Source organism: Rhizobium sp. P1_E1 (assembly GCF_056406015.1).
Window position 1 is genome coordinate 56311 of sequence record NZ_JBFUAY010000004.1, and the last position, 56242, is coordinate 112552.

At 61.5% G+C, this 56242-nt stretch carries 54 protein-coding genes (2 of these 54 running past the window's edge); 27 read left to right on the top strand and 27 right to left on the bottom strand.

Annotation, left to right across the window (positions count from 1 at the left end; all coding sequences use genetic code 11):
• The 4 genes from AC1D1Z_RS03345 to AC1D1Z_RS03360 all read left to right on the top strand — a co-directional run.
• Window positions 1-2208, top strand: the 3' portion of a protein-coding gene (locus tag AC1D1Z_RS03345) for a putative bifunctional diguanylate cyclase/phosphodiesterase (RefSeq protein ID WP_047618560.1). 144 nt of this gene lie to the left of the window's left edge; only the last 2208 of its 2352 coding nucleotides appear in the window; the start codon falls outside the window, past its left edge; its stop codon occupies window positions 2206-2208.
• 25 nt (window positions 2209-2233) lie between these two features.
• A complete protein-coding gene (locus AC1D1Z_RS03350; protein WP_477849500.1) occupies window positions 2234-2947 on the top strand; it encodes a substrate-binding periplasmic protein in 714 nt (237 codons plus the stop codon).
• A 92-nt stretch (window positions 2948-3039) separates the two neighbouring features.
• Window positions 3040-3771, top strand: coding sequence for an aminoacyl-tRNA hydrolase (gene pth, locus AC1D1Z_RS03355; RefSeq protein ID WP_047618563.1), 732 nt, complete (start codon window positions 3040-3042; stop codon window positions 3769-3771).
• A gap of 4 nt (window positions 3772-3775) precedes the next feature.
• The gene (locus tag AC1D1Z_RS03360; protein WP_047618566.1) at window positions 3776-4228 is read left to right on the top strand and encodes a GNAT family N-acetyltransferase; all 453 of its coding nucleotides are present in this window, start codon (window positions 3776-3778) and stop codon (window positions 4226-4228) included.
• A 31-nt stretch (window positions 4229-4259) separates the two neighbouring features.
• On the opposite strand, the gene clpS is transcribed toward AC1D1Z_RS03360, so the two are convergent.
• Window positions 4260-4571, bottom strand: coding sequence for an ATP-dependent Clp protease adapter ClpS (gene clpS, locus AC1D1Z_RS03365; protein WP_026188480.1), 312 nt, complete (start codon window positions 4569-4571; stop codon window positions 4260-4262).
• Between the two features lie 264 nt (window positions 4572-4835).
• Here clpS and ychF point away from each other — a divergent pair, with 264 nt between their 5' ends.
• A complete protein-coding gene (gene ychF / locus AC1D1Z_RS03370) occupies window positions 4836-5939 on the top strand; it encodes a redox-regulated ATPase YchF (protein WP_026188481.1) in 1104 nt (367 codons plus the stop codon).
• A 192-nt stretch (window positions 5940-6131) separates the two neighbouring features.
• Here the strand turns inward: ychF and AC1D1Z_RS03375 are convergent, their stop codons facing one another.
• Window positions 6132-7229, bottom strand: coding sequence for a hypothetical protein (locus tag AC1D1Z_RS03375; RefSeq protein ID WP_130652835.1), 1098 nt, complete (start codon window positions 7227-7229; stop codon window positions 6132-6134).
• Between the two features lie 81 nt (window positions 7230-7310).
• On the opposite strand from AC1D1Z_RS03375, the gene AC1D1Z_RS03380 reads away from it, so the two are divergent.
• Both AC1D1Z_RS03380 and AC1D1Z_RS03385 read left to right on the top strand, forming a co-directional pair.
• Complete coding sequence (locus AC1D1Z_RS03380) at window positions 7311-7802, top strand: MaoC family dehydratase (protein WP_130652836.1); 492 nt, start codon at window positions 7311-7313, stop codon at window positions 7800-7802.
• On the top strand, window positions 7799-8266 hold the full coding sequence (locus AC1D1Z_RS03385; RefSeq protein ID WP_130652837.1) for a MaoC family dehydratase: 468 nt from the start codon (window positions 7799-7801) through the stop codon (window positions 8264-8266). Before AC1D1Z_RS03380 ends, AC1D1Z_RS03385 begins: the two co-directional genes overlap by 4 nt.
• Before the next feature lie 24 nt (window positions 8267-8290).
• On the opposite strand, the gene AC1D1Z_RS03390 is transcribed toward AC1D1Z_RS03385, so the two are convergent.
• From AC1D1Z_RS03390 to petA, 4 genes are all read right to left on the bottom strand, one after another.
• On the bottom strand, window positions 8291-8833 hold the full coding sequence (locus tag AC1D1Z_RS03390) for an adenine phosphoribosyltransferase (RefSeq protein WP_018243044.1): 543 nt from the start codon (window positions 8831-8833) through the stop codon (window positions 8291-8293).
• A 115-nt stretch (window positions 8834-8948) separates the two neighbouring features.
• On the bottom strand, window positions 8949-9833 hold the full coding sequence (locus tag AC1D1Z_RS03395) for a cytochrome c1 (protein ID WP_477849505.1): 885 nt from the start codon (window positions 9831-9833) through the stop codon (window positions 8949-8951).
• 25 nt (window positions 9834-9858) lie between these two features.
• A complete protein-coding gene (locus AC1D1Z_RS03400) occupies window positions 9859-11127 on the bottom strand; it encodes a cytochrome b (RefSeq protein ID WP_018243046.1) in 1269 nt (422 codons plus the stop codon).
• 14 nt (window positions 11128-11141) lie between these two features.
• Window positions 11142-11720: a ubiquinol-cytochrome c reductase iron-sulfur subunit gene (gene petA / locus AC1D1Z_RS03405; protein ID WP_026188482.1), complete on the bottom strand. Its 579-nt coding sequence runs from the start codon at window positions 11718-11720 to the stop codon at window positions 11142-11144.
• A gap of 284 nt (window positions 11721-12004) precedes the next feature.
• Here petA and AC1D1Z_RS03410 point away from each other — a divergent pair, with 284 nt between their 5' ends.
• Entirely contained in the window at window positions 12005-12937 is a 933-nt protein-coding gene (locus tag AC1D1Z_RS03410; protein ID WP_130652838.1) for an endonuclease/exonuclease/phosphatase family protein, read from the top strand.
• Here the strand turns inward: AC1D1Z_RS03410 and AC1D1Z_RS03415 are convergent.
• Window positions 12893-14806, bottom strand: a complete 1914-nt coding sequence (locus AC1D1Z_RS03415) for an ABC transporter ATP-binding protein (protein ID WP_130652839.1) — start codon at window positions 14804-14806, stop codon at window positions 12893-12895. The genes AC1D1Z_RS03410 and AC1D1Z_RS03415 overlap by 45 nt on opposite strands.
• Window positions 14807-14968: 162 nt before the next feature.
• Between AC1D1Z_RS03415 and AC1D1Z_RS03420 the strand changes: the two genes are divergently transcribed.
• The gene (locus AC1D1Z_RS03420) at window positions 14969-15199 is read left to right on the top strand and encodes a CopG family ribbon-helix-helix protein (protein ID WP_018446685.1); all 231 of its coding nucleotides are present in this window, start codon (window positions 14969-14971) and stop codon (window positions 15197-15199) included.
• A gap of 112 nt (window positions 15200-15311) precedes the next feature.
• Here AC1D1Z_RS03420 and AC1D1Z_RS03425 read toward each other — a convergent pair whose 3' ends face one another.
• Window positions 15312-17168 carry an ABC transporter ATP-binding protein gene (locus AC1D1Z_RS03425; protein WP_130652840.1) on the bottom strand — a complete coding sequence of 619 codons (1857 nt, stop codon included), beginning with the start codon at window positions 17166-17168 and terminating at the stop codon, window positions 15312-15314.
• A 386-nt stretch (window positions 17169-17554) separates the two neighbouring features.
• On the opposite strand from AC1D1Z_RS03425, the gene AC1D1Z_RS03430 reads away from it, so the two are divergent.
• Entirely contained in the window at window positions 17555-18016 is a 462-nt protein-coding gene (locus tag AC1D1Z_RS03430) for a tRNA (cytidine(34)-2'-O)-methyltransferase (RefSeq protein ID WP_018446686.1), read from the top strand.
• A 216-nt stretch (window positions 18017-18232) separates the two neighbouring features.
• Window positions 18233-19879, top strand: coding sequence for a Na/Pi cotransporter family protein (locus AC1D1Z_RS03435; RefSeq protein ID WP_113542353.1), 1647 nt, complete (start codon window positions 18233-18235; stop codon window positions 19877-19879).
• A 3-nt stretch (window positions 19880-19882) separates the two neighbouring features.
• Here AC1D1Z_RS03435 and AC1D1Z_RS03440 read toward each other — a convergent pair whose 3' ends face one another.
• On the bottom strand, window positions 19883-20143 hold the full coding sequence (locus AC1D1Z_RS03440) for a hypothetical protein (RefSeq protein ID WP_018243054.1): 261 nt from the start codon (window positions 20141-20143) through the stop codon (window positions 19883-19885).
• 178 nt (window positions 20144-20321) lie between these two features.
• Between AC1D1Z_RS03440 and hemF the strand changes: the two genes are divergently transcribed.
• The 3 genes from hemF to AC1D1Z_RS03455 all read left to right on the top strand — a co-directional run bounded on the left by hemF (window position 20322) and on the right by AC1D1Z_RS03455 (window position 21906).
• Window positions 20322-21233 (top strand): oxygen-dependent coproporphyrinogen oxidase, encoded by a 912-nt coding sequence (gene hemF / locus AC1D1Z_RS03445; RefSeq protein ID WP_018446689.1) that lies wholly within the window; start codon window positions 20322-20324, stop codon window positions 21231-21233.
• Window positions 21234-21336: 103 nt separating this feature from the next.
• On the top strand, window positions 21337-21606 hold the full coding sequence (locus AC1D1Z_RS03450) for a hypothetical protein (protein WP_477849510.1): 270 nt from the start codon (window positions 21337-21339) through the stop codon (window positions 21604-21606).
• 114 nt (window positions 21607-21720) lie between these two features.
• Window positions 21721-21906 carry a DUF1059 domain-containing protein gene (locus AC1D1Z_RS03455; RefSeq protein ID WP_003561358.1) on the top strand — a complete coding sequence of 62 codons (186 nt, stop codon included), beginning with the start codon at window positions 21721-21723 and terminating at the stop codon, window positions 21904-21906.
• Here AC1D1Z_RS03455 and AC1D1Z_RS03460 read toward each other — a convergent pair whose 3' ends face one another.
• The 3 genes from AC1D1Z_RS03460 to AC1D1Z_RS03470 are packed head-to-tail and all read right to left on the bottom strand — an operon-like array spanning window position 21907 to window position 24427.
• A complete protein-coding gene (locus AC1D1Z_RS03460; RefSeq protein WP_018446690.1) occupies window positions 21907-23160 on the bottom strand; it encodes a CCA tRNA nucleotidyltransferase in 1254 nt (417 codons plus the stop codon).
• Entirely contained in the window at window positions 23157-23807 is a 651-nt protein-coding gene (locus AC1D1Z_RS03465; RefSeq protein ID WP_018243058.1) for a CoA pyrophosphatase, read from the bottom strand. Before AC1D1Z_RS03465 ends, AC1D1Z_RS03460 begins: the two co-directional genes overlap by 4 nt.
• Window positions 23804-24427 (bottom strand): DUF1285 domain-containing protein, encoded by a 624-nt coding sequence (locus tag AC1D1Z_RS03470; RefSeq protein WP_018243059.1) that lies wholly within the window; start codon window positions 24425-24427, stop codon window positions 23804-23806. Before AC1D1Z_RS03470 ends, AC1D1Z_RS03465 begins: the two co-directional genes overlap by 4 nt.
• Window positions 24428-24585: 158 nt before the next feature.
• On the opposite strand from AC1D1Z_RS03470, the gene AC1D1Z_RS03475 reads away from it, so the two are divergent.
• The 5 genes from AC1D1Z_RS03475 to AC1D1Z_RS03495 are packed head-to-tail and all read left to right on the top strand — an operon-like array spanning window position 24586 to window position 31832.
• A complete protein-coding gene (locus AC1D1Z_RS03475; protein ID WP_003541786.1) occupies window positions 24586-25596 on the top strand; it encodes an AAA family ATPase in 1011 nt (336 codons plus the stop codon).
• A 13-nt stretch (window positions 25597-25609) separates the two neighbouring features.
• Window positions 25610-26530 (top strand): DUF58 domain-containing protein, encoded by a 921-nt coding sequence (locus tag AC1D1Z_RS03480; protein WP_018243060.1) that lies wholly within the window; start codon window positions 25610-25612, stop codon window positions 26528-26530.
• Window positions 26527-29340 (top strand): DUF4159 domain-containing protein, encoded by a 2814-nt coding sequence (locus tag AC1D1Z_RS03485; RefSeq protein ID WP_130652841.1) that lies wholly within the window; start codon window positions 26527-26529, stop codon window positions 29338-29340. The genes AC1D1Z_RS03480 and AC1D1Z_RS03485 overlap by 4 nt, the downstream gene beginning before the upstream one ends.
• 1 nt (window position 29341) lies before the next feature.
• Window positions 29342-31411 (top strand): hypothetical protein, encoded by a 2070-nt coding sequence (locus AC1D1Z_RS03490; protein ID WP_113542360.1) that lies wholly within the window; start codon window positions 29342-29344, stop codon window positions 31409-31411.
• A gap of 4 nt (window positions 31412-31415) precedes the next feature.
• Complete coding sequence (locus AC1D1Z_RS03495) at window positions 31416-31832, top strand: GNAT family N-acetyltransferase (RefSeq protein ID WP_047618602.1); 417 nt, start codon at window positions 31416-31418, stop codon at window positions 31830-31832.
• Window positions 31833-31899: 67 nt separating this feature from the next.
• Here AC1D1Z_RS03495 and AC1D1Z_RS03500 read toward each other — a convergent pair whose 3' ends face one another.
• Window positions 31900-32463 carry a GNAT family N-acetyltransferase gene (locus AC1D1Z_RS03500; protein ID WP_080763986.1) on the bottom strand — a complete coding sequence of 188 codons (564 nt, stop codon included), beginning with the start codon at window positions 32461-32463 and terminating at the stop codon, window positions 31900-31902.
• Window positions 32464-32657: 194 nt separating this feature from the next.
• On the opposite strand from AC1D1Z_RS03500, the gene AC1D1Z_RS03505 reads away from it, so the two are divergent.
• The gene (locus tag AC1D1Z_RS03505; RefSeq protein WP_047618605.1) at window positions 32658-33644 is read left to right on the top strand and encodes a glutathione S-transferase family protein; all 987 of its coding nucleotides are present in this window, start codon (window positions 32658-32660) and stop codon (window positions 33642-33644) included.
• Window positions 33645-33650: 6 nt separating this feature from the next.
• On the opposite strand, the gene AC1D1Z_RS03510 is transcribed toward AC1D1Z_RS03505, so the two are convergent.
• Window positions 33651-34127 carry an NUDIX domain-containing protein gene (locus AC1D1Z_RS03510; RefSeq protein ID WP_018446696.1) on the bottom strand — a complete coding sequence of 159 codons (477 nt, stop codon included), beginning with the start codon at window positions 34125-34127 and terminating at the stop codon, window positions 33651-33653.
• A 73-nt stretch (window positions 34128-34200) separates the two neighbouring features.
• On the opposite strand from AC1D1Z_RS03510, the gene AC1D1Z_RS03515 reads away from it, so the two are divergent.
• The 4 genes from AC1D1Z_RS03515 to AC1D1Z_RS03530 all read left to right on the top strand — a co-directional run bounded on the left by AC1D1Z_RS03515 (window position 34201) and on the right by AC1D1Z_RS03530 (window position 37372).
• Window positions 34201-35109, top strand: coding sequence for a metallophosphoesterase family protein (locus AC1D1Z_RS03515; protein WP_018446697.1), 909 nt, complete (start codon window positions 34201-34203; stop codon window positions 35107-35109).
• Window positions 35110-35267: 158 nt separating this feature from the next.
• Window positions 35268-35828 carry a tetratricopeptide repeat protein gene (locus AC1D1Z_RS03520; RefSeq protein ID WP_477849516.1) on the top strand — a complete coding sequence of 187 codons (561 nt, stop codon included), beginning with the start codon at window positions 35268-35270 and terminating at the stop codon, window positions 35826-35828.
• 186 nt (window positions 35829-36014) lie between these two features.
• Window positions 36015-36524, top strand: a complete 510-nt coding sequence (locus tag AC1D1Z_RS03525) for an RNA polymerase sigma factor (RefSeq protein WP_018243069.1) — start codon at window positions 36015-36017, stop codon at window positions 36522-36524.
• A gap of 2 nt (window positions 36525-36526) precedes the next feature.
• Window positions 36527-37372: an anti-sigma factor family protein gene (locus tag AC1D1Z_RS03530; protein ID WP_018243070.1), complete on the top strand. Its 846-nt coding sequence runs from the start codon at window positions 36527-36529 to the stop codon at window positions 37370-37372.
• Window positions 37373-37428: 56 nt separating this feature from the next.
• Here AC1D1Z_RS03530 and AC1D1Z_RS03535 read toward each other — a convergent pair whose 3' ends face one another.
• On the bottom strand, window positions 37429-38409 hold the full coding sequence (locus AC1D1Z_RS03535; protein WP_130652843.1) for a quinone oxidoreductase family protein: 981 nt from the start codon (window positions 38407-38409) through the stop codon (window positions 37429-37431).
• 101 nt (window positions 38410-38510) lie between these two features.
• Between AC1D1Z_RS03535 and AC1D1Z_RS03540 the strand changes: the two genes are divergently transcribed.
• Complete coding sequence (locus AC1D1Z_RS03540) at window positions 38511-38924, top strand: winged helix-turn-helix transcriptional regulator (RefSeq protein WP_477849519.1); 414 nt, start codon at window positions 38511-38513, stop codon at window positions 38922-38924.
• 91 nt (window positions 38925-39015) lie between these two features.
• Here the strand turns inward: AC1D1Z_RS03540 and leuA are convergent, their stop codons facing one another.
• From leuA to AC1D1Z_RS03555, 3 genes are all read right to left on the bottom strand, one after another.
• Window positions 39016-40767, bottom strand: a complete 1752-nt coding sequence (gene leuA, locus AC1D1Z_RS03545; RefSeq protein WP_018446700.1) for a 2-isopropylmalate synthase — start codon at window positions 40765-40767, stop codon at window positions 39016-39018.
• A gap of 427 nt (window positions 40768-41194) precedes the next feature.
• Window positions 41195-42424 carry a benzoate/H(+) symporter BenE family transporter gene (locus AC1D1Z_RS03550; RefSeq protein WP_477849522.1) on the bottom strand — a complete coding sequence of 410 codons (1230 nt, stop codon included), beginning with the start codon at window positions 42422-42424 and terminating at the stop codon, window positions 41195-41197.
• 142 nt (window positions 42425-42566) lie between these two features.
• On the bottom strand, window positions 42567-43151 hold the full coding sequence (locus AC1D1Z_RS03555) for an ATP-dependent Clp protease proteolytic subunit (protein ID WP_003561390.1): 585 nt from the start codon (window positions 43149-43151) through the stop codon (window positions 42567-42569).
• 231 nt (window positions 43152-43382) lie between these two features.
• On the opposite strand from AC1D1Z_RS03555, the gene AC1D1Z_RS03560 reads away from it, so the two are divergent.
• Entirely contained in the window at window positions 43383-44150 is a 768-nt protein-coding gene (locus tag AC1D1Z_RS03560; RefSeq protein ID WP_018243075.1) for a DUF2076 domain-containing protein, read from the top strand.
• 136 nt (window positions 44151-44286) lie between these two features.
• Here the strand turns inward: AC1D1Z_RS03560 and queF are convergent, their stop codons facing one another.
• The 6 genes from queF to AC1D1Z_RS03590 all read right to left on the bottom strand — a co-directional run bounded on the left by queF (window position 44287) and on the right by AC1D1Z_RS03590 (window position 51617).
• On the bottom strand, window positions 44287-44751 hold the full coding sequence (gene queF / locus AC1D1Z_RS03565; RefSeq protein ID WP_018446703.1) for a preQ(1) synthase: 465 nt from the start codon (window positions 44749-44751) through the stop codon (window positions 44287-44289).
• Window positions 44751-45665, bottom strand: a complete 915-nt coding sequence (gene emfA / locus AC1D1Z_RS03570; protein ID WP_018243077.1) for a CDF family cation efflux transporter EmfA — start codon at window positions 45663-45665, stop codon at window positions 44751-44753. Before emfA ends, queF begins: the two co-directional genes overlap by 1 nt.
• 213 nt (window positions 45666-45878) lie before the next feature.
• Entirely contained in the window at window positions 45879-46550 is a 672-nt protein-coding gene (locus AC1D1Z_RS03575; protein ID WP_018243078.1) for a DUF2161 domain-containing phosphodiesterase, read from the bottom strand.
• Window positions 46551-46565: 15 nt separating this feature from the next.
• Window positions 46566-46805 carry a hypothetical protein gene (locus AC1D1Z_RS03580; RefSeq protein ID WP_003561395.1) on the bottom strand — a complete coding sequence of 80 codons (240 nt, stop codon included), beginning with the start codon at window positions 46803-46805 and terminating at the stop codon, window positions 46566-46568.
• Window positions 46806-46926: 121 nt separating this feature from the next.
• Entirely contained in the window at window positions 46927-49116 is a 2190-nt protein-coding gene (locus tag AC1D1Z_RS03585; protein ID WP_018243080.1) for an anthranilate synthase, read from the bottom strand.
• A gap of 266 nt (window positions 49117-49382) precedes the next feature.
• Complete coding sequence (locus AC1D1Z_RS03590) at window positions 49383-51617, bottom strand: TonB-dependent hemoglobin/transferrin/lactoferrin family receptor (RefSeq protein WP_130652846.1); 2235 nt, start codon at window positions 51615-51617, stop codon at window positions 49383-49385.
• Between the two features lie 270 nt (window positions 51618-51887).
• Here AC1D1Z_RS03590 and AC1D1Z_RS03595 point away from each other — a divergent pair, with 270 nt between their 5' ends.
• A complete protein-coding gene (locus tag AC1D1Z_RS03595) occupies window positions 51888-52841 on the top strand; it encodes an extensin-like domain-containing protein (RefSeq protein WP_130652847.1) in 954 nt (317 codons plus the stop codon).
• Window positions 52842-53014: 173 nt separating this feature from the next.
• Here the strand turns inward: AC1D1Z_RS03595 and AC1D1Z_RS03600 are convergent, their stop codons facing one another.
• The 3 genes in view from AC1D1Z_RS03600 to AC1D1Z_RS03610 are tightly spaced (at most 34 nt apart) and all read right to left on the bottom strand, a layout consistent with a single transcriptional unit that may run on beyond the window.
• Window positions 53015-54010, bottom strand: coding sequence for a HupE/UreJ family protein (locus tag AC1D1Z_RS03600; RefSeq protein ID WP_130652848.1), 996 nt, complete (start codon window positions 54008-54010; stop codon window positions 53015-53017).
• Entirely contained in the window at window positions 54007-54915 is a 909-nt protein-coding gene (locus AC1D1Z_RS03605; RefSeq protein WP_245484561.1) for a peptidyl-prolyl cis-trans isomerase, read from the bottom strand. Before AC1D1Z_RS03605 ends, AC1D1Z_RS03600 begins: the two co-directional genes overlap by 4 nt.
• A 34-nt stretch (window positions 54916-54949) precedes the next feature.
• On the bottom strand, window positions 54950-56242 hold the 3' portion of the coding sequence (locus AC1D1Z_RS03610) for a DUF3604 domain-containing protein (protein ID WP_477849527.1). The gene runs 648 nt beyond the window's last position; only the last 1293 of its 1941 coding nucleotides appear in the window; its start codon lies beyond the right edge, outside the window; the stop codon is at window positions 54950-54952.

Below are 56242 nucleotides of genomic sequence, written 5' to 3' on the forward strand. Positions count from 1 at the left end.
GTCGCCAATGCCCAGGCGCTGGCCAAACCCCTGTGGGACCTCGATGAAGACAGCGTTACCCAGATCAGCGCGACGGTCGTTTCCCAAGGCGCCATCGTCAAGGTCGAAGTGCGTGACCAGTCAGGCCAGCTCGACGTCAGCCAGTCCACCATTCCGCGCTCATTCGACGGCAAGCTGGTGCAGGTGTCGCGCGCCATCATCTACAACACCGTCGACGGTCCGAGGAACCTCGGCAGCATCAGCGTCTATTATCCCGCGCTCGGCCTGTTTTCCGGCCTGAAGCAGGAAGAGGTCGTCTTCATCTCGATCTTCATCTTTGCGGTATTGACCGTTTTCGGCACGGCACTGATCGGCAACCGCTTCTTCGTCATCCAGCCGCTGATGCGGCTGACGGCAGCGATCGAAGCCACCCGCCAATTGGGCTCCCGCCATCATGTCGACTGGCAGTCGAACGACGAGATGGGGCGACTTGCCCATAGCTTCAACGAGATGCAGACCAAGCTCGAAAGCGAGGAAAAGGAGCTGAAGTTCGCTCACCGCCGCGCCACCGACATCTACAATCTGACTCCCGCCATGCTCTTCTCGCTCGACGAGGAGGATCGCATCACCGCCGTCAGCGATTATTGGCTGCTTGCCACAGGTTACAACCGCGCTGCCGTCATCGGCCGCAACTTCGCCGATCTCGTCACCCCCACCACCCGCGACAAATTCGTTAAGCGCCGCCGGGCCGAAAGCGGCTTGACCGTCACCGTCAAGTTTGTCTGCCTGGACGGCCGCACGATGGACGTCCTCATCATGGAATCGGAGGCGGGAGCCGGCGCTCACGACCGCCTCTCGCTATCGGTCATGACCGATGTCACCGAACTCAAGGCCTCCGAAGACCGCAACCACCGCCAGGCAATCACCGATCACTTGACTGGGCTTCTTAATCGCCAGGGCTTCGAAGCCGTCCTCGACAACAAGATCGCCGCCGCCGACGCCGCCGGCCAGGAACTCGCCTGTCTCTTCGTCGATCTCGACCGCTTCAAGTGGATCAACGACAATATGGGCCATGCCGCCGGCGACATGGCGCTGGTCGAGCTCGTCGAGCGCCTGAAGGCCCATCTTGCCCCTTCCGACGAGGCAGCCCGTCTCGGCGGCGACGAATTTGCCATCCTGTTGCCGGCGAAGGATGCAGAAAAACGCGCCAGGGTGATGTGCGAGCAGATTGCCTCGATCTTCGAAACGCCATTCGCCCCCGACATGCATCTGAGCGCTTCCGTCGGCATCGCCATCTATCCGCATCATGCTGCAACCGCGGCCGAACTGCTGCAGAAATCCGACATGGCGATGTATGCAAAGAAACGCGACGGCAAGAACGGCGCGCAGCTCTTCGACAATGCCATGCTCGACCGTGCCCGCAGCCGCGCCGAAATCGAAGCCAACATCGAAGCCGGCCTCGTCGACGACTGGTTCGAGGCCTTCCTGCAGCCGATCGTCAACCTGAACGGCCGCGGGATTGCCGGTTTCGAGGCGCTGATGCGCCTCAACCATCCGCAGAAGGGCTTGATGCCGCCGGCCGAGATCATCAGCGTCGCCGAGGAGACGGCAAAGATCGTCCGGGTGGGCAACGTCATCATGGAAAAGGCGATCGCCAACCTCGCAAAAATTTCCCGCATATCAGGCATGCAGGATACCTATCTCGCCATCAACTTCTCGCCACTGCAGTTCGAGCCGGCGCTGCCGGCCCGTCTTGCCGCCTTCGTCGGTCGCCACGGCATCCGCCCCGAGCGCATCGTCGTCGAGATCACCGAAGCCGTGCTGATGCACGACAATCCTGAGATTCGCATGATCGTCACGGAGCTTCGTCGCTTTGGCTGCCGTATCGCGCTCGACGATTTCGGCACCGGCTATTCGTCGCTGAGCTACCTCAACCGCTTCCCCGTCGACATCATCAAGATCGACCAGTCCTTCACCCGCGCCATCAACGACGGCGACGACGACGTGCGCCAGAAAAGCCGTATGTTAATCGAAGGCATCACCACGCTCTCCCACAAGATGAATTGCACCGTCATTGCCGAGGGTATCGAGACCGAAGAGGAATGCCGCACGCTCCACCAGATGGGGCTTGACTATGGTCAGGGCTACCTCTTCCACCGTCCGCAGCATGCAGCCTCACTGATCGAGAACCTGATGGCCTCGCAATCGGCCGTCGCACGCGCCTCGTAAACGAAGAACGAAGGAGATGATGCCGATGAAAAAGYTCCTGCTTCTCGCATGCCTGGCGCTGCCCTGCACCGCCCATGCGCAAAGTGTGACCTTCACGACCGAGGATTATGCCCCCTTCAACTACCGCGAAGGCAAGGAGATCAAGGGCGCGACCGTCGAGCAGGTCGAAAAGGTAATGGCCGCAATCGGCGTCGACTACACGATCGAGATCATGCCCTGGGCGCGCGCTTTTAGCCTTGCCCGCACGGCGCCGATGACCTGTGTCTTCGCGACCGCCCACAACGGCGCGCGCGACCCGTTGTTCAAATGGGTCGAGCCGCTGCTCATCGACCGCAACATCCTGATCACTCGCAAGGGTTCGGGCGTCACCGCCGGCAATCTGGACGAGGCAAAGAAATATACGGTTGGTACTCAGCGCGAGGATTACACCGAGACGATCCTGAAGGAGAAGGGCTTCACCAAGCTCGATGTCGCCAGCGACTTCAACGCGACGCTGCGCAAACTGCTTGGCGGGCGCATCGACATGATGCCGATCTCCGAACTCTATTTCGAAAAGCTGAAGGTCGACCAGCCGGTGGAAATGGTGACCGTGCTCTCCGCCCAGCCGATGGGCATCGCCTGCGAGAAGAACTTTCCGGACGATCTGCTCACCAGGATGCAGGCTGCCCTCGACAAGCTGATCGCCGATGGCGACCAGAAGCAGATCTTCCTGAAATACGGTATGAACCTCTCGGAATGACCCTGCTCGGCGGGCTGCTGCCCTTTCCGCTTGACTTTGCTTTCGTTTCGCGGTGGTGAACGGCGGGAAGTTTTAGCGAGGGAAGACAGGCCATGCTGATCATCGCGGGTCTCGGCAATCCCGGCGGCAAATACGCCGGCAACCGCCACAATGTCGGTTTCATGGCCGTCGACGCCATCCATCGGCGCCACAGCTTCTCGCCCTGGTCGAAGAAGTTCAGGGCCGAGATCGCCGAGGGCGAGATCGCCGGCGAAAAGGTGCTGCTGATCAAGCCGCAGACCTTCATGAACCTCTCCGGTGAGTCCGTCGGTGAGGCGATGCGCTTTTACAAGCTCCAGCCCGCCGACCTTGTCGCGATCTACGACGAACTCGACCTCCCCCCGGGCAAGGCGCGGCTCAAGACCGGCGGCGGCCATGGCGGCCACAACGGCATCAAGTCGCTGGACGCCCATTGCGGCAGGGAGTACCGGCGGCTACGCCTCGGTATCGGCCATCCCGGCGTCAAGGAAATGGTGCAGAACCATGTGCTCAGCGATTTCGCCAAAGCCGACAAGGCCTGGCTGGAACCGCTTCTCGACACGCTCGCCGACAATGCCGACATGCTGGTACGAAACGAGGATTCGCAGCTGATGAACAAGATCGCGCTGGCGCTCGGCGACAAGGCCGAGGAGGAGAAACCGCGAAAGGAAAACAAGAGTACCGAAAAGAAGCCGGCCGGCCAGTCGCATATCCATCAGGCCCGCAACCACAATCAGCCGAAGCTGCTGACATCAGGGCCGATGGCCGACATGTTGAAGAAGATGTTCGGCAACAAGGGCGACTGAAGCCATGACGGACCGGGACTTCGTCATCCGCCCTGCTGCCCGCAGCGATCTCCCCAGTCTCATGACGCTTTACCGTCACCTGAACCCGACCGATCCGGTTCTCGACGAGGCACTTGCCGAGGAACGCTTCTCCGCCATCCTCTTGCAGCCGGGCATGACCGTGTTCATCGGCTATGCCGGTGATGTCGCCGCCGCAACCGTCACAACCGTCGTCGTGCCGAACCTGACGCGGAGCGGCGCTCCTTATGGGCTCATCGAAAACGTCGTTACCCACGCCGATCATCGCAAGCGCGGTTACGCCGGCGCCGTTATCCGCCACGCGATCGCAGACGCCTGGAACGCAGGCTGCTACAAGGTGATGCTGCTCACAGGCTCCAAGAATCCGGCCACGCTGCGCTTCTACGAGAATTGTGGCTTCGCTCAGGACAAGACCGGCTACCAGATCCGCCGACGCTGAGCCCCTCTCGGGACTGCCCCCGGCAAAGCGCCTATTCTTCCGGCTCTGTGGTGAACATCAGCGGAAAGCCCATGCCCTTGGCGAGGTCGATGCCTTCCTTGGCCTTGGTCTCGGCGATGTCCCTTACGCAGACCACGACCACACAGGAACCGAGCTTGTGCGCCGTCATCATCACCCGGTAGCCGGTCTCCTCGCTCATGCGGAAGACGGACTTCAGGATCATGATCACCAGTTCGCGCGGCGTATAATCGTCATTGACCAGAATGACCTTGTAGAGCTTCGGCTTATCCAGCTTCGGCTTCACCTTGGTCTTCGGTTTCAGGGCAACGTCATTGTCACTCATCGGAAAAATCCACCCGTTGATGACATGGAAAAGGCGGAGAAAACGTCCGCCGACAATATATTGCACCGTAAGCACGGCAGTTCAATGACGTAAATATCACTCAGCGGAAAGCGGAGGCAATCCCGGCCACGTTTTTCGAGAATCGCCGCAGCCTTCCTGTCATCCGGAGAGCCGTTGAACTTCAATTCCTGTTGCGAACCCTTGACCCAGGGCGGCCATTCCCGCATAGGCAGGGCAAAGTTGCAAACAGATATGGATCAAGCCATGGGCTTCAAATGCGGTATCGTCGGGCTGCCGAATGTCGGCAAATCGACCCTCTTCAACGCGCTCACCAAGACGGCCGCCGCACAGGCGGCGAACTATCCCTTCTGCACCATCGAGCCGAACACCGGTGAAGTCGCCGTTCCCGATCCGCGCATGCGCAAGCTTGCCGACATCGCCAAGTCCAAGGAACTGATCCCGACCCGCATCTCCTTCGTCGATATCGCCGGCCTCGTGCGCGGCGCCTCGAAGGGTGAAGGCCTCGGCAACCAGTTCCTCGCCAATATCCGCGAGGTCGATGCCATCGTCCATGTGCTGCGCTGCTTCGAAGACAGCGACATCACTCATGTCGAGGGCCGCATCAATCCTGTCGCCGACGCCGAGACGATCGAGACCGAGCTGATGCTCGCCGACCTCGAAAGCCTGGAGCGCCGCACCGAGCAGACGCGCAAGCGTGCCACCGGCAAGGACAAGGATTCGGTGGCGATGCTGCCAATCATGGAAGCCTCGCTGAAGCTGCTCAACGAAGGCAAGCCGGTGCGCACGCTGCTCTCGACGCTCGATGCGGAAGAGATCGTCATCCTCAAGAGCCTCAATCTTTTGACCTCGCATCCGGTGCTCTACGTCTGCAACGTCGCCGAAGGCGATGCCTCGACCGGCAATGAGTTCACCGAAGCCGTCGCCGTGATGGCTAGGGAACAGGGTGCCGAAACCGTCGTCATCTCGGCGGCGATCGAAGCGGAAGTTGCCCAGCTTCCTGAAGAGGAAGCCAAGGAATTCCTCTCCGCCCTCGACCTTGACGAGGCAGGTCTCGACCGGCTGATCCGCGCCGGCTACAAGCTGCTCCACCTCATCACCTATTTCACTGTCGGCCCTAAGGAAACGCGCGCCTGGACGATCGAGCGCGGCACCAAGGCGCCGCAGGCCGCCGGCGTCATCCATTCGGATTTTGAGCGCGGCTTCATCCGCGCCAACACCATCGCCTATGACGACTACATCAAATACAACGGCGAAGTCGGCGCCAAGGATGCTGGCAAGGCGCGCGACGAAGGCAAGGAATACGTCGTCCAGGACGGCGACGTCATCCATTTCCGCTTCAACACCTAAAGCAATTCCAGGAAAAGTGCGAAGTGATTTTCCCAGGCAAAGCGCAAAGCGATTTTGCCGGAATTGCGTGAAAACAAAAGGTTAGAACGGTTCTGTGCTTCCATGAAAAGCTGAACCGCTCTAACCGGAAATCGCTGCTATCTCGACCAATGCTTGTCGCCCAACTGCTGAGCAGATTGGGCGACATTTGTTTTACGACGTCGCCGCTAAGACAGCAGGCGGCAGTTTTTGCGAAATAGCGGCTGGCAGCGCCCGCAGCACGATGCGGCGCAGCGGCATCCAGCCTGTTCCGATGATGAGTACGATCGCTCCGACGACAATTAGCGTCGTGTAGATATAGGTGTCAACAGTCGCACTCCCCTGCCGGAAAATGCCATAGATCGCAAAACCGAGCGACAGCAGGCCTGACGTGACGAAGGCACGGCGGTCGATGACAAGGCCGATCAGCATCAACACCGCCACGCTGATAACAACGACGGGCGTCTTGATCGACACCGACTGGGCAACATCCAGCCAACTGCCGTCGAACGAAATCAGCAGCCTTACGCTGAAGAGCAGCGCCGGCGCAGCACCCAGATGAAGCCAGAAGGCGATATCGGAGCGTGTCGTCCGGCGCAGCCGATCGCCAAGGTCGAAATAGAGCGCCGTCGCGAACAAGCCCAGCGCGCAAGCGAGGAAGGCCACCGCCAGCACCATGGGATGGTTGCCGAAAAACGCAGGATCCCCGCTCGCCCATTGCACGAGCCGCAAAAGCAGGGCGAGGACGAGGGCAAGGGCCGACATGATGCAGAGCGCCAGCGACAGCGGCACGCGATAACGGGCATAATAGAGGCCGAGTATGATCGGGAAGCCGGCGACGAACTGCGTCATGTCCGCCCCGATGTCGTTAAAGAAGGCTGTTCCCGGCTTGAAGAAGAAGGACATCAGCAGGACTGTCCAACAGAACAGCGCGATTGTCAGGCTGACGGCCGGCAGCGCAAGCCGCTGGCGGCGTACCAGGATTTCCGAGAGCACGATGATTGCAGGCAGCACGGCATAGAGCGCGGCAAGCCCCCAGAGACCGCCGAGCGCCACGGCGACGCCGATGGTGATCAGCACATCGTGGAAGCCGCGCACGAAGCGCGGCGTCTCGGTATCCGACCAGACCTGTCCCTCCGCCGCCATTGCCGGCTGCGCCTCAGCGACGCCGACACCGCGCTCCGTCAGGAACGGCAAAAGCCGCCCGCCGGCCTCCGGCGAGATCAGCTCTTGGCGCACGGCCTCATCGAGTATCGACCTTAGTTCAGTCATGCCGGTTTATCTCCCCGGAATCATTGAGCCCGCGCGGATGCTATTGTAAGCATTGTGCGCTGCATATGGCGGGAGGAGCGAATGTCGGCAGAAAAGCTTTCCTTCGAGGATTTCCAGCCCGGCCGCCGCTTCACGCTCGGCCCGAAGCTGGTGACCACCGAGGAGATCATTGAGTTCGCAAGCGAATTCGACCCGCAGCCGATGCATCTCGATGAGGCTGCCGGTCGCGCCAGCATTCTCGGCGGGCTTGCCGCTTCCGGCTGGCATACCTCTTCGATGTTCATGCGAATGATGGCCGAGAGCTATGTGCTGCATTCGCTCTGCGAGGGTGCGCCGGGCGTCGATCTGATGGAATGGCGAAAGCCGGTGCTTGCCGGCGACACGCTGTCGGGCCGCTCGACCGTGCTCGAAGCCCGGCCGATGCGCTCGCGCCCCGGCATGGGCATCGTCAAGTTTCGCCACGAGGTGGAAAACCAGCGCGGCGAACTCGTCTGCGTCTCCGAGAACTCGGTCATGTTCGGCATGCGCGTCCGGCCCGCAGATATCGGCATAAGCCCGGAGACATCCGCATGAGGATGTCCGAGCTTTACACCGTCGGCGAAAAGGCCGAGATCGGCAGCTACACCTTTACCGAGGAAAACATCATCCGCTTCGCGACGCGCTACGATCCGCAGCGTTTTCACGTCGACAAAGAAGCCGCCAAAGACACCCTCTTCGGTGGCCTCTGCGCCTCGGGCTGGCACACCACCGCCGCCTGGATGCGGACCTTCCTCGCCTTTTGGGAAAGGCAGAGCGCCGCCCTCGCGCAAAAGGGTCTGACATCGCCGAACCTCGGCCCTTCACCCGGCTTCCAGAAACTGCAATGGCTGCGGCCGGTTTTCGTCGGCGACGTCGTCACCTATTCCGTCGCCTTCCTCTCCAGCCGGCCGCTCGCATCGCGACCAGGCTGGCACCTCAACACCATCCTCTGCGAGGGTGTCAATCAAAACAGCGATCCCGTTATCCGCTTCGAAAGCGGCGTGCTCGAATTCGACTGACACTGCAGGCGGTCGGACGAGGGTTCAGTGCCCGGAGAATTCGACCAGAGTGTGCACGACAACGCCGAGCTCTTCCAGTTTCTTGCGGCCGCCAAGGTCCGGCAGATCGATAACAAAGCAGGCGCCGACCACTTCAGCGCCGATCTGGCGCAACAGTTTCGTGGCACCCACAGCCGTACCGCCGGTGGCGATCAGGTCGTCGACCAGGATCACCTTCTCTCCAGGCTGCACCGCATCGCGATGCATCTCCATTTCGTCAACGCCATATTCCAGGCTGTAGGCGATACGCACGGTCTCGTGAGGCAGCTTGCCCTTCTTGCGGATCGGCACGAAGCCGGAAGAAAGCTGATGCGCCACCGCGCCCCCAAGGATGAAGCCCCGCGCCTCCATGCCGGCGATCTTGTCGATCTTCATGCCCGCATAGGGCTGCACGAGTTCGTCGACCGCCCGGCGGAACGCACGGGGGTTGCCGAGCAGCGTGGTGATGTCACGGAAAATGATGCCGGGCTTGGGATAGTCGGGAATGGAGCGGATGCTGGCTGCGAGCTCCGAAGTCGTATTGTCCATGGAAAGTCCATATTCTGCGAGGGCATGAAACTGGCCGCACCCTATCAATTGCCAGGGGTGGAACCAACAAAAAAGGCGGCCCGAGGCCGCCTTTTGAATGTCGATCGGAAACCGCTCAGTGTTCCTTGTTGGCGTAGATCGAGCGCTTCGTCAGGTAGATCAGCACCGTGAAGATCGCCAGGAAGATCATGACCATGAAGCCGGTGCGCTTGCGCTCCTCGAGATGCGGCTCTGCGGCCCACATCAGGAAGGCGGAGACGTCTCTCGAATACTGGTCGACCGTCGCCGGCGCGCCATCGTCATAGGTCACCTGCCCGTCGGAGAGCGGCTTCGGCATGGCAAGGACGGCTGCAGCGTGGAAATATGGATTGTAATGTGAGCCCTGCGCCACCTGAAAGCCGGCTGGCGGCTCTTCATAGCCGGTCAGCAGCGCGTGGATGTAATCCGGGCCACCCTCCTGATACTGCGTGAAGATGTCGAAGACGAATTGCGGGAAGCCGCGTTCGACCTCGCGGGCCTTGGCGATCAGTGAAAAGTCGGGCGGAGCCGCACCGTTGTTGGAAGCAGCAGCGGCCTCTGCATTGGGGAAAGGCGCCGGGAAGTGATCGGAAGGGACGGCCTTGCGGCTAAACATCTCGCCGGCCGCGTTCGGGCCGTCCTGAACCTCGTAGTTCGCAGCGAAAGCCTTTACCTGCGCCTCGGAATAACCGAGCTCATCGAGCATGCGGAAGGGCACGAGGTTCATCGAGTGGCAGGCGGAACAGACTTCGGTGTAGACCTTGAGGCCACGCTRAAGCTGACCCTTATCGTAATGACCGAACGGACCGGCGAAAGTCCATTCCTCCTCCTTCGGCTCCTTCAGCGGATAGTGCGGCGTCTCACTTTCCGCGTGATGGGCAGGAGCCGCGCCGTTGGCGGGCGTCGCCTCCTGGGCCAGCACGGCACTGCCAAGACTGGCAGCGAATGCGAACGAGAGAATGCTTGTAACAAGCGTTTTCATATTTCTATTCCCTTCCGTCGCTCGCTTATGCCTTGACCGCTAGGGTCTTGTTGCGCTTTTCGAGCACCGCTTCGGTGATCGAGTTCGGGATGCGGCGCGGTGTTTCCACCAAGCCGAGAACCGGCATCGCGACCAGGAAGAAAGCGAAGTAGAGGAGCGTGCAGATCTGCGAGATCGTGGTGAACAAGCCTTCCGCCGGCTGCGAGCCGAGCCAGCCGAGGATGATCGCGTTGATCACGAACAGCCAGTAGAACAGCTTGTACCAGGGGCGGTAGACGGCGGAACGGACCTTTGAGGTATCGAGCCACGGCAGGAAGAACAGCACGATGATCGCGCCGAACATCACGAGCACGCCGCCGAGCTTGGAGTCGATCGGGCCGACGTTGAAGGTGATCGAACGCAGCATCGCGTAGAACGGCAGGAAGTACCATTCCGGAACGATATGGGCCGGCGTCTTCAACGGGTCGGCCGGGATGTAGTTGTCGGCATGGCCAAGGAAGTTCGGCAGGTAGAAGACGAAATAGGCATAGACCAGCAGGAAGATCGAGACGCCGAGAGCATCCTTCATCGTCGCATAAGGCGTGAAGCGCACCGTGTCCGTCTTCGTCTTGACCTCGACGCCCGTCGGGTTCGTCTGGCCGACGACGTGCAGCGCCCAGATGTGCAGGATGACGACGCCGGCGATCATGAAGGGCAGCAGGTAGTGCAGCGAGAAGAAGCGGTTCAGCGTCGGGTTTTCAACCGCGAAGCCGCCGAGCAGGAACTGCTGCACCCATTCGCCAACCAGCGGAAAGGCAGAGAAGAAGCCGGTGATGACGGTGGCGCCCCAGAAGGACATCTGGCCCCAGGGCAGAACGTAGCCCATGAAGCCGGTCGCCATCATCAGGAGGTAGATGACCACGCCGAGTATCCAGAGGATCTCGCGCGGCGCCTTGTAGGAGCCGTAATAGAGGCCGCGGGCGATGTGCAGGTACACCGCGACGAAGAAGAAGGATGCGCCGTTGGCATGCATATAGCGCAGCAGCCAGCCGTGGTTGACGTCGCGCATGATCTTTTCGACGGAGTTGAAGGCGACCGACGATTCGGCGGCGTAATGCATGGCGAGCGTGACGCCCGTCAGGATCTGCACCACCAGCATGACGGCGAGCATGGCGCCGAACGTATAGGCATAGTTCAGGTTACGCGGAACCGGATAGGCGATGAAGCTGTCATAGACCATGCGCGGCAGCGGAAGGCGCGCATCGACCCATTTCTCGAGGCCGGTTGATGGCTCGTAGCTGGAATGGCCACTCATTAATCAGTCTCCCCTCAACCGATCTTGATCTTGGTATCGGACAAAAATGAAAAGGTCGGAATCGCCAGGTTCTGCGGCGCCGGGCCTTTGCGGATGCGGCCGGCCGTGTCGTAGACCGAGCCATGGCAGGGACAGAACCAACCATTGTATTCGCCGGCCTGGCCGAGCGGCACGCAGCCGAGATGCGTGCAGGTGCCGATCATGACGATCCAGTTTTCCTTGCCCTTGCCGCCCGAACGGTCAACAGCCGTTGCCTGAGCGTCGACAGGAAGGTTTGCATTGCGCGCGATCGGGTCCTTTAGATCAGCAAGCTGGACGGCGTTTGCCGCTTCCACTTCCTCAGGCGTGCGATTGCGGATGAAGATCGGCTTGCCGCGCCATTTGACCGTCAGCGACATGCCGGGCTCAAGGCTGGCAACGTCGACTTCGATGGAGGCGAGAGCGAGCGTCGAAGCATCAGGACGCATCTGATCGATGAACGGCCAAGCGACCGCAACGGCGCCGACGGCGCCTGCCATACCAGTGGTGAGATAAAGGAAATCACGGCGAGTGGGTTCGCCCATGCCCTCGCTTGTCGTTTCGTGTTCGCTCACGGCTAACATCCTCTGCGCAATTTTCGCGGAATTCCGCCCTGCCCCCTCTACCGGCGAATCTCTCTGGACACAATTCGGCCATAGATTCCCCGGCAATCCGGCGCGTTCTATGCTTGATCGCAAATTATGTCCAGCCTTGGCAAGGGGATGAGGGCACAATGTCGCGGGAAATTTCGGATGAATTTTTTAAGGCAAACACGCGCTTGCCATTATGTTGCATTGCAACAAAAATGCCCCCGTGATAGGCGCAGTCGCAGCCATGCCAGCGAGCCGGACCGGAGCGGATGAGAGACACGATTTTTTGCGTATTCAGCGTTCTCACGACGCTCGTTCTCGCCATTGTCTCCCTCCGATACTTCACCGATTTCTATCTGCTGTCCTTCTTTTACAGCTTCCAGGTCCATCTGGCGGTGGCCGGCGCCGTGGCCTCGGTCGCTGCCCTTCTCGTCAAGCGGCACTGGTATGCGCTGCTGACCCTCGCGGTATCGGTGGTCCTTGCCGTCCATGGTGTCGTGATGATGCGCGAATTCGTCGAGCCGGCTGTCGAGGAGAGCCGCCCCGCCCTCTTCAGGCTGATGTCCTTCAATATCGAGAATGATAATTTCGCAAACGGCCCTGACATCGCCGATATGGTCATTGCCTCAGGCGCCGACGTCGTCAGCATCCTGGAGGCCGAACCGCTGCTGTCGGAACTGCCGCGGTTGTTGAAGATCTATCCCTATTACATCGGCTGCGGTGTCGGCATGGAGCAATGCGATACGCTGGTGCTGTCGAAGCGTCCGTTAATCGAACCCCGTATCCGCAATCTCGGCCTGCTCTGGCGCAACCGGCTGACGATCTCGACGATCGATTTCGATGGCCAGAAGATCAATTTCCTCGCCGCGCATCTGACCAAACCTTATTACGACGAATTCCACGGCCTGGAAATCGAGGATCTTGCGGAGATCATTCCCTCCCTTTCGGGACCGCTCGTTCTTGCCGGCGATTTCAATACGTCGATTCTGGCGCCCGACGTGCAGTATCTCATGCGTAGCCAGGGCTTGGGCACGGTATCGCTGGAGCCCGCGACATGGCCGATCCGCGCCGGTGCTTTCGGCATTCCGATCGATCATATCTTTACCCGCGCGCCCCTGCGGCTGAAATCGGTTCGCCGCATCGAGAACGGCTTCGGATCAAATCATTTTGGCCTGATGGCGGAATTCGTCGTCAACCCCTAGGCCCGCATCCTCATCCATAGCGAGGAAGCCGCCAGACTGGCGCGCCCAAAGTTCCGCATAGAGTCCACCGCGGCGAAGCAGTTCGTCATGGCTGCCCTCCTCGATGATCCGGCCGAGATCGACGACGATCAGCCGGTCGAGCGCTGCGATCGTCGACAGCCGATGGGCGATCGCAAGCACCGTCTTGCCTTCCATGATCCGATGGAGATTGGACTGGATTGCTTCTTCTACTTCCGAATCGAGCGCCGACGTCGCTTCGTCGAGAACGAGGATCGGCGCGTCCTTCAGCATGACGCGGGCAATCGCGATGCGCTGCCGCTGCCCGCCTGACAGTTTGACGCCGCGTTCGCCGACATGCGCATCGAAACCTCTGCGGCCCTGCTGATCTTGCAGGCGTTCGATGAACTCGATGGCTTCGGCGCGCCCGGCCGCCTCGACCAGCCCCTCCTCGCCGGCATCGGGCCGTCCGAATAGGATATTGTCGCGCACTGAACGATGCAGCAACGAGGTATCCTGGCTGACGACGCCGATCTGCATCCTGAGAGATTCCTGCGTCACGGCTGCAATATCTTGGCCGTCGATTAGAATGCGCCCGTCCTGAATATCGTAGAGGCGCAGCAGCAGGTTCATCAGCGTCGATTTCCCCGCGCCCGAACGGCCGACGATCCCGACTTTTTCGCCCGGCCGAATGGTCAGGGAGAAATTCTCGACGACCGGCTGATGACCCTTGCCGTAGCGGAAGGAAACATTGTCGAAGCGGATGCCGGGCTGCCGGATCACCAGGCCTCTGGCATCCGACCGATCGACGAGCCCCAGAGGCTGGGAGATCAGCTCGGCGGCGTTCTGGATGGTGCCGAGATTGCGCATGATGCCGTTGAACTGCGTCATCAGCCGTCCGAGCAGGAAATTCAACCTGAGCACCAGTGCCAACGAGAATGCCACGGCACCGGAGCTGACCAGGCCGCGCAACCAGAGATCGACGCTCAACCCCGCCATCGTCACGATCATCAGGCCGGAGAGCAGCGCCATCGAGGCCCTGACGCCCGTGATGAACCGCGTGAAGCGCAGCACCGTATCCTGATAGATATCGAAACCCTGCCGCATATAGCGGTCGCTCTCCTCGTCGCGGGCAAACAGCTTCAGCGTCTGCATGTTGCTGTAGGAGTCGACCATCCGGCCATTCAGCATCGATCCGGCCTCCGCCGTTTCGCGAGAATGATGACGAATCCGCGGAACGAAGTGGCGGGCAAGCAGGCTGAAGGCGCAAAGCCAGAACAGCACGACGGCAGCCAGGGAAAAGTCCAGCCGGGCAACGAGCACAAGCGTCGTTGCGGCATAGATGCCGACGAACCAGACGCTTTCCATCAGCGAGGTGACAAGATCGCCGGTTGCCTGCCCGGCCGACCAGACTTTGGTGACGATGCGCCCGGAGAAATCACTCTGGAAGAACGACAACGACTGCCTGGAGACGTGGAGATAAGATTGCCAGCGTGCGAGATTATAGAAGCCCGGCGTGATCACCTGCTGGTCGACGAGGGCAATCAGGAAGGCGACGACGAAACGCACGAGCCCGATGAGGGCGAGCATGCCGAACAATTCGCCGCCATGGGCGGCGAGAAGACCGTTCCAGCCGGCCCCAGGCGTGATGCTGCCGAGGATATCGACCAGGCGTCCGACGAACCAGAACAGTGCGGCCTCGATCGCCGCCGACGTGCCGCCCAGAACGAGCATGGCGACGAACGGCATCCTCGCCTGGCCGATATAGAACCAGATGAATCCGAGCGTCGAGCGCGGCGGCTGGAGATTGGCGCGTGGGCGGAACGGATCGATCCAGGTTTCGAACCGGCGGAGGATGGGGTTCAGCAACATAGAAGCGATATAGGCGGATTAGCCGAGCCGGCAAAGGGAATGAAAAGCGGACAGAATGTTATATTTTGGTAATTATCGGTAACATCGGCGGCATACCCATTGAATGCCCCCGAACTGGTCACAATCTCACGTTACGATCGCGGTTTACCGGAGACCACTTCCATGGAAACGAAAATGCTCGATGTGCATGTTCCGCTTCCGCTTGCAGAAAGGCTGGATGCCCTGGCATTCGCCCTGGGGTTGCCGCGCGACGAGATCATCGCCGAGGCCATCACCACCTGGATCGATCAGGAGGAGCACCGCCGCCTTGTCGCCCTGCGCACGATCGCGGCTGTCAACACCATGGTCGTCGTCGAGCATCACCGCGTGATCGATTGGGCCGACAGCCTTTGAACGGATAAGAGGCAAACGGAGTCAGTTCTTCAGCAACCGTCCGGCAAGCTTATAGCCATCCTAAGAATTCAAGAGGCCCTCCCCGCTTTCGCAGGGAGGGCCCCATTGCATCTTATTGCGCCGCCACCTCCGCTTCCTCGGCGTGATCGGAGAGGAAGCCGCCGGACTGGCGGTTCCAGAGGTCGGCATATATGCCGCCTCCTTCGACCAGCTCGATATGCGAGCCGGCCTCGATGATCCGGCCTTTGTCGAGCACGATCAGCCGGTCCATCTCCGTCAGCGTCGAAAGCCGGTGGGCGATCGCGATCACCGTCTTGCCCTCCATCAGGGCGAAGAGGTTTTCCTGGATCGCCGCCTCGACTTCCGAATCGAGCGCCGAGGTCGCCTCGTCGAGTACCAGGACCGGCGCGTCCTTCAGGAAGACGCGGGCGATCGCGACACGCTGCCGCTGGCCGCCGGACAACTTGACGCCGCGTTCGCCGACCTGTGCGTCGAGCCCCGCGCGGCCCTGCATGTCGACGAGGCCTTCAATGAACTCCCAGGCATTGGCGCGTTTGGCGGCCTCGATCACCTCGTCGTCCGTTGCTTCGGGACGACCATAGGCGATGTTGTCGCGGATCGAGCGATGCAGCAGCGAGGTGTCCTGCGTCACCACGCCGATCAGCGAGCGCAGGCTTTCCTGCGAGACGCCGGCGATGTCCTGCCCGTCGATGGTGATGCGACCGGCCTCCAGATCGTAGAAGCGCAGCAGCAGGTTCATCAGCGTCGTCTTGCCGGCGCCGGAACGGCCGACCAGGCCGACCTTCTCCCCCGCCTTGATGTCGAGCGACAGGTTGTCGATGACGCCCTTGCTCTTGCCGTAGTGGAAGCGGATGCGGTCGTAATGGATCGCGCCCTTCTTCGCCGTCAAGGTGGGTGCACCCGGCTTGTCGACGATATCGTGCTGTTTGCTCATCATCTCCATGCCGTCATAGACCGTGCCGATATTCTCGAACAGCGCCGAGACTTCCCACATGATCCATTGCGACATGCCGTTGACGCGCATGGCAAGACCGATGGCGATGGCGATAGCGCCAACCGAGATCGCGCCGTTCAGCCAGAACCAGATCGACAGGCCCGAGATGACGAAGAGCGCAACACAGTTGTTCACGTAGACGCAAATATGGAAGAGCGTCACCTTGCGCATCTGCTTGTGCACAGTCTGCAGGAACTCGTCCATGCCCTCCTTGGCATAGACCTCCTCGCGGCCCGCATGCGAAAACAGCTTGACGGTCGCGATATTCGTATAGCTGTCGACCACGCGCCCCGTCATCATCGAGCGCGCATCCGCCTGCGCCGCCGCGATCTTGCGAAGCCGCGGCACGAAATAGGCGACGATGCTGATATAGACCGCGAGCCAGACGAGGATCGGGATCATCAACCGCCAGTCGGCCGCTGCGATAACTATGATCATCGTCAGGAAGTAGGTGACGACATAGACGAAGACGTCGAGGATCTTCATTACCGTCTCGCGCACGGCAAGCGACGTCTGCATCACTTTGGTCGCGACACGCCCGGCAAACTCATTGGCGAAGAACGACATGCTGTGGCGCAGCAGGAAGCGGTGCATCTGCCAGCGTGCGATCATCGGATAATTGCCGAGCATCATCTGATGCATGATGAGCGAATCGAGCCCGGCCGTCAGCGGCAGGCCGACCAGCACCAGCGCCGCCATCCAGAAAAGCTTGTGGCCTTCTCTCTCCAGGAATGTGGCGCGGTCGGCATTGGTCAGCCAGTCGACGATGTCGCCGAGGAACTGGAAGAGCGCCACTTCGCCGATCGCGATCAGCGCGGTCAGCACGGCCATCAGGCCGAGCCAGGGCGCAGCCGGTTTGCTGTAGTGCCAGCAAAAGGCAAAAAGACCTTTCGGCGGGGCGACAGGGTCCTCGCTTGGAAAGGGATTGAGTCGCTGCTCGAACCAGCCAAACATGAAATTGCTCCGAAACGTCACCGTTCCGGCTCCCGGCTTCGCGCCATCCCAGCGCACTGCAAGCACATATGGGAACCGAACGTTCAAGGGGCGAGGCTGAGACAGCCGCACAATGGATCAAAAAAGGAAATTCAGGGAAGAAACCCGCACTATCGGCGGAAAATCGCACCGCTTGGCATCACGGCCGGGAGGCGCACATACAGCAAAATATTCATTCTGGCGCTCCTTGCTGGCGATTAAAGATATGCACCGATAACGCGAAAACGAGGAATTTTCCAGCCCTGTTCTGCCGAAAAATTCATCTTTTCGGGTCCAAACGCGCCCTGTTGCGTCGAAATCACAGTTGCATTAGGCCTTTTGTGGTGAAAGCGGGAAGACGGCGCATCATGACTTCACTCAGACTGGCACTCTATCAGCCCGATATTCCCGGCAATACCGGCACGATCCTGCGTCTTGCCGCCTGCCTTGGTTTCGCGGTCGATCTGATCGAGCCCGCCGGCTTCGACATCTCCGACCGCAACCTGAAACGGGCGGGTATGGATTATATTGCCGCCGCCGCCCTCACCCGCCATGTCAGCTGGGACCGCTTCGAGGCATGGCGTCTGACCACCGGCCGCCGCCTGATCCTCGCCTCGACCAAGGCTGCAGAGCGCTACACCGATCTTGCCTTTCGCCCGGACGATATCCTGCTCTTCGGTCGCGAAAGCGCCGGCGTGCCGGATCAGGTGCATGAGAGGGCCGACGCCCGAATTCTGATCCCGATGCTCGAAGGCCAGCGCTCGATCAACGTCGCCGTCTCGGCCGCCATGATCGTCGGCGAGGCAATGCGCCAAACCGTTTGGTCTTGACGGACGCCGGCGCTGACGGAGCAAAGCCCGCGGAATTGCCGATCCGCTCCAGAATATGTCGCAAAATAGCGTTGTCTATCTGTCAAACCGGCGTATATTTATTAGCCGGGCAATCAAAAATTCAGTATTGGCCTCCATGATTCCAACACGTTGGAATGACCATGTGAGGAAAACCGCATTTCTCCAGATCTGTGAAAGAAGAATAAAAACAACAAAATGGACTCTACAATCATCATGATCAACCTGTTCGGCGCCGTGGCTCTGTTGCTGTTCGGCCTCGCGCAGGTGAAGGATGGCGTATCGAGAGCCTTCGGCGCCCGCTTGAGAACGGGGCTGGCGACCGGCACGCGCGGCAGTCTTCGTTCCTTCCTGTCAGGCCTCGTTGCAACCGTCGCTCTGCAGAGCTCGACGGCAACGGCGCTGATGACTGCCTCCTTCGTCGAGCGTGACCTGATCAAGCCGCGCATGGCGCAGATTGTTCTGCTCGGCGCCAATGTCGGCACCGCGATCACCGCCTGGATCGTGGCAACGGGCATAGAATGGCTCTCTCCTCTTCTCATTCTTGTTGGCATTGTGCTTTACCGCGGTCGTTCAAGCACCAGCCAGGGCGGCGGCACAGCGCTGATCGGTATCGGGCTGATGCTGCTGTCGCTGCACCTCCTCGGTCTTGCGACGGAGCCGATGCGCGCCTCCCCTGCTCTCGCCGCCTTCATCGGCCTGCTGGATGGCGCCCTGCCCGTGGCAATGATCGTCTCGGCAGCACTTGCCTTCGCATCCTCGTCGAGCCTTGCGGTGGTGGTGCTCATCCTGTCGCTCGCCTCGGCCGGCGTCGTCTCCGCCGAACTCGTCATCGTGCTCGTGCTCGGCGCCAATCTCGGCGGCGCAATACCGCCTGTCGTCGCGACATTGTCCGGTCCGGTTTCGGCGCGGCGCGTCACCCTCGGCAATCTCGCCGTCCGCACGCTCGGCTGCCTTATTGCCTTGCCGCTGGCGGGTTATGGGGCGGAACTCATTCAGATGCTGCCCTTCGGTCCTGCCAAGCTGCCGGTCGATGCGCATCTTGCCTTCAACCTTCTGCTGGCGGCGCTGGCCTGGCCATTCTCCCGGCCGCTCGCCACCTTGATGGCCCGGCTGGTGCCGGATCAGGCCGAGCCTGACAGCGCCCCGAAATATCTGGATGCGCAGGAACTTTCGACGCCGGTCGTGGCCCTGGCCAGCGCTACCCGCGAAGTACTCGGCGTCGGCGACTTGATCGAGCGCATGCTGATCCGGGTCTCCGAAGCCTTCGAGCGTAACGACGCATCGAAGCTTGCCGAGATATCCGCCCTCGAAGAGCGCGTCGACCGACTGCAGCAGGCGGTGAAGGTCTATCTCTCGAAGCTCGGTCGCGAGGGTCTCAGCGACGAGAACGCACGCCGCTCGATCGTCGTCATCGATTATGCGATCAACCTCGAACATATGGGCGACATCATCGAGAAGGGCTTGCTGGAGCAGGTGGCGAAGAAGATCTCCCTCGGCCTGAAATTTTCCGAGGACGGTCATCAGGAACTGCGGAAGCTGTTCGATCTGACGATCGACAATCTGCGCGTCGCTCAGACGATCTTCGTCACCCGTGACTTCAATCTCGCGCGCCAGATGATGGAGGTAAAGGTCGAGGTGCGCCGGATGGAAAAACAGTCTGCCGAGCGCCACCTTGAACGTCTGCGTGACGGCCGCGCCGACAGCCTGCAGACGAGTTCTCTGCATCTCGACATGCTGCGCGACCTGAAGCGCCTCAACGCCCACATTGTCTCGGTGGCGCATCCGATCATGGACGAAAACGGCCTGCTGATCGAAAGCCGTGTGCGGGCGACTACGAAGTGACCGTCAGTCGGCCGAAGGCAGGCGGCGCATGGTGAATTCGATCTGGTCGCCGTCGAGCTGACGCCAGCTCTCCACCTCGGTCCAGTAGGCGGCTTTCGGATATTCGTCGAACCATTCGCGCGCCTTGGCGCGTGCGTCCATGAGGCCGAGGCAATATGTCTCACGCACGAAATGGTCTTTCCTGCTCGGGGGATTTTCCGCCCGATGTCTCGCTATCCTGCGCTTCAGGCCGTCGAAGGACGGAGGCCCTGGAACTTTTTTCATCAAACCTACCTCCTCGGAAAAGGTAGTATCGAAATTCTTGATTTGCGAGTCGAATCTTGGAAGCGCTCGGCGGTGCTTGGCCACGCTTGGCGAGATGCAGCACCAACTGCTAGTCATGGCGCGCAATCAAGAATGAGCGAGTCGCCTCCGAAGGAGATGTCGACCGTCGGAGGCGTAAATGGAAAGACCGGAACTGCCGATCGGCTTGCCTGACGATATCGAAGAGAAGAAGGCTGCCGCCCGCAGTTGGTTCGAGGGATTGCGCGATACGATCTGCGCCTCCTTCGAGGCCCTCGAGGATGAGTTGGAAGGGCCACTCTCCGACCAGGAGCCTGGCCGCTTCGTCGCCAAGGACTGGTCACGCGAAAACGGCGCCGGCGGCGGTGGCCGGATGTCGATGATGGAAGGCCGCGTCTTCGAAAAGGTCGGCGTCCATACCTCCACCGTCTACGGCGAATTTGCCCCGGATTTCCGCGCCCAGATACCCGGCGCCAAGGACGATCCGCGTTTCTGGGCCTCGGGCATCTCGCTGATCGCCCATCCAGTGAACCCAAACGTTCCGGCCGTGCACATGAACACACGCATGGTCGTCACCACCAGCCGCTGGTTCGGTGGCGGGGCCGACCTGACGCCGGTGCTGTCGCGCCGCCGCACGCAGGAGGACGAAGACAGCCAGCTCTTCCACAAGGCCATGGAGATCGCCTGCCGCAATCATGCAGTCGCCGATTACGATGCGTACAAAGCCTGGTGCGACGAATATTTCTTCCTGAAACACCGCAACGAGGCCCGCGGCATCGGCGGCATCTTCTACGACTGGCTGCATTCAAGCGAGGAAGCCGGCGGCTGGGACGCCGATTTCGCCTTCACGCGTGATGTCGGCCGGGCCTTCGCCATGGTCTATCCAAAAATCGTCCGCTCCAACTTCAATAAATTGTGGACAGAGGCCGATCGCGACGAACAATTGATCCGCAGGGGCCGCTACGTCGAATTCAATCTGCTGTATGATCGCGGCACGATCTTCGGCCTGAAGACCGGCGGCAACGTTGAATCCATTCTCTCTTCGTTGCCCCCCGTCGTCCGCTGGCCATGAAACTGTGATATCTCGTCGATAAATTCGAGGTGATAGACCTTCACGAAAATTCAGTGCGTCCTAACTTTATATGTATGTGCGTAACAATCGGAGGAGGATTGTCATGACGATACAAAGTGGCTCGCCAGCGTCTACGGATGTCCAGGAAACATCCCGCACGATCGACACATCCGAGTTTCTGACGCGCATCGCCGAGAAACTGCGGACCAAGAGCGGCTCGGATCTGCCGCTGTCCTGCTTCATCGAGCAGGTCAAGCTGCAACTGGCCGGCGGGAAGTCGCCGGAACAGCTGCAGAACGAAGCAGCGGCCGCCAACAGCAACATACCCGGTCAGCTTTCGGATACCTACAAAGCCTGGGCGATGCCCGACTGATACGGCCTTTACTGGCCGGCATGTCGATGCCGGCCGGAACCTTCCCTCCCCCCGCACATTCATAAATCGCGTAAGATCGCGCTCGTCGTTGTGTTTTGAACAGAGGAGAAGACCATGCGACTTTTCGAATGCGGCACTCTCGTTCCGGGCTGCGCCTGGCATACACGGGCGGATAGCGACGCCGAGGTGGTTCGCCGTGCCGTCGAGCACCTGAAAGATGCTCACGGCGAAACCACGATCCGCGAGAACATGGTGGATAATATCAAGGCTCGCATCCGTGACGAAGCGACCGCCGCCTGATTATTGCACGCGTTCCTGCAGCCGGGCGAGCAGCGCCGCCCGGTCGGAAACGAAGTTTTCCTCCACCCACTGGTTTTCCAGGCCGGCAAGCAGCTCGCCGACGCGCGGACCGGACGCGATTCCTGCCGAAATCACGTCGCCGCCGTTCAGCGGAAACTGCGGTTTCTTCCAGTGCATTGCCTTGTCCAGCAACTTGATAAGCCGCGCCGACCGCGCCATTTCGTCGAAATCGCTTTCAGCCTTGCCGCGCGCAACCGCAAGCGCCAGCTTCAGCCGTGTCGTGATGCCATCGGCACCGTTGCGGTAAAGCAGCCGTTCAAAGGCCGCCGACGACATGTCGTCATTAACAGGCGCTGCCATTGCCCAGGCCTTGAGATAGGCCGCTTCCGCATTCGAGAGCTTGAGCCGGGCTGCGAGCGCCTCCATGCGCGCCGCATCGGGCGGCACGATCGCCGCAAGGCGCAGCAACGGATCGGGCGTCCAGCCGAGCGCCTTTTCGGTGGTGATCAGCGAAGGGATCGCATCGATCCCCCATCGTTCCGATTCCGGGAGGATTTCCGTCAGCACCGCCACCTGCCGCATCCAGAGCAGCGCCCGGCCGGGATCGCCGGCGCCAAGCAGCTTTCGCAGTTCCGACCAGACGCGTTCTGCTGAAAGCGTCGTCAGTTTCGAACGCGCCGCGGAACACGCCTTCAGCCCCTCGGCATCCGGCCGTCCGGAACCGTAATAGGCAAAGAAGCGGAAGAAGCGCAGGATGCGCAAATGATCCTCGGCAATACGCCTTGCGGCATCGCCGATGAAGCGGATGTTGCGCGTCTCGATGTCGGCAAGTCCGCCAACGAGATCCACCACCTCGCCCTCGGCATCGGCATAAAGCGCGTTGATCGTCAGATCCCGCCGTTCGGCATCCGCCCTCCAGTCTGTGCTGAAGGCAACCTTGGCGTGGCGTCCGTCGGTCTCGACGTCGGTGCGAAGGGTCGTCACCTCGAAGGGCTTGCCGTCGATCACGAGCGTCACCGTGCCGTGCTCCAGGCCGGTTGGGACTGCCTTGATGCCGGCGCCCGCCGCCCGCTCCATCACCGCCTCCGGTCTGAGTGTCGTGGCTATGTCGACATCATTGACCGGCAGGCCCATCAGGCTGTTGCGCACCGCCCCGCCAACCACACGCCCTTCCCCGCCATCGGCGCTGAGAAGTGCTAAGATCCGGCCGAGCGCCGGGTCGCGGAACCATGCTTGGTCGGCAAGGCCGGTCATGCATAAAGCCTTTCGTAAAGCGTGCGGACGATGCCGGCGGTGATGCCCCAGATCATTCTGGTTTCATAGGGCACGCGGTAGAAATGCCGGTCGATGCCGTCGATGACACGCCTGTCGCGGGTGTGATTGGCAGGATCCATCAGGAAGGAAAGCGGCACCTCGAACACGTCGTCCACCTCGGTCGGGTTCAGCGTCAGCGCAAAGCCCGGCGTGACGACGCCGAGCACCGGCGTGATGCGAAAGCCCGTCGAGGCAAGGTAATTCGGCAGCCGCCCGACGGTTTCGACGAAGGAACCGGCCAGTCCGATCTCCTCCTCCGTCTCGCGGATCGCCGCCATTTCAGGGGAGATATCGGTGGGATCGATCGAGCCGCCGGGAAAGGCGATCTGCCCGGAATGTTTGCGCAGCGTCGCCGTGCGCTTGGTGAAGATCACATGCGCCTCTTCGCCGTCGTCGACGACGGGCACGAGCACGGCGGCGTCGCGCAGTTTGAAGGTCTCGACYTCGGCGACGATGTCGGGGTTGAGGATATGGTCCCCGTGATCGCGCCAGGCATGGTCGACCGGCCCGCCATTCTGATTGAGCGCGCGGCGGCGGAATTCGGTTGCGGAAAACAGCGGGTAGCGGTGGGTGATCGCATCATTCATCGGCAAAGCGCATCCAGTTCGTCGGCCGGCATGACCGGGAAGACCTCGCCGGCGGAGCAGATCGCAAACATCGCCCGCCCCTCCACGTCGAAAGTCTCGCCGAGCGCGACCAGTTCATACATCACTGCACGCGACACCAGCGCCTCCAGCCGCCCGCGCACATGCAGATAGGGTTTCAATTCGGCGTTGCCGTCAGCAATGGCAAAGCGCAGCCGATGCTCCCCTCCCGCCTCCACGACATCGCCGACATTGGTGCGGAAGGTCAACACCTGTTGGCCTTCGCTCTCCGTCACGCTCATCTCCACGGCGATGAAAGGCGCGTCGACGACCCTTATCCCAACCTTTTCCACAGGAGTTACGAGATAGGTCTTCTGGTCGTCGTCTTTCCTCAAAACCGTCGAAAACAACCGCACCAGCGCCGGCCGGCCGATCGGCGTGCCCATGTAGAACCAGGTGCCGTCAGCCCGGATTTCCATGTCGATATCGCCGCAGAAAGGCGGATTCCACCGTTCGACCGGCGGCAACCCTCGTTTTTTCTCGCCACTTTCCTCAGACGCACGCGAAATCAGTGCGGCAAGTCCCGCCGCATCCGCCTGTCCGCTGATTTCCTCGGCTGCCATTCTTCCGTCCCGGTTTGTCCCTAACGAAGTAAAGTCACGAGATAGTCATTCGCAACGAACTTGTCAGCCCGTCACATCTCCATAACTCTATCGGGTATGAGGCACATGTATAAGTCCGCCGATTCGCTGCCGAATGATTTCAGCCGTTGGAGATACGCATGGGTATGATGAAGACCGAAGCCAGCCTCGATGAAAAGGCGATCGTCGCCGCCGCCGAAAAGGCGCTCTCCGATATTGCCGCCATCCGCGGGGAAGTCTCGAAAGTGATCTTCGGTCAGGAAAGCGTCGTCGAGAACACCATTCTCGCTGTGCTGTCAGGCGGTCATGCCCTGCTCGTTGGCGTTCCCGGTCTTGCCAAGACCAGACTGGTGACCACGCTCGGCGAGGTGCTCGGCCTTGCCGCCAACCGCATCCAGTTCACGCCGGATCTGATGCCCTCGGATATTCTCGGCTCCGAGGTAATGGACCAGGACGACAGTGGACGCCGCTCCTTCCGTTTCGTCAAGGGCCCGGTCTTCGCCCAGCTTCTGATGGCCGACGAGATCAACCGCGCCTCGCCGCGTACCCAGTCCGCCCTTCTGCAATCCATGCAGGAATATCACATCACAATCGCCGGCCAGCGCTATGACCTGCCGGCGCCCTTCCATGTGCTCGCCACCCAGAACCCGCTCGAGCAGGAAGGTACCTATCCTCTGCCCGAAGCCCAGCTCGACCGCTTCCTGCTGCAGGTCGACGTCAACTACCCCGAACTCGCCGCCGAGCGCCAGATCCTGCTCGAGACGACGGGCTTGGGCGAAACCCGGCCGGAAGCCGTCATCGATGCGCAGCGGCTGATCGAGATCCAGACCCTGGTGCGCCAGATGCCGGTGAGCGACACGGTCGTCGATGCCATCCTGGCGCTGGTGCGTTCCGCCCGCCCCGGACAGGGCAATGCCTCGACCGACAAGAACGTCGCCTGGGGTCCAGGCCCGCGCGCCGGCCAGGCAATGATGCTCTGCGCACGCGCCCGCGCGCTCTACGAAGGCCGTCTCGCACCGTCTCTGGACGATATCTTCGCGCTCGCCGAACCCATTCTCCAGCACCGCATGGCGCTGACCTTCGCCGCCCGCGCCGAAGGCATGTCGGTGCGTGACGTCATCGCCGGACTGGTCAAGCAGGCAAAGGGATAAGGAAGCCGGACGCGTGGCATCTATCGGACAGATCGTCAATCCGACACCCGGCAGCGATGCCCTTTCTCGCGCCAGGCAGCGGGCCGCCCTGGTGCCGGACTGCCTGGTGGAAGCCAAGCGCATCGCCAACACAGTGATCGCCGGCTGGCATGGTCGCCGCAAGCGCGGCATCGGCGAGAATTTCTGGCAGTTCCGTCCCTATGCCGAGGGCGAGAGCCTGTCGCGCATCGATTGGCGCCGCTCCGCCCGGGACGACCACACCTATGTGCGCGAGCGCGAATGGGAGGCGGCGCACACGATCTGGCTCTGGTGCGACATGTCGCCCTCGATGATGTACAAGTCGAGCTATGGCAACGTGTCCAAGGAAAGCCGCGCGCTGGTCATCATGCTGGCGCTTGCCGAAATCCTCGCCCGCTCCGGCGAGCGCATCGGCTGCCCCGGCATCATGGAACCCGCCTCCGCCCGCAACGCCGCCGAACGCCTCGCAGCCGCGCTCATGCACACGCCGCTGACCGGCGGCCTGCCGGAAACGGCGATGATCCGCGGCTGGAGCGACCTCGTCCTCATCGGCGATTTCCTCGACGATGCGCCGGCAATCATGGAACGGCTCGGCCCGCTCGCCCGCCGCGGCCTGCGTGGCCACGTGGTCGAGATATCAGATCCCGCCGAAGAGATATTCCCCTATAGCGGCCGCACCGAATTCACCGATCCGGAGAGCGGCGCCAGGCTCGTTTCCGGCCGCGCCGAACACATCCGCGAGGCCTATCGCAACGCCTACCTCGCCCGCAGGGACAGCCTCGGACAGTCGCTGCGCCATCTCGGCTGGACCTTCGCGACCCACCGCACCGATCATCTTGCTTCGGAAGCGCTGGTCGCGGTGCACATGTATCTGTCCGGCATGCCGGCCAAAGCAACACATGGAGGGCAGCTATGAACGCCCTTCCCTTCGCTTTCGCCTATCCCGCCATTCTCGGCGCGCTCGTTGCCTTGCCGGTCATCTGGTGGCTGCTGCGGCTGACACCGCCACGTCCGAAGACCGAGGTCTTCCCGCCGCTGAAGATCCTCGCCTTGGTGTTGAAGCGCGAGGAGACGCCGGCGCAAAGCCCTTGGTGGCTGACGCTGCTGCGCATGCTGCTCGCCGCCACCATCATCCTTGCGATCGCCGATCCGGTTTTCAATCCGCGCACCAGTTCGCTCGCATCAGGTGGCCCGCTCGTCCTCTTCGTCGATAACAGCTGGGCGGCGGCACCCGACTGGGAGCGCCGCATCCAGACCGCCGACGCGTTGATAGACGATGCCGAATCCGCCGGCACACCCGTGTCTATCGCTTTCACCGCCGATCCGACCAACGACGCCGTGCCCGGCACCGCCGCTGCCGCTCGCGACAAGCTGCGCGCTGCCGAGCCGCGACCGCTGGTACCGGACCGTGAGCGCGCCTTCCAGGCGCTGCGCGCCGCCCTGAACGGCATAAAGCCCGGCACCCTCGCCTTCCTGACCGACGGTGCCGCCGCCAAGGCCGACGACACGACGGTGCGCAGGCTGGCCGAACTCCAGCCCGCTGATCTGCGCCTGATTGAGGGCGATGCCGCAAGGACGGTCGCGATCACCGCGGCCAACAATGCGGCTGATGCCATGGCCGTCAAGGTCACGCGGCTCAATACATCGCAGGCCGCATCCGTGGCGCTGAACGCCGTCGATAGCCAGGGGCGCTCGATTGCCAATGGCAGGGTGGATTTCCGCCCCGGCCAGAGTGTTGCGACAAGTTCGATCACAGCACCCTTCGAGATGCGCAACGATTTCGCGCGCGTCAGCGTCGACAATGGCGCGACGGCCGGCGCCGTCCATCTTCTCGACGACGCGTTCAAGCGTCGCCGTGTCGTCTTGCTGTCGGGCGAAGGAGGGGATGAGTTCCAGCCGCTGCTCTCGCCGCTCTATTATATCCAGCGGGCACTGCAGCCCTATGCGGATCTGATCCAGCCCGCCGATTCCGATCTCTCGGTCGCGATACCAAAACTTCTCGCCAACAATCCCTCCATCATCATCATGGCCGATATCGGCCGGCTGCCGGAGGAGACCTACGAACCTCTGACGCGCTGGATATCGAATGGCGGCATGCTCCTGCGTTTTGCCGGCCCGCGCATGGCGGCGGCTCCCGCAGACGATCCGCTGATCCCTGTCATCCTGCGCCAGGGAGAACGGGCGCTGGGCGGCACATTGTCTTGGAGYGAGCCGCAGTCGCTTGCCGAATTTCCGAGTTTCGGGCCTTTTGCCGGCATAGCGCGCCCTGCCGATGTCGTCGTCAAGCGGCAGGTGCTTGCCGAACCGACGCCCGATCTTGCCGAGCGCACCTGGGCTAGCCTGGCTGACGGCACGCCGCTCGTCACGATGAAGCAGATCGCATCCGGCCAGATCGTCCTGTTTCATGTCACCGCGGAAGCAACCTGGTCCGATCTGCCGATCTCAGGCACTTTCGTCGACATGCTGCGTCACCTCCTGCAGATATCGCGCTCGGGCGGCGTGACGTCGGAGGCGCGCGGCAATGCGCGTGTCTCCGAAACCCTGCCGCCATTCCGTATGCTGACGGCCAAGGGCACGCTGGTCTCCGAGACGGGTTCGGCGCGGCCGCTCATTCCGCAGGCCGGAGCTGAACCGACGGCGAATTTCGACAACCCGCCCGGGCTCTACGGTTCGGAGGACGGTTTCACTTCCCTGAACGTGCTGCCCGAGAACGCCGAACTGACGCCGCTCGACACGGCAGGGACCAATGCCGTGCGCGAAGGCCTGATCGGCGGCGAAAGCTGGTCGGCAAAACCCGCACTCTTTCTCGCAGCCTTTCTGCTGCTGCTGGCCGACAGCCTGATCGTCCTCTTCATGAATGGCGCGTTCTCGCGATTGCGCCCGGCTGTCCGCACCGCCGCGATGATCGCGGTCGCCGTCGGCGCCGGCTTTCTCGTGCAACCCGGCACGCTTCACGCCGACGACTCCCAGCCCGGCGACGACCTCATCTTGCAGAGGCTTGATAACACGCACCTCGCCTATGTCGTCACCGGCGAACAGGACGTGGACAATATTTCCGAGCGCGGTCTCGAGGGACTCACCCAGTTCCTGACTTTCCGCACGACGCTGGAGCCGGCACCGCCCGTGGGCATCGACCTCACCAAAGACGAGCTCTCCTTCTATCCGATCATCTACTGGCCGGTTTCGGCAACGGCGCCGATGCCGTCGACCGCAGCGATCAGCCGTATTGATGCCTATATGCGCAACGGCGGCACCGTGCTTTTCGATACGCGCGATCAGATCAGCGCATTGGACAATGGCGGCAATGTCAGCGCTAACGGTGAGAGGCTGCAGGCAATCCTCGCCAATCTCGACATTCCGCCGCTCGAACCGGTTCCATCAGACCATGTGCTGACGAAATCCTTCTATCTCCTGTCGAGCTTTCCCGGTCGTTATACCGGCAGCCCCCTCTGGATCGAATCCCGGCAGGGTGGTCAGGGGCCGAGCGAAAAATCGGCGGCAACGGCCGACGGCGTTTCGCCGATCCTGATCACCGGCAATGATTTCGCCGGCGCCTGGGCGATCGACGACAACGGCGTACCGATACTGCCGACCGTGCCGTCGGATGAAACGCAGCGCGAATATGCCTACCGTTCCGGCGTCAACATCATGATGTATATGCTGACCGGCAACTACAAGACCGACCAGGTCCATGTTCCCGACCTCCTCGAACGGTTAGGACAATGAGATGACGTTCGACTTTTCGCCCTTCCTCCCCTGGTCGGTTCTGGCTGCACTTGCCGTCGTCAGCGCTGTTATCGCCGCCTTCGCGATCTGGCGCGGCATTCGCGGCGCCTGGATCAGAACGCTCGCAGCACTCGCCATGCTGACCGCCCTTGCCAATCCAGTGCTCCTGCAGGAAGACCGGGATCAGTTGTCGACGATCGTCCCGGTTCTTGTCGATCGAAGCCAGAGCCAGCAGACGCCCGATCGCGTCAAGATGACCGACGATGCGCTTGCGGCCTTGAAGGGACAGCTCGCCCGCTTCCCTCAGATTGAGCCCCGCTTCGTCGATGTCGAAGGCGACGTCAATTCCGACGTGCCGTCCACGCGCCTGTTCGACGCGCTGTCGGCCAACATCGCCGATGTCCCGCCCGCCCGTATCGGCGGCGCAATCATGCTGACCGACGGTGAGGTCCATGATGTTCCGGCCGCCAATCAGGCGCTCGGTTTCGACGCGCCGATCCATGGCCTCGTAACCGGCAAGGCCAACGAATTCGATCGCCGCATCGAAGTCATCAAGGGGCCGCGCTTCGGCATCGTCAACGAGGAGCAGCAGGTGATCTTGCGCGTCTTCGACGACGGTCCGAGCCCGGGCGGCGCGGCCGATGTCACGGTGAAGCTGAATGGTGACGAGATCGCCACCCTGCAGGCGACACCAGGGCAGGATACGCCCTTCTCCTTCAAGGTGCCGGGTGGCGGCAGCAATGTGCTCGAATTCTCGGTCGCAGCACTTCCTGGCGAAGTCACCACCGCCAACAACCGTGCCGTCCACGTCATCGACGGCATCCGCCAGAATCTCCGCGTCCTGCTTGTCTCCGGTGAGCCGCATGCCGGTGAGCGCGCCTGGCGCAACCTGCTGAAATCCGATGCGTCGGTCGATCTCGTCCACTTCACCATCCTGCGTCCTCCGGAAAAGCAGGACGGCACGCCGATCAACGAGCTGTCGCTGATCGCCTTCCCGACGCGTGAACTCTTCGTCGACAAGATCAAGGATTTCGACCTGATCATCTTCGATCGCTACCAGCACCGCGGCGTGCTGCCGCTGCTCTATTACGATTATATCGCGCAATATGTCGACAATGGCGGCGCGCTGCTGATCGCCGCCGGCCCCGAGCACGCCGGCCCCGATTCCATTGCACTGACGCCACTCTCCTCGGTCCTGCCAGCAACGCCCACCGGAGAGATGATCGAAAAGGCCTTCTATCCCCGCCTCTCCGAGGAAGGCCGCAAACATCCCGTCACGCGCGGCCTTGATGGTTCGGGCGAGGAGCCGCCGCATTGGGGCCGATGGTTCCGCAGCGTCGATGTCGACCGGCCGCAGGGCGAGACGATCATGCTCGGCGCCGACAACCACCCGCTGCTGGTGCTGAACCGCGCCGGCCAGGGCCGCGTCGCCATGCTGCTTTCCGATCAGGGCTGGCTCTGGGCGCGCGGCTTCGAAGGCGGCGGTCCGAACGTTTCGCTCTATCGCCGTATCGCCCATTGGCTGATGAAGGAGCCGGCGCTCGAGGAAGAAGCGCTGACGGCGCGCGCCTCCGGCCGGACCCTTGAGGTCACGCGCCAGACGATCGGCGACAATCCCGGCAACGCCACCGTGCGTTATCCCTCCGGCAAGACCGAAACCCTGCCGCTCACCCAGTCCGAACCGGGCCTCTACAAGGCCGAGAAGAGGATGGACGAGATCGGCCTCTTCGAAATCCGCAACGGCAAGCTGTCGACGCTTGTCCATATCGGCGCCGTCGACGCGCCGGAATTCAAGGCAATGATCTCGACAACCGATGTGCTGCAGCCGGTCGCCGACAGAAGCAAGGGTCTCGTCGCCCGTGTTTCCAATGCAAATGGCGCGATCTCCGTCCCGCCGATCCTGCCGGTGCGCGGCCAGGTTCGCGTCTCCGACAACGATCGCATGATGATCCGCATGACCAGCGAGACGGTCTTGAAGGGCATCAACACGCTGCCGCTCTTTGCCGGGTTCGCTGGCGTCGGCATCCTGCTTCTCGCCTTCGGCGCCATGTGGTGGCGCGAAGGACGGTAATCTCATGCCGGAATTCGAGCTCACCGCTTCGCCCTCGCCGGAGGAACTGGCAGTGATCACCGATGCGCTCTCGGCCTTCAACAACAGCGATGTCGGCCCCTCGAATCGCCGGCCACTTGTGGTCCTCATCCGCGACACCGACGGCAAGGTGACGGGCGGTCTTTCCGGCTTTACCGCCTGGGGCTGGCTCTTCACCCAGATGCTCTATATTCCCGATACACTGCGCGGCACCGGTATATCAGGCAATCTTCTCGCAAAGGCGGAAGAAGAGGCCAGGGCGCGAGGGTGCCGCGGCGCCTGGATCGACACGTTCAGCCCTCAGGCTCTGCGCGTCTATCTGCGTCAGGGTTATGAGATTTTCGGAGAGCTCAAGGATTTCCCGGAAGGCCGCACGCGCAGCTTCCTCCGGAAAAGCCTGTAGCAGGATGCGAGGATTGAAAGAGTTAGAGCGTCCTTTGTGCGTCCGAAAGGACGCATGGCGCTCTAAATCATTCGCGCCAGGCGATCGTGCCTTTCAGCCGCTCGTGCACGCCCTCGGCGATCGGAACGACGAGCACACGACGGGGATCGACCGGGCCTGGAAAAGAAAGCGCGTTGTAGGCGACCTTCTCGAAGCCGAGCGGTCCGTAATAAGGCGGGTCGCCGACGAGGATGACRGCTTCCGAGCCCTTGCGTCTTGCCGCCTCCACTGCGATCCGCACCAGTTCCCGGCCGATGCCCTTGTTCTTGTGAGAGGGACGGACGGCGAGCGGGCCGAGCAGATGGCCCTTCACTGTACCGGCCAGTACCGGCGTCATGCGCACGGAGGCAATCGTCTCGCCGTTATCGGTGCAGATGAAAGAAAGCGACAGGTCATGCGGTCCCTGCTCACGGATGCGCGCGGCAGCGCGCGTGAAGCGGCCTGGACCGAAGGCTTCTTCGTTGATGTGTTCGATGGCGGCGTCATGGGACGCGTCTTCAGTGAGGTAGACGAGATCGTGCTTGTACATGATGACAGAAACCGGATGGACAGATTGATGGGTCTCGAACACGCCTTGGGCGTTCGGGAGCATCAGCGTCGTCGCGGGTTTCTGGAAATGAACATCAAGTAGGGGTCCGAAAATCGTGAAAAGGCCGATAGCAGGAAAAATTTCCGCCGTCCAACGCAAAATGCACGACGTGACGCACTGTTCAATCTTTGCCGCCTGTAAAGCCCTGCCATCTGCGATATCTTCCATTCCAACACGCAATCAAGGGAATGTAGACCATGGGAATGCTGGTGGACGGCGTTTGGCATGACGCCTGGTACGACACGAAGGAGAGCAAGGGCCATTTCAGGCGGCAGCCCTCGCAGTTCCGCAACTGGGTGACATCAGACGGTGAGGCCGGCCCTTCCGGCAGCGGCGGCTTCAAGGCCGAGGCCGAGCGTTACCATCTTTATGTCTCGCTCGCCTGCCCCTGGGCGCATCGCACGCTGATCTTCCGCAAGCTAAAGAAGCTCGAAGAGCTGATCTCGGTCTCCGTCGTCGATCCGCTGATGGTCGAGAACGGCTGGGAATTTAAGGTCGGCGACGGCGCCACCGGCGATCACCTCTTCGGAGCGTCCGCGCTTTGGCAGATCTATGTCAGGGCCGATCCGCACTATTCCGGCCGCGTCACCGTTCCCGTGCTCTGGGACAAGAAGACCGGCACGATCGTCAGCAACGAATCCGCCGAGATCATCCGCATGTTCAACAGTGCCTTCGACGGGCTGACCGGCTCGACGGCTGATTTCTATCCCGAGGACCTTCGCACCGACATCGATGCACTGAACGCCACCGTCTACGACACCGTCAACAACGGCGTCTACAAAGCGGGCTTTGCCACCACCCAGGAAGCCTATGAGGAAAATGTCGGCAAGCTGTTCGAAACACTCGACACGCTCGACGAACGCCTCGGCAAGGGCCGCTACCTCTTCGGCAACAGATTGACCGAGGCCGACTGGCGCCTGTTCACCACGCTGGTGCGCTTCGACCCCGTCTATGTCGGCCATTTCAAGTGCAACATCCGCCGCATCGCCGACTACCGCAACCTGCCCGGCTATCTCAGGGACCTCTACCAGACGGCAGGCGTGGCCGAGACGGTGAACCTGTACCACATCAAGCAGCATTATTACCGCAGCCACAAGACGATCAATCCGACCGGCATCGTCCCCGTCGGTCCGGCGCTCGATCTCGACAGCCCGCATGGCCGCGCCAGGCTAAATGCCGCCTGATACTTCTTACCACCAGTGATCGGGCTCCTGCTCGCCCCGAAGCTCGGCGAGGCGGCGATGCGTCGCCTTGGTCGTGCCCTCGGGCAAGCTGTCGAGGGAAAAGAAGCCGCTGTCGGATATCTCCCAGTCCGGCGGCCGCGGCGCCGTCTGCTCGACTGTCGCCCGGTAGAAGACGACATGGTCGCGCCTTGTCGTCGTGGTATTGAAATAGACCTGGATCAGTTGCGGCTTGCCGATGATCCTAAGGTTGCCCTCCTCGCGCAATTCCTTGACAAGCGCTTCCTCGACCGTCTCGTTTCGCTCCAGCCCGCCGCCCGGCATATGCCAGCCGCCGATATAGCTGTGGCGCACGAGAAAGATGCGCCCGTCTTCATCGAAACAGGCGGCCCGCACGCCCACGGTCATGCTCCGGACGAAACTGAAATAGACATGCAGCAGGCGCAACGCCAGCCTCGTGTAGAGGGGCTTGTTCTCTTTATCCACTATCGCTCCGTTTCAGCTCTTCATCGCGCCCGATGTGTTTGATTTGTCAATAAGCTGGTCTATGTCTCGTAACATGTTCAAGCTCGCGCATATCTCCGACGTCCACCTTGGGCCGTTGCCCAGTCTTTCCATTCAGGAGCTGTTTTCAAAACGCATAACAGGCTTTGTGAACTGGCATCGAAATCGACGCAAGCACCTTTTCGGCAGCACGTTGGATCTGCTGCTCGACGACATCCGCGCCCATCAGGCCGATCACGTGGCCGTCACCGGCGACCTCGTCAATCTGGCGAGCGGCATTGAGATTCGCGCTGCCGCCGCATGGCTGCGCGCGCTCGGCGATCCCGCGAACACGTCAGTCGTTCCCGGCAATCATGACGCCTATGTGCCAGGCGCCTATGAGAAGTCGATGCGCGCCTGGTACGACTATGTCCGCGGCGATCTGGCCCCGCCGCAATGGCAGGACGACCGCCATATCTTCCCCTATCTGCGCGTCCGCGGCAAAGTCGCGATTGTCGGCTGTTCGACGGCGGTCGCCACCCCTCCTTTCGCCGCGTCTGGCTTTTTCGGCGCGCGACAGGCCCGCGATACTGTCAACATACTGCGTGCGGCTGGCGAAGCCGGTCTCTTCCGCGTCGTCATGATCCATCACCCGCCGATCCGCGGCGCCACGGCCTTCTACAAACGGATGATCGGCATCCGCCGCTTCGCTGCCGTGATTTCGACGGGCGGCGCCGAACTCGTGCTGCACGGCCATACGCACCTTAACACGCTGCATTGGCTGCGCGGCCAGGTGCAGCCAGTGCCGGTCGTCGGCATCGCGTCAGCCTCGCAGGGACCGGGCAGCATCAAGCCGCCCGCCGCCTACAACCTCTTCTCCATCGACGGCTCTCCCGGCGCCTGGGAGCTCAGCGGCGAGCGCTTCAGCCTCAACAGGGCCGGCGACGCGGTGATGCCGGAAAGTGCCAATATTTTCGCGCCTTAGCGCCGGGTCCGGACTCCTTTTACGCAGCACTTGAATCGATCTGTGAGGACATCGGCCACCGTCGCAACATTTGCCATGGAGGTTGCTTACCCTCTTGGTATTTTTAGTGGTAAGCGTACAATCCGAGCAACTGCATTGCCTGAGAACGGAGCGCGCCGATGACTTCTTCTTTCCGTCACCTGTCCAGACTTTCGCTCGCCGCCGGCTTTGCCTTCGGCATCGCCACGGCCGCTTTCGCGGTCGGCGACAACAACGATGACACCAATCCGCCGCCGAAGACCCAGACGACCAAGTCCTGCACCGGCGGCAAGGTCTGGGACAAGGCCAAGAAGGAATGTGTCAACCCGAAGAAGAGCAGCTTCAACGACGACGATCTCTATAAGTTCRCCCGCGAGTTTGCCTATGCCGGCCAGTATGACAACGCCATCACCGTGCTCAATCTCGCCCGCAACCAGAACGACCCGCGCATCCTGAACTATCTCGGCTACGCCAACCGCAAGGCCGGCCGCATGGAGCTCGGCATGTCCTACTACCGCAAGGCGCTGCAGGCGGATGAGAATTACATCCTCGCTCGCTCCTACATGGGCATGGCGCTGGTGGAACAGGGAGATATCCAGGGCGCCCGCGTCCAGCTGGTCGAAATCCGTGATCGCGGCGGCGAAGGCACCTGGGCCTATCGCGCTCTGCTGCAAAGCTTGAACGGCTACAAGACATATTGACGCAAGCTTTGCGGGCCACAATACGAAAATCCCTTGGGAAAGAGGGATGAAGACGACCGGATGCTTGCGAAGTGCAGGAGACTTGTTTCATAAAGCACATGTATCGCCGGCGCCAACCATGTCGGCTTCGCGCCGAGGGTGAACCCTTCGACCGCGAAACCATTGTGAATGCTTCTTGGATAGACAATGCGTCAGCCCGCAACGACCATCGATCTCCGGCGTGATCTCGTCGGCCTCCTGCCCCGCCTCCGCCGCTTCGCGATCACGCTCGCGGGTGAGGTTGCTGTGGCCGATGAACTCGTTCAGTCCGTCTGTCAGCGCGCCATCGCCAAAGGTCATCAATGGAGCGGCGAAGGCCGGCTGGAAAGTTGGATCTACACGCTTGCCCGCCAGCAATGGACCGACGACAACCGCAAGCGCAAGCCTAAGGCTTCCGTCCGCGGCAACGTCACCGATATTCGCGAGGCCGCGCGTGAACGCTCGGCCGCGGTCGATCCCGACACCATCCATCACATGATTTCCGATATGCCGGATGGCGTTTCCAGCATGTTCCTGCTTGTCGACGTCGAAGGCCACAGCTACCAGCAGGCGGCCGACATCATGGGCATTCCGGTGGCAAACGTCGTCTCGCAACTCGCCACCGCAAGGCTGCAATTTGCCGGGCTTGCCGGCACCCACCCGATCCACAGGTTCTGAATTTGCTCGATCTTAGGAAACTGCCGCTCGAAGCCCAGCTCACCGCCCTTCTCGATGGCGAAGTCTCGCCCGAACAGCGGCACGAACTGGAGCAGCGTCTGGCAAGCGACGAGAATGCGCGCCGGCTGCATGAGAAGCTGCGCCACGGGGCTGATTTCGGCCGCCGCCGCCTGGACGATATCCTGAAGGAGCCGGTGCCGCTCGCCCTCGTCCGTTCCATCAAGAGCACGCAACCGCCGAAAACGTCGATCGCCCAGCGCGCCACGCGCCCGCAAGTGAAACTGGCGCCGAGCGGCCCGCAGGCGCTGGCCGCCGCCCTCATTCTCTTTGCCGTCGGTTGCGGTATCGGCTATTTCGTCGGCACCGCCCCGGATGCCGACGAGATTGCCACCACGGCCACCACCAATCCGGCTCCGGCCAATACCAACGACTGGCTCGGCGACGTCACCGCCTATCAGCGCCTGCTGATCCGCCAGCCCCGCCATCTCGTCGAAGTGCCCGCCTCGCAGGCCGAGGAAATTTCCAGTTGGCTGACGACCGCGATCGGCGTGCCCTTCCGCGTGCCGGATCTGAGCGCTGAAGCCTGGACCTTCCAGGGCGCGCGCGTCATCCTCGGCGACAGCCGCCCTGTCGGGCAGCTCGTCTATTCGAATGCCGATGGCGACATCATCTCCATTTGCTTCCGCAAGGACGCGCAGCCGCCGGAAACCGACGACTTCAAGGAAACGATCAAGGACGAGATCGGCCTCGTGACCTGGCACAATGCCGGCACCTCCTACGTGCTCGCCGGCCCTTCCGCCGAAGCAACGCTCGGCCAGCTTGCCATGGAGATCGCCACCGCGATCTGATTGCCGGAGCATGATGACGAGCGGTTTCGCACGACGTCGTGCTCGTCTTCTTTGACTTAAGGCACCAGCACCACCTTGCCGACCGCCCTCCGCTCCTCGATGGCGCGATGCGCTTCCGCCGCTTGATGCAGTGGGAAACGACCGCCGTCGGTAACCGTCAAGGCGCCCGCTGCGGCAAGCTCGAAGAGCGCGGCAAGATCCTCCCGCACACCCTCAGGCGTCAGCAGCGGCAATAGCGAAAATCCCTTGATTGACTGATTGTCATCAAGCATGTGCTCGACATCGGCCGCCTCAAGCCCAAACCGCCCCATCGCCGCCAGCACCAGCTCGCCGCAAGGCGCCAGCACATCGAGCGCCGCCCGTGAAAACGCCCCGCCGACGGTTTCATAGATGATATCCACGCCGAGCCCTCCGGTCAGCCTCTTGACGTCCTCCTGCCAGCCGGGCGCCGTATAATCGGCCGCATGATCGGCGCCGAGAGATAGGGAAAGCGCCCTCTTTTCGTCACTGCTCGCCGCTGCGATCACCATCTTCGCCGCGTCGCGCCTCGCCAGTTGCAGGAGCAGAGAACCAACACCCCCGGCTGCTGCGTTGACGAGAACGATTTTGCCTTTCACGGGACTGCGGCGTAGGAGGTGCAGCGACGTCAACCCCTGCACCATCAGCGCGGCAGCCGCCTCGAAGGAGACCGCGTCGGGCAGCGGCACCACCGCCCCGCCATCAACCGCGGCGAACTCGGCATAACCGCCCGAACCGCGCCCGATCGCAAAGAGAGGAACGGCAACCCGCGTGCCAATCAGCGAGCGGTCGGCACCAGGCCCTGCTCGCTCGATTATACCCGCGACCTCGACACCGGGAAACATCGGCAGGTCAGGCGTTGCGGCATAGCGGTCAGCCCGCATCAACACCTCGAAGAAGTTGACACCCGCCGCGTGAACGCGGATGAGAACCTCGCTCGGGCCCGGCTCGGGAACCGGCAGTTCCACGAGCTCGAGGACATCGGGCGGACCGAAGCGAGTGAATTGAACGGCTTTCATGGCAGATGAACCTCACGTCTGATTGGCGTGGGGCAGGTTTAGCAATAGGATATCAGGCAAAAATACACACTCTTTAGTGCCCTACCCACCAGGAGGTGACCATGGCTGAGCCGATGAAAAGACTGCCGGAACTGCCGGTCGAGCGCGCGCTCAAGGTGATCTCGGGGCGCTGGAAGCCAGTCATCCTCTATTACGTCTTCTCCGGCCCGAAGCGTCTGTCGGAGCTGAAGYGGATGATGCCCGCCATCACCCAGAAGGTGCTGATCCAGCAGCTGCGCGAGATGGAGGAGCACGGGCTGGTCGCCCGCCAGATCTTCGCCGAAGTCCCCGGCCGCGTCGAATACAGCGCGACCGAACTCGGCCTCGGTCTCGAACCGGTGTTGCTGGCGCTCTGCCAATGGGGTCAGTGGCACGCCGAGGCGCGCGACGAGGCCGACGAGATCGCCGACTGCATCGTCAGGCCRCGCAGCGCTACAGCGCCGCGCGTCTTTTCAGACGCGCAAAGGGCGCTGTAACATTTTGAATTGCTGCATAATTTTATCCTTGAATCGATTCCGATCTAAGGAATTATGCAGTAGTGCGATCGCGGCCTGAGACCTGCCGAAATCAGGCCTTGCCAGCCTTCACGTCGAGCACGCGGTTGGCGGCCGAGACGATCGCCTCCAGCGAAGCTGCGACGATGTTGGTATTGATGCCCGCGCCGAAAAGTTTGCCACCAGGATAGGAGGTCTCGACGTAGGAGATCGCCGCTGCGTTCGAGCCATGCTGGAGCGAATGCTCGGAATAGTCCTCGACCGACATCTCGATGCCGAGATAATGCGACAGCGCATTGATGAAGCCGTCGATCGGACCGTTGCCGCGCCCTTCGATGCGCTTGATCTCGCCATTGTCGGTGATCTCGGCTGCGACGATCCGCTGGCCCTTGTGCTCAGTGTCAGGATAGGTGTGATGGTCGACGAAGCGCAGGCGCCCTTCCGGCTGCGTCACGTAGCGCTCGATGAAGCGGTCGTAAATGCGCCGGGACGGAAGCTCTTTGCCCTCTACGTCGGTGATGCGCTGGATATCTTCGCGGAATTCCACCTGCAGGTTGCGCGGCAGGTTCAGCCCGTAATCCTGTTGCAGGATATAGGCGATGCCGCCCTTGCCGGACTGCGAGTTGATGCGGATGATCGCCTCATAGGAACGACCGACATCGCGCGGGTCGATCGGCAGGTACGGGACTTCCCACACGGGATGGTTGGCGACCTGTGCTGCCTTCATACCCTTGTTGATGGCATCCTGATGCGAGCCGGAGAAGGCCGTGTAGACCAGCTCGCCGACGTAAGGATGACGCTCGCCGATCGCCATCTGGTTCGAATATTCGAACACTTCCTTGATGCGTTCGATATTCGAGCAGTCGATCTCGGGATCGACGCCCTGCGTGAACATGTTCAGCGCCATCGTCACCATGTCGACATTGCCGGTACGCTCACCATTGCCGAAGAGCGTGCCTTCGACGCGGTCGGCACCAGCCAGCAACGCCAGTTCGGCAGCGGCGATGCCGGTGCCGCGATCGTTATGCGGATGCAGGGAAACGATCAGGTTCTCGCGATTGTCGAGGTTGCGGCACATCCATTCGATCTGGTCGGCATAGACGTTCGGCGTCGCCATCTCGACGGTGGACGGCAGGTTGATGATCAGCTTGTTATCGGGCGTCGGCTTGACGACCTCGATGACGGCATTGCAGATCTCCAGCGCCACATCGAGTTCGGTGCCGGTAAAGCTCTCCGGCGAATATTCGAAACGGTAACCGCCGCCGGCCTTCGTGGCCATATCGGTGATCATCTTGGCGGCATCGACGGCGATCTGCTTGATCCCCTGCACATCCTTGGCGAAGACGACGCGGCGCTGCAACTCGCTGGTGGAGTTGTAGAAGTGCACGATCGGCCGATTTGCGCCTTCCAGTGCTTCGAAGGTACGGGTGATGAGTTCCGGGCGGCACTGTACCAATACCTGCAGGGAGACGTCGTCGGGCACATTGCCCTCCTCCACGCACCAGCGGGCAAAGTCAAAATCGGTCTGCGAAGCCGAGGGGAACCCGATCTCGATTTCCTTGAAGCCCATCTCGATCAGCAGTTGGAACATGCGCGCCTTGCGATCGTGGCCCATCGGGTCGACGAGCGCCTGGTTGCCGTCGCGCAGGTCGACCGAGCACCAGACCGGTGCCTTGGTAATGGTCTTCGTCGGCCATGTGCGGTCGGGAATGTTCACCTGCGGATAGGCCCGGTATTTCACCGCGGCGTCGGGCATGCCTTTTGCGGGGGCCGTCTTGTTTGTGGAGGCCACCTTATTTTGGGAAGATTGCGTCTTCGCGTCCATCGTATCGTCTCCTCGTCCCGGCATTTGCCCGCTCTTAGCCGATCACGTCGGGCTTGGCGATAAACAAATGCGGACCTTGTCGGTCGTTAGGTCAATTTTGAAAGTGAGTCGCGAGGAGCGATGGCCGGCGGGCTTTCGGCCGCCGGGCGCTCCTCAAAGGACCCGGCAACCGCGCGTAAGGCCGAGGAGAAGAAGCGAGGTCAGGGCGCGCGTATTGTCACGCAGGGCGATGCGGCCGCGTGCAATCGTGTCAGAAATTCTGGCGCCAGTGGTCTTCATGACCGCGCTTATAGCCTCGGACGGTAAAGCTGGCAAGTCCTTGCCCGGCTTTTGGTGGCCGCCAACATTCGACGAACTGCCCAGCTATTGCCGCGGAGCTGCTTGAAAGCGCCAGGATCCGGCATTTGGAGAGCACAACGACCTTCCGTTACCTCSACTGAGTTCGGTCTTTCCAAATCTTCACCAACCGCGACAGCGCCAGCATCAGCCCACCCGCGATCAGGCCCCAGAAGGCACCGGAAATGCCGCCGAAGGAAACGCCGGAGGCGGTGACAAGGAAGGTGATTGCCGCCGCCTCGCGCGAGTCCGGCGCCTGGAAGGCCGACATTGCCGAGGACGAGAAGGCTCCGACCAGCGCCAGCCCCGCTACCGCCTCGATCAGGATCGAAGGTGCGAGCGCGACGAAGGCCGTCACCGCGCCGGCGAGCAGCCCGAGAATGATATAACCGACGCCGGCGATCAGTGACGCCCAATAGCGCCGCTTCGGATCGGCATGGGCGTCCTGTCCGGCGCACATTGCCGCGGTGATCGCTGCCAGATTGACCGCGTGGCCGCCGAACGGCGCCGACAGCAGCGAGAAGAAGCCAGTGACGGCAAAGAGCGGACCGGGCTTTGGATCGTAGTGGTTGACCTTCAGCACCGCGATACCCGGAATGTTCTGCGAGGCCATGGTGACGATGAAGAGCGGCAGCGCGATCGAGATGAGGCCGGCAAGATTGAACACCGGCCGGACGATCTCCACCGTCGGCACCAGTGATTGTTCCAGCGAGCCGAGCGCATCGTCAGGGATATCGACGCCGAAGGCGAGCACCAGCACGAAGGCCGCGAGTGCTGCCGGCACCGCCCAAAGCCGCTTGAAGGCGCCGACGACGATCCAGGCGACGACGATTGGCAGGCCGAACAGCGGATTGAAGCCGATCGCCTTCACCGGCGCGAAGCAGAGGCCGATCAGCACACCGGCAAGCATCGCATTGGCGAGTGGTGCCGGAATGGCAGCAACCGCCCGCCCGAGCGGCTTGAACAGTCCCGCAACGATAATCAGCACAGCACAGATCAGGAATGCCCCGACCGCCGCATTGAAGCCGCCCTCGATCGCCCCGGTACTTGCCAGCAGTGCGGCACCCGGTGTCGACCAGGCGATGCTGACCGGCAATCGGGTCACGGCACTTAGCACGATCGCGCAGACGCCCATGGAAATCGACAATGCCATCAGCCCGGAAGCCGCCTGTACATCCGTGGCGCCGACCGCCTGCAGCCCGTGCAGCACAACGGCGAAGGAGCTGGCGGAACCGACGAAGGCGGTCAGCAGCCCCATGAACAGGGCTTGGACGGAAAAATCTTTGAGCATGACGGGACTCGAGCTGCGCGAATGCCGCATGGAGCATGATGGTTGTCGCAGGCGCAAGCCCGGATTCATTGCTTTCCGTTCAGACCTTGCCGCTAGCACTATCCGAAAACAGAACGCCCTCACCTGCGATCGGCAGGCAAGGGCGGGTTCTTGCAGTTTTGGCTGAGAAAACTCAGATATCGGCCTGCGACGTCACGATCCGTGAAACGAGGCCATATTCCTTCGCCTCTTCGGCCGAAAGCCAGTAGTCGCGATCCGTATCCTTGTCGATCTTGTCGAGCGGCTGGCCGGTGGCCGCTGCCATGATCCTGTTCAGACGCTCGTTCATCTTGATGATCTCGCGCGCCTGGATTTCGATGTCGGATGCCATGCCGCGCGTGCCGCCGGAGGGCTGATGCAGCAGGAAGCGCGTGTTCGGCAGGCACAGGCGCCGCTCCTTCGGAGTGGCGACATAGATCAGCGCGCCGGCGGAGGCGACCCAACCGGTGCCGATCATCCAGACCTTCGGCTTGATGAACTTGATCATGTCATGAATGGAATCGCCGGATTCGACGTGGCCGCCGGGCGAATTGACATAGATGCGGATGTCCTCGTCGCTGGCAGCAGCAAGCGCCACAAGCTGCGAGCAGACCTTCTGCGCCAATTCCTGATTGATCGGTCCGTAGATGAAGATCGAACGCGACTTGAAAAGATTCGCCTCCGTTTCCTTGCCGAGCGGCAGTTCCTTCGTCTTGTCGTCCTGGTCTTCGTCGTTCATTCGAACCTCTTGGAGATGAATTCGGGTTCCTCGCACATAGTGCGACTCAATGCCTAAAACAATGCGGGAAAAACACAAGGCACCGAAGCGATGGAGATATCCTTAAGAAGCCGCGCGCCGTTCTGCAAGCCTTACTGAATTGTAACGGCGAAAGGCTTTGAAAAGCCTAAATCGGTTCCTACCTCAGCCTCACGCGGCAAATGCCGCATCAGATCATTAGGAGGCAGGACAATGTCACCCGAAGAACGCCAATTGCTGACCGCCCTCTTCGACCGCGTGCGCACCGCCGCAGCCACGCCGCGCGACCGCGACGCCGAAGCCCTGATCGACCAAGCGACGCGTGAGCAGCCGTCGGCCACCTATTATCTGGCCCAGGCCGTCATCGTTCAGGAAAAGGGGCTGGAGGCGGCCGCCAACCACATCAAGGAACTCGAGGAGCATGTTCGCCAGCTGGAAGCCGGCGTGAGCGAACACCGCCAGGCCGAACAGGGCGGCGGCTTCCTGAGCTCGATCTTCGGCAACACCCAGACGCAGCAGCCGGCCCCAGTTCCGTCCAACCCCGGTCCTTGGGGCCAGTCCCGCAGCTATGACGATCCCCGCGACGGCAATGTCCGCCAGACGCCACAACAGCCGACCGGCCCCTGGAGCCAGCAGGCCTATGCGCCGTCGGCCGGCGGCAGCTTCCTGCGCGGCGCACTCGGCACGGCAGCGGGCGTTGCCGGCGGCATGCTGCTTGCCAATTCGCTGAGCGGCATCTTCGGCAACCACATGTCCTCGCTCGGCTGGGGCTCGCCCTTCGGCGCCAATCCCTTCGGCAATGCCAGCGCCCCCACCGAGGAAACCGTCATCAACAACTATTACGGCAATGACGACACCCGCCAGGCCTCCGATAACGCCGGCGACAAGGACGACGACAACGCCAACGTGCAGCAGGCCGATTACGACGACGGCGACGATTACGCCGACGACTCGTCCAGCGACGACGTTACGGATGTGTGAGATCTAGCGGCCAAAGAATGGGCGGCCGTTGGCTTTACATTGCCGCACCGTCGCCCGGCCCTTCGCTTGGGCTCAGGGCGTTCGCTGCTGCAATCGATTCACTGGATCGATTGCTCGGGCTGCGCCCGAACGCAACTCACCCACGGCCGCGATAGCTGGCAACGCCCTGTTCCGGCAGCCACACGCCTTCCGGCGGCTTGCCCGTCTGCCAGAAGACGTCGATCGGAATGCCGCCACGCGGATACCAGTAGGCGCCGATCCTCAGCCACCGGGGATCGAGCAACTCGACGATGCGCTTGGCGATGTAGATCGAGCAATCCTCGTGGAAAGCGCCGTGATTGCGGAAGGAATGCAGGAAGAGCTTCAGCGACTTCGATTCCACCAGCCATTCGCCCGGAATGTAGTCGATGACGATATGGGCGAAATCCGGCTGCCCGGTCATCGGGCAGAGCGAGGTGAATTCCGGCGCGGTGAAGCGCACGACGTAATCGGTGCCGGCATGGTTGGACGGCACTTTTTCAAGCACCGCCTCCTCCGGCGATTGCGCGGTTTCGGTCTGCTGACCCAGCATCGACAGGCTGGAAACATCGGTACTCGGCATTATGCCTCCTTGACGACTTTGACGCGGATGCCGTGAGCCTTTTCGCCCTCCGGCTCCACATGAATTGCGATAGTGGCGCCCTCGTGCACTGCCCTGATGGCATCCTCAAGGCGGTCGCATATATCATGCGCCTGCCGCACGGACATCCCACCGGGCACCACCATGTGAAAATCGATGAAGGTGACGGTGCCTGCCCGCCTCGTTTTCAGGTCGTGCACGCCGATCGAACCCGCCGCATGGGTGGCAATCGCCTGCTTGATCGCTTCTTCCTCCTGCGGCTCCACCGCCTGGTCCATTAGCCCGCCAATCGATTGCGAGATCACCTTCCAGCCCTGATAGAGGATGTTGACGGCAACGAGAATGGCAAGCACCGGGTCGAAGATCGCATAGCCCGTTGCCAGCGCCAGCAGCAGACCGACGAGCACGCCGACAGAGGTCACCACGTCGGACATGATGTGCTGTCCATCCGCCGTCAGTGCCGCCGAACGATGCCTGCGTCCGGTTCTGATCAGCAACCGCGCCCAGACCGCATTGATGACACCGGCCGCGAAATTGATCGCAAGCCCGAGCACAGGTGCGTCCAGCATGCGCGGCTCGGCGAGATAACCGACGGCTTCGTCGACGATCAGCAGGGCAGCGACGACGATCAGCACGCCCTCGGTGACGGCAGACAGATATTCCGCCTTATGATGGCCGAAGGGGTGATCGTGATCGGCCGGCTTCTGCGCATAGCGGATCACGAAGAAGGCGATGAAGGCGGCAGCGACGTTGACCGACGATTCGAGCCCGTCCGACAGCAGCGCCACCGACCCGGTAACCCACCACGCCACCATCTTCAGACCCATGACGCCGAGCGACAGTGGAATCCCCCACATCGCCAGCTTCCGAACCGTAAGATCGCCGTTGTCACTCATATCGTCCCCCTGCGGTTGCGAATGAATTGCAGCATCTAAGCCGTTGAAACGCAAAACCGCCCACGCGAATGTCGCGCAGGCGGTTCAGTTGAGGGTGATATGGGCGATGATGGAGGATTTGTCAAAGGGGAATGACACGCCCTTCACAGGCGTTACCGTCCCCGGCCGAAAAACAGCCCCAACGAGCGATCCCGATGCCCGGTACAGCGCGGCTCAAGGAGCGGGGTCGGAGAGCAAAGATTGCGGCCAGCGCAAAAGAGCAGCCTGCCCTACAGACGTCAGGGCGTAGACGCCCTTGTCCACGCGTTCGAACCATCCGTAGACGTTGTCACGCAGGATCGAGCCGGCCTTGGGCGTAAGCGCCTTCATATCCCGCGGCCGCACCAGTCCCTGGGCGAGTGCTGAAGCACAGAGCAGCGCCTGTTGGCGATAGGCGGTCATGATCGGCGCCCGCGAGCCACCACCGACGGCGGGATCCCCACGGCGGCGCTGATGCTCCTTGACGAGGCGCGAGCGCCGTTTCGGATTGGTGCGCGGCATCGGCGAGACGGAACTGACGATGACGCTGACCTCGCCCCCATCGGAGACGCCGAGCATGCCGATACCGAGCCTTCGGCAGAGATCGCGGTAGCGTCTATCGGCCTCTCGCCCGCGGCCCTTGGCGGAAACGCGGGCCGCAACCCAGACTTCATCGCTCAACGCCGCGCGATCGACCGCCTGGAGAAGCAGTTCGAGGTTGAAGGAGAGTTTCAATTCGCAGACCACCACGACCGGCGGTTCGGCACCGCTCAAGCCGACGAGATCGCATCCGCCGACCTCGCCCTTCACGACATAACCGGCCGCCTCCAGGAAGGCTTTGACCGGCAGGTAGAGCGACGTCTCCATGGTGAAAACGGCGCCTCAGGCGGCGTTGAGATCGGCAATCTCGCCATATCGTGCAAGCAATCGCGGCGACGACATGTCGCCGGTTTCCTCGTCGACGATCACGGCATAGGCGGCCACGCCGACGAAACGCTCAGCCATCGCCGAAGCGATCTTTTCCGCGCTGACGGAGTTCGATGCCTGGCGCATTTCGCCGGGCACGAGATTGCCGCGGTTCTTGCGGTAAGGGAGAACGATGAACTTTTCAGCATTGGCCACGGCGATAGGTTCCAATTGATCGTTCCTGAAATGTTCTGATTTGCCGGAAGAAGTCAAGTCGCGGCCCGACGGCCCAATGGCCGGCCCTTCCCACAGGAGGAAGGGCCAGGCGAAATTGCGGTCAGGCAGCCTTCGTCTTCACCTTGCGTGCCAGATGCGCCACGACATTTTCGATCATCCGCATCCCTGCATCGCCACCGAGCGTCATGATCGATTCCGGATGAAACTGCACCGCGGCGATCGGCTCCTTGGCATGTTCGATGCCCATGATCGTGCCGTCGTCGCTTTCCGCCGTGATGATGAACTCGCGCGGCAGCGTCGAGGGATCGGCAAAGATCGAGTGATAGCGACCAACCGTCACCTCCTTGGCAAGGCCGGAGAAGACGATGCCTGGCTCCAGCACGCGGATGCGCGACGGCTTGCCGTGCATCGGCAGCGCCAGATGGCGCAGTTCCCCGCCGTAGGCTTCGGCGATCGCCTGCAGACCGAGGCAGACACCGAAGATCGGCAGGTTGCGCGCCCGCGCCTTCTTGATCGTCGCCTTGCAGTCGAAATCCTTGGGCGTTCCAGGTCCAGGTGACAGCACGACGAGGTCCGGGTTCAGCCTGTCGAAGATTTCCTCCGGCACCGGTGTGCGCACGGTCGAAACCGTCGCCCCCGTCTGGCGGAAGTAATTGGCGAGCGTGTGGACGAAGCTGTCCTCGTGATCGACGAGCAGGATGCTGACGCCCTTGCCGACGCTCGCGACGTCGCGCTGGACCCTGCCGGAATTGCCGGTCTTGGCGTCTCGGATGGCGGAAAGCATGGCAGAGGCCTTCAATTCTGTTTCGGCTTCTTCTTCGTCAGGAATGGAATCGTTGAGCAGCGTCGCACCGGCGCGCACCTCGGCGATACCGTCCTTGATGCGCACGGTGCGCAGCGTCAGGCCGGTGTTCATGTCGCCGTTGAAGCCGACCATGCCGATCGCCCCACCATACCAGGCGCGTGGGCTTTTTTCATGGCTCTCGATGAAGCGCATCGCCCAGAGCTTCGGGGCGCCGGTGACGGTGACGGCCCAGGCGTGGCTGAGAAAACCGTCGAAAGCGTCCATGTCGTCGCGCAGCCGCCCTTCGATATGGTCGACCGTGTGGATGAGGCGCGAATACATCTCGATTTGCCGGCGGCCGATCACCTTGACCGAACCCGGCTCRCAGACACGGCTTTTGTCGTTGCGGTCGACATCCGAGCACATGGTGAGCTCGGACTCGTCCTTCTTCGAATTCAGGAGCTTCAGGATCTGCTCGCTGTCGGCGATCGGATCGTCACCGCGCTTGATCGTGCCCGAAATCGGGCAGGTCTCGATGCGACGGCCGGAAACGCGCACGAACATTTCGGGCGAGGCGCCGACCAGATATTCCTGATGGCCGAGATTGATGAAGAAGGAATAGGGCGACGGATTGATCGCCTTCAGCCGCTTGGAAATGTCGGACGGCTTGCTGTCGCAACGCTCCATGAATTTCTGCCCGGGCACGACTTCGAAGAGGTCGCCCTTGCGGAAACTTTCCTTCGCCTTGGTGACGAGCTCGGCATATTCGCCTGGCCGGTGATCGCTCTTGGGCGGAATGGCATCCGTGTGTTTGAAGGGCTCCGCTGCGATATGCTGGGCCTTGCCCTCCGTCGTCACGCCGTCTTTTTCGAAGTCGTAACGGTCGACCCAGGCCTTGGCGGCGTAGTTGTCGACGACGAGGATCTCGTCCGGCAGGTAGAGCACCATGTCGCGCTGGTCGGAGGGTCGCGTCAGCTTCAGATCGATCGCGTCGAACTGGAAGGCGATGTCGTATCCGAAGGCGCCGTAGAACCCGAGGCTCGCATCCGCCTGCGAATAAAACAGGTCGGTGACGGCGCGCAGCACGGTGAAGACCGTCGGCATCTTCGAGCGCTCTTCCTCGGTAAACACCCGGTCCGGCGTCTTGACGGTGAGGTCGAGGCGACGGGCGGAAGAAGCGCCGAGCACGATGTCGGACACCGTCTTCAGCCGCTCGGTCACGAAGCCGAGGATTACCTCGCCGCGTTCATTATAGGCCTCGATCCAGACGTCGCGCCCGAAGGAAGAGATGCCGAGCGGCGGATCGACGACGGCGGTATCCCAGCGCGTATAGCGGCCCGGATATTCGTAGTTCGACGAAAACACCGCACCGCGGCGCTCGTCGAGCTTGTCGACATAGGAAGAGACCGCATCGCCGTAGGGGATCGCCCGCCGCTGCCGCGTGACTGATATGCCGCCTTTGGTCTCGTAGATTTCCGCACCATCATCCCGCAGGATCGTTACCATTGTTCCACTCCGTTATCGGGGCCCGGACGACAGGCGGCCATAAAACAAAAAAAGCCGCCTCGAAGTTTCGGGCGGCTCACTCGTCGTCTTTGAACACGATTGGTCGAGGCCGCCTTAGCGAACCCACCACCAAACTGCAATGTTCAAGGACTTGATCATGGAAAAATTGTTAGCCTGAGATCAGCCATTGCGCAAGAGGCGAATGCGGGAATGAAAAAGGGCGGCCCGAAAGCCGCCCCTCCCCAGCCTTGAAGAGGTGATCGTGATCAGAAAGTCTTGGTGATCGACACCTTGAACGTACGGCCCGGCTCCGAATACCACTCCTGCGGCTGCGACGCCGTCACCGAGGTCAGGTTGACGTCGCGCACGGCGAGCGCATTGTAATGCTCCTGATCGAAGATGTTGTAGACACCTCCCTGGATCCGCAGACCCTTCAACTGTTCCGGCGTCCACCATGCCGTCAGATCGACGACACCATAACCGGGCGCATCGAATGTGGTCGCAACATCGTCGTCAGGCATGGCTGCCGAAAGCGTCGAGGAAAGATCGAAACCGTAGTTGTCGTTGCTCCAACCGCCGCCGATGATCGCCTTGAAGGGAGCAACCGATCGCAAGTATTTGCCTGTATCCTCGTTGCGGCCATAGGCATAGGCAAGCGACGCATGCAGGTTGATGCCGTTGTTGAACGACTTGACGGCACTGGCTTCAACACCCGAAATCGTGGCCGCAGACACGTTGGTGTAATTAAATGTCGTGAAGCCGGTCGCGTCGACGCTCGTCACCGTCTGGATAAAGTTCTGGTAGCGGGTGTGGAAAGCCGCAATCCGACCGGTAAAATCGCCCGTGTCGAAATTGGCGCCGATTTCGACGCCGCGGCCGATTTCCGGTTCCAGATCAGGATTGCCAAGCTGGGCATAACGACTCGTCGGGTTGTAGAAGCGGCTGTAGAGCTCGTCCACGGTGGGTGCACGGAAACCGACTGCCAGCTGTGCGTAAATCTGCACGTCAGGCGTCAGCTCGTATGTCGCAAGAATCTTCGGCGACAGGCCGGCTTCCGTCCGATCGTTTAGGTCCCCGAAACGGGTAAGCCCGGTATTGCTTGCGAAACTTCCGCCGGTCGAGGGATTGTAGTTGAACCAGTCGAAGCGGAAGCCGGGTGTCAGCGCGAAGCCGGTATTGCCGATTTCGATTTTGTCTTCGAAGGTCAGCCCAAGATTCTGGCTGTCGACATTGGGCACTTCCGCCTGGTTGTTCAGCGCCGGGCACGTTGTGGGCGTCGGGCAAAGGGCCCAGCTATACTGGCTCCAGCTCGAAACGCCGACGTCGAGACCAACGCGAACGGAATGGCTGAGACCGGAATATTCGAAATCCTTCGTCGCCGTGCCGCGGAAGCCCCAGGTTTCGTTTTCTATCTGGTTGTTACGGCCATAAGCCACATTGGCAGTCGTACGGCCTCTGCTGCCGGCTTCCTTCTTCAGATCCAACCAGTAAAGCGTGGCTCGCGCACTGCTGAAGAATGCGTCGGAAGACTGCGCCTCATAATCGTAATCGAGAGAAACTCGGTCGCGGTCGCGCAATTCGCGGCCGTCATAATTGTCGATCAGGAAGTTGCGGGGCGTAGTGCCGCCCTGGAGCTCGCGCAGGTCGGTCTTGAGATCGCGCCGGAAGCGTTCGGCCGTCAGGCCGATGCGATGACCACCTTCGAGCTCCTGGCGCAGCTTGAAGAGCAGGTTGTGCTGGTCGAAATCGGCGGGATCCGCCTCGGTACGAGGACGGCCATAGCTGTCATTGTCACCCATATTGTCGCGTTCATGGCCCTTGCGGTAGCCGCCCTGAAACAGGATCGACGTGTTGCCGATCTTCTTGGCAGCCGCCACCGAGCCGGAAATGCTGCGGTCTTCGCTGTCGTATGTCGACTTGACGATCGCACCCCAATCACGGCCTTCGGGAATAAGATCCTCCGGCTCGAGCGTATTGAGAACGATGGCGCCGCCGAGCATTCCCGAGCCACCCTTGCTCGAATCCGCGCCTCGCACAATATCGAGCGAGGAAAGCGAATCGAAATCGAAGGTGTCGCCGCCGCCATTGGCGTTGGCCGGCGCGAAAGCGCCCTGGCGCGAACTATTCGAAATATACGGGATCGGAATGCCGTCGATGGTGGTCAGGATGCGAGCGCCGGAAAGGCCGCGCAGGTTGAAGCCCGCGTCGCCGCGTGAATAGTTCACACCTGCATCGACGCTGCGGCCGATATCGTCAAAATTGGTGACCTGCTTTTCTTCCAGCGTCTTGGCGGTGATCTCGGTCGCAAGCGGCGTGTCGGCGACGCTGCCCGGCGCCACGCGTTTGCCCTTGACGACGATCTTCTGCAGAACAGTGCTGTCCTCCGCGGTCGCTTGCGGCGTGGTTGCCGGAGCGCTTTGCGCGAAAGACTGCGAAACAGGAAGAACAACTGTGGCTGCCGTGCAGACCAATAGAACCGAACGCCAATGCCGGACGATCATAACCTACCCCTTAATGATGATTACCGGGCTGGCTGGTCGTGGCGCGTCGAACGCTCGATGGGCTGGCTGGGCTTTTGCGGATGAAGACGATGCAGAATTCCGCCTTCTTTTTGCCGCATAAAAAACATGAGAAGTATTGTCAACATAAACCAGCGACTTATGTTGAATAAAATTATCAAGTTTTAATGATCTCTCCCGACGTTGCGAAATTGCAACGAAATCCGCCCGCTTGCGTTATCCCTAGCTATCGACACCAGGGAATCGGATGCGTTGAGAAAACTTGCGATACTGGCGATCCTTCTCGCCGCAACCGCCGTTCTTGCCGGTGCCCGCCTGCCCGTTCACGGCCCTCTGCCACAACAAAGGCCGGATATCGAGGGCAGTTCCGCACCCACCCCCGATTCAAATGCCGGAGGCACACAACCGCCGCCGGCCGCAGAAATGCCCACTCCTGAACCGAAGCCCGACAATCAAAAACCAGAGACCCAAAAACCAGAGACATCGACGCCGAACGAAACGGCGACACCGAAAACCGAACCCGCCAAACCAATGCAGGGTCCGCCACTTCCCCCAGGGAAGGAAAACCCGCAGGGTCCGACGGAGGAGAACAAGCCCCCCGCCGCACAAACACTTGAGGAACAGCATCTGACGATCGAGCCCGAAAGCGATGCCGAACACGCCGAGTGCACGGCTGCGCTTCAGGCCCTGGGCGTCGTCTTCAAGGACACGCCACGCATCGACGACGGCAATGGCTGCGGCATCGACAAGCCGATCATCGTCTCCGAAGCACTGCCCGGCATCAAGCTGAAGCCGGAGGCGACGATCCGCTGCCCGGCAGCACTTGCCCTTGCCCGCTGGATGAAGGAGAGCGTCATCCCGGCGGCCTCCGCCGCCCTGCCGGAGCAGGGCCGCATCACCACCGTCAACCAGGCAACGTCCTATATGTGCCGCCTGCGCAACGGCGCCGAAACGGGCAAGATCTCCGAACATGCCCGCGGCAACGCCATCGACATTGCGAGCTTCCATTTCGAAAAGGGCGAAGATGTCGCCGTCCGCTCCCGTCGCGAGGATCCGACGCTCACCGGCGCCTTCCAGCGCACCGTCAGCGCCGCCGGCTGCCTCTACTTCACCACCGTCCTCGACCCGGAAAGCGACGCCGCCCACGAAACGCATTTCCATCTCGACGTCATCGAGAGGAAGGGCAACTATCGTTATTGTCACTAAAGCATAATGCTGAAAGCAAAGCCGGATGGCGGCGAGCTTGCGTATCGCATGATCCTTCTCGGCAGGCCGAAAGGCCAAGCGCAATCTGCTTGGCCTCCAGATGCGACATTGCCGCTCAGCACCCCGACTTCCGCTTACGGCGCGTGAAGCAGACTTTCCGGTGGATCGCGGTTTCAAGCCGCCAGGCTTGCGATCCTTTGGACCAGCCAGAACATCGCGGCGGTGCCCACGATGTAGGCTGCCCCCTGACGTGCCAGCGTGGGCCGTATTGTGCTCAAGGCGCCCGCCACCTTGAACAGGATCAGCACTGCGGCCACGAAGATCAGCTGTCCCGCCTCGACGCCAAGGTTGAATGTCAGAAGGCCGAGCGGCACATCCGATTGCGGCAGACCGATCTCCTTGAGAGCGCCAGCAAAGCCGAAACCATGCAGCAGCCCGAACGCGAAAGCCACGACCCACGGATAGCTCTCGGAAAGTCGCCTTTCGCCAGGCCTGATCTTGATCAGTTCGCTGGCGACAAACGCTATGCTGAGGGCAATCGTTGCTTCTACTGGCCTCTGCGGCAGACTGAAATATCCAAGCGACGCTCCAGCCAGAGTGATGCTGTGAGCGACGGTGAAGGCCGTGATCGTCTTCATCAGCATCCATCGATCCCGAATGAGCAGGATGAGAGCAAAAACGAAAAGCAGATGATCGATGCCGGAAAGGATGTGGTCGACCCCCAGCAGGAAATAGGTTTTCGCCACCTCGATGCTGGTTTGCGCGCCGGCTGCGGCGAAGGATGGCATTTCCGGCTTGAGACGGGCAATCTCCTTATTGCCGCGCGCGTATTCGATGCGGACCAGGGCATCGGTCATGGTTGACTGCAGCCCGTTGATACCGATTTCGCCACCTTTCAACCCGCCTGCGCAGGTGACCGTCCATCGCTCGATATATGCGCCACCTTCGATCGACTTCGTGCGCCTGGCCTTCTCCCTGCACGAAACCGGCAGGCGTGCGTAAAGGCTGAGCCGCATCTCGCCTTGCGCCGGGATCTTCCAGACGACCGCGAACTCGTTCGGGGCGGTTTCCCGCATATCGAGATAAGCTGGCCGAATTTCATGGCCGTATCCCGGCTCGCTTAGAAATACCAGGAGGAGTAGGCCCAGTAGGGCTCCGAGCCGCATCATGGGCTGGTTTTCGCGTCGGTCAGGCTCTCGATGCGCACGACATACCCTTTAAGAAGCTCCGCAAAACGTTGGTCATCGAGTTTCCTCCGTTTTGCATTGATCCACTCGCGCGTCACGGCGTCGCGCACCTCGTCGAGGCTCGGCACTCGGCCTGGCTTGCGTTCCACCACCCGGACGAGATGAAATCCAAAGCTCGAAAGGACGGGACCTGTCCACTGCCCCACAGGAGCCTTGTCGAGTGCCTCGGCGAAATCCATCCCGAAAGTCTGAGCGATCGATGTCTTGTCGGTAAGTGGCAGATCGGACGGAAGCATAGTGGCATCACCGAGCGATGTGTAATCTACCGCAGGATTGGTCAGCAGTACCTGCAGGTTGGAGGTTGCGTCCCGTGCGACTGTCTCGCCACGCCGCTCCCGGTTGAGGAAGATCTGTTGGAATGCCAGCTTCGCATCGACATCGAACGCCCTCGGATTGGCCGCCAGATAGGCCTCCAGTTCAGCATCGGTGGCACCGAGCGCATCGGCGTCCGCGACGTTCAGGAACTCCATCTTCTGGCGCAAGCGGCGACGAACAACCGTGTCGTCCTTGTCGAGCCCAAGCGCAAGCGCCTGACGAACGAGGATCTCCTCCTTCACATAGTCGTCGATGAGGCCCTTGAGTTCTTCCGCAGTCGGTGAACGCTGCCAGGTCTTGGTGAACAGGATGGCCATCTGCTCGATCTTCGGTGCCGTTACCACGATGCTGTCCGGCCTGTCTTTCGCGTCGGTGCCGATTGCCCGGTAGGCCGCGAAAATTAGTAGCGCGAACAGCAGGAAGTGGACCAGCGGCTCCCTCAAAACACTCTTCAACACCATCGCACTTGCTCGTTTACGGAGTGAATGGGCCCGAAAGGTTCGGCGGCCCACATAGCCGCCGGCATCGTGAAAAAATGCCCTTACATCAAGGCGTATACCAGATCGGCGAGGTGTAAGCGCGTTCGGTTACGGTCATCCGCGTCCCCTCCAGCGGCTTGACGCCGAACCGCTTGGCGTCATAGGCGGTCCAGCGCGGTGTCGGAATCTCAATGACGCGCCCGTAATAGAAGGCCTTCTGCTTCGGATCGAAGCCCGGATCCTTCCAGACCGCGATCAATTCCGGTGCGCCGATGGTATTGGTCCAATTGGCATTCCCGATGTCCACAGTGTTGCCGACCGGCGGCACCTTGCCGTCGGCGCCCGGCTTGCGGTCGCCGCCCCAGACAACGTCGTAAACTTCTTCGTGGGTCTCGCCGTTCTCGTCGAGCCAGCCCTTCACAATCTGGTAGCGGTCGAGATTGGCCCCGATCGGATCCCTCAGCGCAGCGACGAGGAATGTCGGCGCCCTGCCTTCCGGGGCGGTAGTGAGGTCGCCGCCCATAGGCACGCCCTTGCTATATCCGACAGCGCCGGGATTGCGGCTCTGGGCATCGGCTGGCTCGAAGTCCCAGCCGCCAAAGAAGCGCACGGTCATGCGTGGTCCAGTAGTGGCGTAAGTCTCCTTGCGCTGCATCGCATCCCAGATCGACTCTCGGGTATTTTCCATCGCCCAGACGGCGGYATAACCCGACGCGCCCACTTCCCAATCCATGACCATGATATTCGTTTTAGGATTTTTTACGAAAGTCGCCGTGAGACGCTCCGGGCTTGGCTCTTGCGGCGTCGTCTTGCCGAAGAAGTTTTCCTCCTCCATGGCCGCAAGTCCTGTATGCGCATCGGAACTGCCGACCAAGCCGAACTTATACGGATTCGTGCCAAGCTGCGCTTCGAGCTTGAGGCCATTTCGCAATGCGGACCGCGTATATTCGAACTCGAGCATATCCGGAGTTTTGGGGACGCTGGCATCGAGATTGCCGAAATCCCAGATCTCGAAATCGGCGAACTCGTCGTTTGGAGACAGAGTGGGATGGGCCTCACCGGTACCCTTCGTCTGGCTTGTCTCGTAGAGACGTTCCCACTTTGCACGCTCCTCGACATATTCTTTGTCGACCGGCTTGCCAGTGAATGACTCGATCATCGGAAACATGCGACCGTTAGACAGGTTGCCGTTATGGGCGATCGCCAGCACATTGCCGCCTGTCTTCTCTTCATACGCCTGCATCCATTTCCACAGGTCGCGGGGGTTGTCACTGCCCAACGGCTTCAGGGTCGTGTAGGGAACGACCTGATCCGCCTTGTCGCCGTTGTCGCGGAAGATCACATTGCGATGCAGATTGTT

What these genes read in the sequence shown, in the direction of transcription:
- pth (WP_047618563.1), top strand. Translation starts at nt 3,040, where the DNA reads ATGCTGATCATCGCGGGTCTCGGCAATCCCGGCGGCAAATACGCCGGC.
- AC1D1Z_RS03360 (WP_047618566.1), top strand. Translation starts at nt 3,776, where the DNA reads ATGACGGACCGGGACTTCGTCATCCGCCCTGCTGCCCGCAGCGATCTC.
- clpS (WP_026188480.1), bottom strand. Translation starts at nt 4,571, where the DNA reads ATGAGTGACAATGACGTTGCCCTGAAACCGAAGACCAAGGTGAAGCCG.
- ychF (WP_026188481.1), top strand. Translation starts at nt 4,836, where the DNA reads ATGGGCTTCAAATGCGGTATCGTCGGGCTGCCGAATGTCGGCAAATCG.
- AC1D1Z_RS03375 (WP_130652835.1), bottom strand. Translation starts at nt 7,229, where the DNA reads ATGACTGAACTAAGGTCGATACTCGATGAGGCCGTGCGCCAAGAGCTG.
- AC1D1Z_RS03380 (WP_130652836.1), top strand. Translation starts at nt 7,311, where the DNA reads ATGTCGGCAGAAAAGCTTTCCTTCGAGGATTTCCAGCCCGGCCGCCGC.
- AC1D1Z_RS03385 (WP_130652837.1), top strand. Translation starts at nt 7,799, where the DNA reads ATGAGGATGTCCGAGCTTTACACCGTCGGCGAAAAGGCCGAGATCGGC.
- AC1D1Z_RS03390 (WP_018243044.1), bottom strand. Translation starts at nt 8,833, where the DNA reads ATGGACAATACGACTTCGGAGCTCGCAGCCAGCATCCGCTCCATTCCC.
- AC1D1Z_RS03400 (WP_018243046.1), bottom strand. Translation starts at nt 11,127, where the DNA reads ATGAGTGGCCATTCCAGCTACGAGCCATCAACCGGCCTCGAGAAATGG.
- AC1D1Z_RS03410 (WP_130652838.1), top strand. Translation starts at nt 12,005, where the DNA reads ATGAGAGACACGATTTTTTGCGTATTCAGCGTTCTCACGACGCTCGTT.
- AC1D1Z_RS03415 (WP_130652839.1), bottom strand. Translation starts at nt 14,806, where the DNA reads ATGTTGCTGAACCCCATCCTCCGCCGGTTCGAAACCTGGATCGATCCG.
- AC1D1Z_RS03420 (WP_018446685.1), top strand. Translation starts at nt 14,969, where the DNA reads ATGGAAACGAAAATGCTCGATGTGCATGTTCCGCTTCCGCTTGCAGAA.
- AC1D1Z_RS03425 (WP_130652840.1), bottom strand. Translation starts at nt 17,168, where the DNA reads ATGTTTGGCTGGTTCGAGCAGCGACTCAATCCCTTTCCAAGCGAGGAC.
- AC1D1Z_RS03430 (WP_018446686.1), top strand. Translation starts at nt 17,555, where the DNA reads ATGACTTCACTCAGACTGGCACTCTATCAGCCCGATATTCCCGGCAAT.
- AC1D1Z_RS03435 (WP_113542353.1), top strand. Translation starts at nt 18,233, where the DNA reads ATGGACTCTACAATCATCATGATCAACCTGTTCGGCGCCGTGGCTCTG.
- AC1D1Z_RS03440 (WP_018243054.1), bottom strand. Translation starts at nt 20,143, where the DNA reads ATGAAAAAAGTTCCAGGGCCTCCGTCCTTCGACGGCCTGAAGCGCAGG.
- hemF (WP_018446689.1), top strand. Translation starts at nt 20,322, where the DNA reads ATGGAAAGACCGGAACTGCCGATCGGCTTGCCTGACGATATCGAAGAG.
- AC1D1Z_RS03450 (WP_477849510.1), top strand. Translation starts at nt 21,337, where the DNA reads ATGACGATACAAAGTGGCTCGCCAGCGTCTACGGATGTCCAGGAAACA.
- AC1D1Z_RS03455 (WP_003561358.1), top strand. Translation starts at nt 21,721, where the DNA reads ATGCGACTTTTCGAATGCGGCACTCTCGTTCCGGGCTGCGCCTGGCAT.
- AC1D1Z_RS03460 (WP_018446690.1), bottom strand. Translation starts at nt 23,160, where the DNA reads ATGACCGGCCTTGCCGACCAAGCATGGTTCCGCGACCCGGCGCTCGGC.
- AC1D1Z_RS03470 (WP_018243059.1), bottom strand. Translation starts at nt 24,427, where the DNA reads ATGGCAGCCGAGGAAATCAGCGGACAGGCGGATGCGGCGGGACTTGCC.
- AC1D1Z_RS03475 (WP_003541786.1), top strand. Translation starts at nt 24,586, where the DNA reads ATGGGTATGATGAAGACCGAAGCCAGCCTCGATGAAAAGGCGATCGTC.
- AC1D1Z_RS03490 (WP_113542360.1), top strand. Translation starts at nt 29,342, where the DNA reads ATGACGTTCGACTTTTCGCCCTTCCTCCCCTGGTCGGTTCTGGCTGCA.
- AC1D1Z_RS03495 (WP_047618602.1), top strand. Translation starts at nt 31,416, where the DNA reads ATGCCGGAATTCGAGCTCACCGCTTCGCCCTCGCCGGAGGAACTGGCA.
- AC1D1Z_RS03505 (WP_047618605.1), top strand. Translation starts at nt 32,658, where the DNA reads ATGGGAATGCTGGTGGACGGCGTTTGGCATGACGCCTGGTACGACACG.
- AC1D1Z_RS03515 (WP_018446697.1), top strand. Translation starts at nt 34,201, where the DNA reads ATGTTCAAGCTCGCGCATATCTCCGACGTCCACCTTGGGCCGTTGCCC.
- AC1D1Z_RS03525 (WP_018243069.1), top strand. Translation starts at nt 36,015, where the DNA reads ATGCGTCAGCCCGCAACGACCATCGATCTCCGGCGTGATCTCGTCGGC.
- AC1D1Z_RS03535 (WP_130652843.1), bottom strand. Translation starts at nt 38,409, where the DNA reads ATGAAAGCCGTTCAATTCACTCGCTTCGGTCCGCCCGATGTCCTCGAG.
- leuA (WP_018446700.1), bottom strand. Translation starts at nt 40,767, where the DNA reads ATGGACGCGAAGACGCAATCTTCCCAAAATAAGGTGGCCTCCACAAAC.
- AC1D1Z_RS03555 (WP_003561390.1), bottom strand. Translation starts at nt 43,151, where the DNA reads ATGAACGACGAAGACCAGGACGACAAGACGAAGGAACTGCCGCTCGGC.
- AC1D1Z_RS03560 (WP_018243075.1), top strand. Translation starts at nt 43,383, where the DNA reads ATGTCACCCGAAGAACGCCAATTGCTGACCGCCCTCTTCGACCGCGTG.
- queF (WP_018446703.1), bottom strand. Translation starts at nt 44,751, where the DNA reads ATGCCGAGTACCGATGTTTCCAGCCTGTCGATGCTGGGTCAGCAGACC.
- emfA (WP_018243077.1), bottom strand. Translation starts at nt 45,665, where the DNA reads ATGAGTGACAACGGCGATCTTACGGTTCGGAAGCTGGCGATGTGGGGG.
- AC1D1Z_RS03575 (WP_018243078.1), bottom strand. Translation starts at nt 46,550, where the DNA reads ATGGAGACGTCGCTCTACCTGCCGGTCAAAGCCTTCCTGGAGGCGGCC.
- AC1D1Z_RS03590 (WP_130652846.1), bottom strand. Translation starts at nt 51,617, where the DNA reads ATGATCGTCCGGCATTGGCGTTCGGTTCTATTGGTCTGCACGGCAGCC.
- AC1D1Z_RS03600 (WP_130652848.1), bottom strand. Translation starts at nt 54,010, where the DNA reads ATGATGCGGCTCGGAGCCCTACTGGGCCTACTCCTCCTGGTATTTCTA.